The 56,560-nt window shown below is 64.7% G+C and carries 54 protein-coding genes and 1 tRNA gene (2 of these 55 cut by a window edge); 21 read left to right on the top strand and 34 right to left on the bottom strand.

Annotated elements, in window-relative coordinates; genetic code table 11:
- From C7G42_RS30215 to rpoZ, 12 genes are all read right to left on the bottom strand, one after another.
- Positions 1-66, bottom strand: partial view of an ABC transporter substrate-binding protein gene (locus C7G42_RS30215; protein ID WP_106952540.1) — the start only. It extends 1,485 nt beyond the left edge of the window; only the first 66 of its 1,551 coding nucleotides appear in the window; its start codon is at positions 64-66; its stop codon lies off the left edge, out of view.
- A gap of 396 nt (positions 67-462) precedes the next feature.
- Positions 463-2,721: a DNA topoisomerase IV subunit A gene (gene parC / locus C7G42_RS30210; protein WP_106952539.1), complete on the bottom strand. Its 2,259-nt coding sequence runs from the start codon at positions 2,719-2,721 to the stop codon at positions 463-465.
- 60 nt (positions 2,722-2,781) lie between these two features.
- Positions 2,782-3,069 (bottom strand): hypothetical protein, encoded by a 288-nt coding sequence (locus C7G42_RS30205; RefSeq protein WP_106952538.1) that lies wholly within the window; start codon positions 3,067-3,069, stop codon positions 2,782-2,784.
- A 101-nt stretch (positions 3,070-3,170) separates the two neighbouring features.
- Entirely contained in the window at positions 3,171-3,923 is a 753-nt protein-coding gene (gene recO / locus C7G42_RS30200; RefSeq protein WP_106952537.1) for a DNA repair protein RecO, read from the bottom strand.
- A gap of 136 nt (positions 3,924-4,059) precedes the next feature.
- The gene (locus C7G42_RS30195; protein ID WP_106952536.1) at positions 4,060-4,440 is read right to left on the bottom strand and encodes a hypothetical protein; all 381 of its coding nucleotides are present in this window, start codon (positions 4,438-4,440) and stop codon (positions 4,060-4,062) included.
- A 21-nt stretch (positions 4,441-4,461) separates the two neighbouring features.
- Positions 4,462-5,388, bottom strand: coding sequence for a GTPase Era (gene era, locus C7G42_RS30190; protein WP_106952535.1), 927 nt, complete (start codon positions 5,386-5,388; stop codon positions 4,462-4,464).
- Complete coding sequence (rnc, locus tag C7G42_RS30185; RefSeq protein WP_106952534.1) at positions 5,378-6,214, bottom strand: ribonuclease III; 837 nt, start codon at positions 6,212-6,214, stop codon at positions 5,378-5,380. The genes era and rnc overlap by 11 nt, the downstream gene beginning before the upstream one ends.
- Positions 6,211-6,975: a signal peptidase I gene (gene lepB / locus C7G42_RS30180; protein WP_094891858.1), complete on the bottom strand. Its 765-nt coding sequence runs from the start codon at positions 6,973-6,975 to the stop codon at positions 6,211-6,213. The genes rnc and lepB overlap by 4 nt, the downstream gene beginning before the upstream one ends.
- Positions 6,976-7,225: 250 nt before the next feature.
- Positions 7,226-7,645 (bottom strand): holo-ACP synthase, encoded by a 420-nt coding sequence (gene acpS, locus C7G42_RS30175; protein ID WP_106952533.1) that lies wholly within the window; start codon positions 7,643-7,645, stop codon positions 7,226-7,228.
- Positions 7,642-8,394: a pyridoxine 5'-phosphate synthase gene (locus C7G42_RS30170; protein WP_106952532.1), complete on the bottom strand. Its 753-nt coding sequence runs from the start codon at positions 8,392-8,394 to the stop codon at positions 7,642-7,644. Before C7G42_RS30170 ends, acpS begins: the two co-directional genes overlap by 4 nt.
- A 97-nt stretch (positions 8,395-8,491) precedes the next feature.
- The gene (locus C7G42_RS30165; RefSeq protein WP_106952531.1) at positions 8,492-10,774 is read right to left on the bottom strand and encodes a RelA/SpoT family protein; all 2,283 of its coding nucleotides are present in this window, start codon (positions 10,772-10,774) and stop codon (positions 8,492-8,494) included.
- Between the two features lie 205 nt (positions 10,775-10,979).
- The gene (gene rpoZ, locus C7G42_RS30160) at positions 10,980-11,372 is read right to left on the bottom strand and encodes a DNA-directed RNA polymerase subunit omega (RefSeq protein ID WP_008133017.1); all 393 of its coding nucleotides are present in this window, start codon (positions 11,370-11,372) and stop codon (positions 10,980-10,982) included.
- Positions 11,373-11,701: 329 nt separating this feature from the next.
- Between rpoZ and C7G42_RS30155 the strand changes: the two genes are divergently transcribed.
- Together C7G42_RS30155 and C7G42_RS30150 are read left to right on the top strand one after the other, a co-directional pair.
- Complete coding sequence (locus C7G42_RS30155; protein ID WP_094977558.1) at positions 11,702-12,349, top strand: LabA-like NYN domain-containing protein; 648 nt, start codon at positions 11,702-11,704, stop codon at positions 12,347-12,349.
- Positions 12,330-13,004 carry a uracil-DNA glycosylase gene (locus tag C7G42_RS30150; protein WP_106952530.1) on the top strand — a complete coding sequence of 225 codons (675 nt, stop codon included), beginning with the start codon at positions 12,330-12,332 and terminating at the stop codon, positions 13,002-13,004. The genes C7G42_RS30155 and C7G42_RS30150 overlap by 20 nt, the downstream gene beginning before the upstream one ends.
- Here C7G42_RS30150 and C7G42_RS30145 read toward each other — a convergent pair.
- The 4 genes from C7G42_RS30145 to dapA are packed head-to-tail and all read right to left on the bottom strand — an operon-like array spanning position 13,001 to position 15,478.
- Complete coding sequence (locus C7G42_RS30145; RefSeq protein ID WP_106952529.1) at positions 13,001-13,582, bottom strand: peroxiredoxin; 582 nt, start codon at positions 13,580-13,582, stop codon at positions 13,001-13,003. The genes C7G42_RS30150 and C7G42_RS30145 overlap by 4 nt on opposite strands.
- 4 nt (positions 13,583-13,586) lie before the next feature.
- Complete coding sequence (gene smpB, locus C7G42_RS30140) at positions 13,587-14,060, bottom strand: SsrA-binding protein SmpB (protein ID WP_061847806.1); 474 nt, start codon at positions 14,058-14,060, stop codon at positions 13,587-13,589.
- A gap of 59 nt (positions 14,061-14,119) precedes the next feature.
- Complete coding sequence (gene mscL, locus C7G42_RS30135; protein ID WP_106952615.1) at positions 14,120-14,533, bottom strand: large conductance mechanosensitive channel protein MscL; 414 nt, start codon at positions 14,531-14,533, stop codon at positions 14,120-14,122.
- A 54-nt stretch (positions 14,534-14,587) separates the two neighbouring features.
- On the bottom strand, positions 14,588-15,478 hold the full coding sequence (gene dapA, locus C7G42_RS30130) for a 4-hydroxy-tetrahydrodipicolinate synthase (RefSeq protein WP_106952528.1): 891 nt from the start codon (positions 15,476-15,478) through the stop codon (positions 14,588-14,590).
- A 295-nt stretch (positions 15,479-15,773) separates the two neighbouring features.
- Here dapA and C7G42_RS30125 point away from each other — a divergent pair, with 295 nt between their 5' ends.
- The gene (locus C7G42_RS30125) at positions 15,774-18,218 is read left to right on the top strand and encodes a transglycosylase SLT domain-containing protein (RefSeq protein ID WP_199581211.1); all 2,445 of its coding nucleotides are present in this window, start codon (positions 15,774-15,776) and stop codon (positions 18,216-18,218) included.
- Between the two features lie 461 nt (positions 18,219-18,679).
- On the opposite strand, the gene C7G42_RS30120 is transcribed toward C7G42_RS30125, so the two are convergent.
- On the bottom strand, positions 18,680-20,251 hold the full coding sequence (locus C7G42_RS30120) for a porin (protein WP_106952526.1): 1,572 nt from the start codon (positions 20,249-20,251) through the stop codon (positions 18,680-18,682).
- Between the two features lie 804 nt (positions 20,252-21,055).
- Between C7G42_RS30120 and C7G42_RS30115 the strand changes: the two genes are divergently transcribed.
- Positions 21,056-21,148 (top strand) — tRNA-Ser (locus C7G42_RS30115).
- A 443-nt stretch (positions 21,149-21,591) separates the two neighbouring features.
- On the opposite strand, the gene C7G42_RS30105 is transcribed toward C7G42_RS30115, so the two are convergent.
- The 8 genes from C7G42_RS30105 to C7G42_RS30060 form a co-directional block, all read right to left on the bottom strand.
- Positions 21,592-21,858: a hypothetical protein gene (locus C7G42_RS30105; protein WP_106952525.1), complete on the bottom strand. Its 267-nt coding sequence runs from the start codon at positions 21,856-21,858 to the stop codon at positions 21,592-21,594.
- A gap of 1,581 nt (positions 21,859-23,439) precedes the next feature.
- Positions 23,440-24,918: an Asp-tRNA(Asn)/Glu-tRNA(Gln) amidotransferase subunit GatB gene (gene gatB, locus C7G42_RS30090; RefSeq protein ID WP_106952524.1), complete on the bottom strand. Its 1,479-nt coding sequence runs from the start codon at positions 24,916-24,918 to the stop codon at positions 23,440-23,442.
- On the bottom strand, positions 24,915-25,217 hold the full coding sequence (locus C7G42_RS30085; RefSeq protein WP_106952523.1) for a hypothetical protein: 303 nt from the start codon (positions 25,215-25,217) through the stop codon (positions 24,915-24,917). The genes gatB and C7G42_RS30085 overlap by 4 nt, the downstream gene beginning before the upstream one ends.
- Positions 25,208-26,683 carry an Asp-tRNA(Asn)/Glu-tRNA(Gln) amidotransferase subunit GatA gene (gatA, locus tag C7G42_RS30080; protein WP_106952522.1) on the bottom strand — a complete coding sequence of 492 codons (1,476 nt, stop codon included), beginning with the start codon at positions 26,681-26,683 and terminating at the stop codon, positions 25,208-25,210. Before gatA ends, C7G42_RS30085 begins: the two co-directional genes overlap by 10 nt.
- On the bottom strand, positions 26,680-26,895 hold the full coding sequence (locus tag C7G42_RS30075; RefSeq protein ID WP_014494728.1) for a hypothetical protein: 216 nt from the start codon (positions 26,893-26,895) through the stop codon (positions 26,680-26,682). Before C7G42_RS30075 ends, gatA begins: the two co-directional genes overlap by 4 nt.
- A 17-nt stretch (positions 26,896-26,912) precedes the next feature.
- Positions 26,913-27,200, bottom strand: coding sequence for an Asp-tRNA(Asn)/Glu-tRNA(Gln) amidotransferase subunit GatC (gatC, locus tag C7G42_RS30070; protein ID WP_028143922.1), 288 nt, complete (start codon positions 27,198-27,200; stop codon positions 26,913-26,915).
- A 77-nt stretch (positions 27,201-27,277) separates the two neighbouring features.
- Positions 27,278-28,354, bottom strand: coding sequence for an NAD(P)H-dependent flavin oxidoreductase (locus tag C7G42_RS30065; RefSeq protein WP_106952521.1), 1,077 nt, complete (start codon positions 28,352-28,354; stop codon positions 27,278-27,280).
- 11 nt (positions 28,355-28,365) lie between these two features.
- Entirely contained in the window at positions 28,366-29,349 is a 984-nt protein-coding gene (locus tag C7G42_RS30060; RefSeq protein ID WP_106952520.1) for an NAD(P)H-dependent flavin oxidoreductase, read from the bottom strand.
- Between the two features lie 97 nt (positions 29,350-29,446).
- Here C7G42_RS30060 and C7G42_RS30055 point away from each other — a divergent pair, with 97 nt between their 5' ends.
- Positions 29,447-30,337, top strand: a complete 891-nt coding sequence (locus C7G42_RS30055) for a LysR family transcriptional regulator (RefSeq protein WP_106952519.1) — start codon at positions 29,447-29,449, stop codon at positions 30,335-30,337.
- A 31-nt stretch (positions 30,338-30,368) separates the two neighbouring features.
- Here the strand turns inward: C7G42_RS30055 and C7G42_RS30050 are convergent, their stop codons facing one another.
- Together C7G42_RS30050 and C7G42_RS30045 are read right to left on the bottom strand one after the other, a co-directional pair.
- Positions 30,369-32,588, bottom strand: a complete 2,220-nt coding sequence (locus tag C7G42_RS30050) for a DNA/RNA non-specific endonuclease (protein ID WP_106952518.1) — start codon at positions 32,586-32,588, stop codon at positions 30,369-30,371.
- Positions 32,589-32,843: 255 nt separating this feature from the next.
- Positions 32,844-33,056 carry a hypothetical protein gene (locus tag C7G42_RS30045; RefSeq protein WP_106952517.1) on the bottom strand — a complete coding sequence of 71 codons (213 nt, stop codon included), beginning with the start codon at positions 33,054-33,056 and terminating at the stop codon, positions 32,844-32,846.
- Between the two features lie 45 nt (positions 33,057-33,101).
- On the opposite strand from C7G42_RS30045, the gene ruvX reads away from it, so the two are divergent.
- Positions 33,102-33,587: a Holliday junction resolvase RuvX gene (gene ruvX, locus C7G42_RS30040; protein WP_106952614.1), complete on the top strand. Its 486-nt coding sequence runs from the start codon at positions 33,102-33,104 to the stop codon at positions 33,585-33,587.
- 3 nt (positions 33,588-33,590) lie between these two features.
- Positions 33,591-34,517: an AEC family transporter gene (locus C7G42_RS30035; protein ID WP_106952516.1), complete on the top strand. Its 927-nt coding sequence runs from the start codon at positions 33,591-33,593 to the stop codon at positions 34,515-34,517.
- Between the two features lie 53 nt (positions 34,518-34,570).
- On the opposite strand, the gene C7G42_RS30030 is transcribed toward C7G42_RS30035, so the two are convergent.
- Genes C7G42_RS30030 through C7G42_RS30020 form a run of 3 tightly spaced genes read right to left on the bottom strand, consistent with a single transcriptional unit; the run spans position 34,571 to position 37,787 of the window.
- Positions 34,571-35,335: a CPBP family intramembrane glutamic endopeptidase gene (locus tag C7G42_RS30030; RefSeq protein ID WP_106952515.1), complete on the bottom strand. Its 765-nt coding sequence runs from the start codon at positions 35,333-35,335 to the stop codon at positions 34,571-34,573.
- 23 nt (positions 35,336-35,358) lie between these two features.
- Positions 35,359-37,002, bottom strand: coding sequence for an acyl-CoA dehydrogenase family protein (locus tag C7G42_RS30025; RefSeq protein WP_106952514.1), 1,644 nt, complete (start codon positions 37,000-37,002; stop codon positions 35,359-35,361).
- Positions 37,003-37,022: 20 nt separating this feature from the next.
- Complete coding sequence (locus C7G42_RS30020; RefSeq protein ID WP_199581223.1) at positions 37,023-37,787, bottom strand: M15 family metallopeptidase; 765 nt, start codon at positions 37,785-37,787, stop codon at positions 37,023-37,025.
- 224 nt (positions 37,788-38,011) lie between these two features.
- Between C7G42_RS30020 and C7G42_RS30015 the strand changes: the two genes are divergently transcribed.
- The 4 genes from C7G42_RS30015 (at position 38,012) to C7G42_RS30000 (ending at position 42,252) form a co-directional block, all read left to right on the top strand.
- Positions 38,012-38,959 (top strand): aspartate carbamoyltransferase catalytic subunit, encoded by a 948-nt coding sequence (locus C7G42_RS30015; RefSeq protein WP_094977536.1) that lies wholly within the window; start codon positions 38,012-38,014, stop codon positions 38,957-38,959.
- A 5-nt stretch (positions 38,960-38,964) separates the two neighbouring features.
- Positions 38,965-40,266, top strand: coding sequence for a dihydroorotase (locus C7G42_RS30010; RefSeq protein WP_199581222.1), 1,302 nt, complete (start codon positions 38,965-38,967; stop codon positions 40,264-40,266).
- A 47-nt stretch (positions 40,267-40,313) separates the two neighbouring features.
- The gene (gene plsY / locus C7G42_RS30005) at positions 40,314-40,910 is read left to right on the top strand and encodes a glycerol-3-phosphate 1-O-acyltransferase PlsY (protein WP_106952511.1); all 597 of its coding nucleotides are present in this window, start codon (positions 40,314-40,316) and stop codon (positions 40,908-40,910) included.
- Positions 40,911-41,094: 184 nt separating this feature from the next.
- The gene (locus tag C7G42_RS30000) at positions 41,095-42,252 is read left to right on the top strand and encodes a patatin-like phospholipase family protein (RefSeq protein ID WP_106952510.1); all 1,158 of its coding nucleotides are present in this window, start codon (positions 41,095-41,097) and stop codon (positions 42,250-42,252) included.
- On the opposite strand, the gene C7G42_RS29995 is transcribed toward C7G42_RS30000, so the two are convergent.
- Positions 42,244-43,488, bottom strand: a complete 1,245-nt coding sequence (locus C7G42_RS29995) for an amidase (RefSeq protein ID WP_106952509.1) — start codon at positions 43,486-43,488, stop codon at positions 42,244-42,246. The genes C7G42_RS30000 and C7G42_RS29995 overlap by 9 nt on opposite strands.
- 90 nt (positions 43,489-43,578) lie before the next feature.
- Between C7G42_RS29995 and dprA the strand changes: the two genes are divergently transcribed.
- Entirely contained in the window at positions 43,579-44,721 is a 1,143-nt protein-coding gene (gene dprA / locus C7G42_RS29990; protein WP_106952613.1) for a DNA-processing protein DprA, read from the top strand.
- Here dprA and C7G42_RS29985 read toward each other — a convergent pair.
- Positions 44,718-45,128: a winged helix-turn-helix transcriptional regulator gene (locus tag C7G42_RS29985; RefSeq protein WP_106952508.1), complete on the bottom strand. Its 411-nt coding sequence runs from the start codon at positions 45,126-45,128 to the stop codon at positions 44,718-44,720. The two genes, dprA and C7G42_RS29985, sit on opposite strands and share 4 nt — an antisense overlap.
- Positions 45,129-45,211: 83 nt before the next feature.
- Between C7G42_RS29985 and C7G42_RS29980 the strand changes: the two genes are divergently transcribed.
- Positions 45,212-45,820: an FMN-dependent NADH-azoreductase gene (locus tag C7G42_RS29980; RefSeq protein ID WP_106952507.1), complete on the top strand. Its 609-nt coding sequence runs from the start codon at positions 45,212-45,214 to the stop codon at positions 45,818-45,820.
- 123 nt (positions 45,821-45,943) lie between these two features.
- Here C7G42_RS29980 and C7G42_RS29975 read toward each other — a convergent pair whose 3' ends face one another.
- Positions 45,944-46,717, bottom strand: coding sequence for an SDR family oxidoreductase (locus C7G42_RS29975; protein ID WP_199581210.1), 774 nt, complete (start codon positions 46,715-46,717; stop codon positions 45,944-45,946).
- 121 nt (positions 46,718-46,838) lie between these two features.
- Here C7G42_RS29975 and C7G42_RS29970 point away from each other — a divergent pair, with 121 nt between their 5' ends.
- Positions 46,839-47,306 (top strand): winged helix-turn-helix transcriptional regulator, encoded by a 468-nt coding sequence (locus C7G42_RS29970; protein WP_106952505.1) that lies wholly within the window; start codon positions 46,839-46,841, stop codon positions 47,304-47,306.
- Positions 47,307-47,418: 112 nt separating this feature from the next.
- Here C7G42_RS29970 and C7G42_RS29965 read toward each other — a convergent pair whose 3' ends face one another.
- Entirely contained in the window at positions 47,419-47,658 is a 240-nt protein-coding gene (locus C7G42_RS29965; RefSeq protein WP_106952504.1) for a hypothetical protein, read from the bottom strand.
- A 229-nt stretch (positions 47,659-47,887) separates the two neighbouring features.
- On the opposite strand from C7G42_RS29965, the gene topA reads away from it, so the two are divergent.
- The 7 genes from topA to C7G42_RS29930 all read left to right on the top strand — a co-directional run.
- Complete coding sequence (gene topA / locus C7G42_RS29960; protein WP_106952503.1) at positions 47,888-50,629, top strand: type I DNA topoisomerase; 2,742 nt, start codon at positions 47,888-47,890, stop codon at positions 50,627-50,629.
- 20 nt (positions 50,630-50,649) lie between these two features.
- Positions 50,650-52,995: a ribonuclease R gene (gene rnr / locus C7G42_RS29955; RefSeq protein ID WP_106952502.1), complete on the top strand. Its 2,346-nt coding sequence runs from the start codon at positions 50,650-50,652 to the stop codon at positions 52,993-52,995.
- Positions 52,989-53,429: a DUF983 domain-containing protein gene (locus C7G42_RS29950; protein ID WP_106952501.1), complete on the top strand. Its 441-nt coding sequence runs from the start codon at positions 52,989-52,991 to the stop codon at positions 53,427-53,429. The genes rnr and C7G42_RS29950 overlap by 7 nt, the downstream gene beginning before the upstream one ends.
- A gap of 28 nt (positions 53,430-53,457) precedes the next feature.
- The gene (locus C7G42_RS29945; protein ID WP_106952612.1) at positions 53,458-54,207 is read left to right on the top strand and encodes an NUDIX hydrolase; all 750 of its coding nucleotides are present in this window, start codon (positions 53,458-53,460) and stop codon (positions 54,205-54,207) included.
- A 158-nt stretch (positions 54,208-54,365) separates the two neighbouring features.
- Positions 54,366-55,691 carry an LLM class flavin-dependent oxidoreductase gene (locus tag C7G42_RS29940; protein ID WP_106952500.1) on the top strand — a complete coding sequence of 442 codons (1,326 nt, stop codon included), beginning with the start codon at positions 54,366-54,368 and terminating at the stop codon, positions 55,689-55,691.
- Between the two features lie 124 nt (positions 55,692-55,815).
- Positions 55,816-55,983, top strand: a complete 168-nt coding sequence (rpmG, locus tag C7G42_RS29935; protein ID WP_008139339.1) for a 50S ribosomal protein L33 — start codon at positions 55,816-55,818, stop codon at positions 55,981-55,983.
- A gap of 290 nt (positions 55,984-56,273) precedes the next feature.
- A protein-coding gene (locus C7G42_RS29930; protein ID WP_245428069.1) for a DUF6064 family protein crosses the window boundary here: on the top strand, positions 56,274-56,560 show its start. It continues 511 nt past the right edge of the window; 287 of the gene's 798 nt are visible here — the first part of the coding sequence; its start codon is at positions 56,274-56,276; its stop codon lies off the right edge, out of view.

Raw genomic sequence — 56,560 nt, 5'->3', positions numbered from 1 at the left:
CTGCGCAGGTACCGCGGCGATCGCGAACCCGAGCAACGCCGGAATGAAAGCCATCAATTTGAACATTGGTGTGTTTTGCCTTTTGACTGAAACGTTCGCAGTCGCCAGGAAAAAGCAATGTTCGTGCCCACGCGGCCGAAGCACGTATGCGTCCACGACTATCTGCCGCGCATTTGCGGAAATGCGGATGGGGATCGCCGCTACTACCTCCCGTCATTGCGAGCGCAGCGAAGCAATCCAGAATCTTTCCGGAGAGGCCGTCTGGATTGCTTCGCTGCGCTCGCAATGACGCTGGAAAGACAAGCGTGCGCTACATTCGCTCGTGCCCCGGACGCAGTGCAGCGTCACTTCGACGCTGCGCTGCAGAGCCGGGGCCCATCTCGCCGCGCGCTCGACCGGTGCTGGGTCCCGGCTCTGCGCAGCAGCGTTGCACGCTGCAGCGCGTCCGGGACACGAGACCGTCTATCCGATCACCTTGCCGAACTTGTTCGACTTCGGGAAACCCTTCGGCGGCAGGCGGCCGGCGTCGGCGCGGGTGCCCTTCCACTCCGCGAGCTCCTTCATGGTCGCGGAGAACTCGCGGCCGGCGGAATCCTTCCAGGTCAGGCCCGCCTTCGCCTCGAACACGGCAATGTCGGAGAGACCACCGTCCTTGTATTTCTGCAAGCGAACGCCGCGGCCGCGCGCCATCTCCGGCACCTGGTCGAGCGGGAAAATCAGCATCTTGCGATTCTCGCCGATGACCGCGACGGTGTCACCGAGCACTTCGGTGACCACGCACGCCTCGTTCGGCATGTCGACGTTGAGGACCTGCTTGCCCTTCTTGGTGGTGCCGACGCAATCGTCCTCGTTGACCACAAAACCCTGGCCCTCGTGGCTCGCGACCAGGAATTTGCGTCCGCCCTTGTTGACGAACAGCGCCACGGGCGCCGCCTCCTGTTCGAGGTCGATGAACAGGCGGATCGGCTCGCCGTGGCCGCGGCCGCCGGGCAGCTTGGCGACGTCGAGCGAGTAGAATTTGCCGTTGGTGGCGAACAGCAGCAACTTCGAGGTCGTCTCGGCGAAGAAGGCGAAGCCGAGCTTGTCGTCCTGCTTGAAGGCCAGCCCCGAGAGATCCTCGACATGGCCCTTCATGGTCCGGATCCAGCCCTTGTCGGAGACCACGACCGTCACCGGCTCGCGTTCGACGAAGGCCTCTTCGATCGCGGCGAGATCGTGCTCGGGCGCGTCGGCAAAAGTGGTGCGGCGCTTGCCGAGTGGCGTCTTCGGTCCGAACATGTCGCGGACCTTGCCGACCTGCTCGCCGACCTTCTTCCACTGCTCGGGCTCGGAGGCCAGCAGCCCCTCGAGGCCCTTCAGCTCCTTGCGCAGATCCTTTTCCTCGGTGCGAATCTCCATCTCCTCGAGCTTTCGCAAGGAGCGGAGCCGCATGTTGAGGATGGCTTCGGCCTGCACCTCGGTGAGCTTGAACGCCTTGATCAGCGCCGGCTTCGGCTCATCCTCGGTGCGGATGATCCGGATCACCTCGTCGATGTTGAGATAGGCGATCAGCAAGCCGCCGAGAATCTCGAGCCGGCGCTCGATCTCGGCCTTGCGATGATTGCTGCGGCGGATCAGGACGTCGCGCAGATGGTCGAGCCATTCGCGCAGGCACTCCGCGAGGCCCACCACCTTGGGCACGCGGCCCTTGATCAGGACGTTGAGGTTCAGCGGAATCTTGTTCTCGAGCTCGGTGAGCCGGAACAGCGATTCCATCATCAAGGCGGGATCGACGTTCTTCGACTTCGGCTCGATCACGATGCGGACGTCTTCGGCCGACTCGTCCCTGATATCGCCGACCAGCGGCAGCTTCTTCTGGTCGAGCAGCTCGGCGACCTTCTCGATCAGCCGCGACTTCTGCACCAGGAAGGGAATCTCGGTGACGACAACGACCCAGGCGCCCCGCGCGCCCTCCTCCTGCTCCCACCGCGCGCGGACGCGGAACGAGCCGCGGCCGGTGGTGTAGGCCTCGGCGATCGACTGCTTGGAATCGACGCAGATGCCGCCGGTCGGGAAGTCGGGACCCTTGACCCACTTCATCAGCGCCTTGGACTTGGCGTCGGGCTTCTCGATCAGGTGCAGCGCGGCTTCGCAGAGCTCGGCGGCGTTGTGCGGCGGGATCGAGGTCGCCATACCGACCGCGATGCCCTGCGCGCCGTTGGCGAGCAGGTTCGGGAAGCCGCCGGGCAGCACGACCGGCTCCCTCGACTGGCCGTCGTAATTGGGGCGGAACTCGACGCCGTCCTCGTCGATGCCTTCGAGCAGAAGCCGCGCGACGTCGGTCATGCGCGCTTCGGTGTAGCGATAGGCGGCCGGATTATCGCCGTCGATATTGCCGAAATTGCCCTGGCCGTCGACCAGCGGATAGCGCGAAGAGAAATCCTGCGCGAGGCGGACCATGGCGTCGTAGATCGCCTGGTCGCCGTGCGGATGGAACGAGCCCATCACGTCGCCGACGATCTTGGCGGATTTTTTGAAAGCGGTGCCGGGGTCGAGCCTGAGAAGGCGCATGCCGTAGAGGATGCGGCGGTGGACCGGCTTCAGGCCGTCGCGCGCGTCGGGCAGCGCGCGGTGCATGATGGTGGAGAGCGCATAAGCGAGATAGCGCTCCTCGAGCGCTTCACGCAGCGGCACCTCGTGAATTTCGGCCGGTTCTTCCGGCGGAACGATTCGTTTTCCCATGCCGCCCGGTTAAACCGTGGAAGCGAATCGGGCAAGGATGGATTGGTTCCCTGTGGGCGGCTACTGCCCGGCCCAACCGGCTGTCACAGGCTGGGTGGTCTGGGCCTTTTGGGCCTGTGTGGTGGCCGGAGCATTGGTCAGGCAGCGCCGGGCGACCTCGATTTCGGCCTCCGTTGCGCCCTTCGACCGCGCCCATGTCTCTGCAGCCGCAGCAGAATATTTGGCCACATAGTACCGGACAACCGTGCAGGATGCCCGGCGAAACACGCCGGGTTGCGGCTCGCCGGCGATGGCATCAGGCGCAAACGCGAGCAGCGCCGCAGACAAGGCGAATCCCCTGATCAGCATTTGGGCTATCCCCGTGATGGAACCTGAGGGGCCAAGTCCGTTGAACCCGATTTCGTTCCAGAGAACTTCATGTCGAGGAACAAGGTAGGGTCGCGCCTAGCTCATGGCGCGGAAATTGCGGCTCTGGCCTGCTGTCGCGTCAGCGCGTTGATGAAGCCGGCCCGCGCATCGGAATGGACCTGCCCGCGCGGCTCCAGCACGTGGCGCAGCAGGAACAACCCGGTGAGTCGAAAGCCATCCTGGAGATCCTCGTCGGTAAGCTCCCCCTGCACCTCGCCCTGGCGTAGAAAAGGCGGCAGGCGCAACAGGCGGTCGCGCCACGGCTCGCCCGCGCCGCGCGACACCGCACCGCCAGATTTCGGCGAGACGTAGATCAGGTCCGTGGTCTCGCCGGTGACCGCGCAATTCTCCAGCGCCAGCCCAAAGCCGAGTTCGCCGAGCATCGACAGCTCGAAATGGATGACGTGCACGGCGGCGCTGCCGATATCGTCGAAATCGTCGAGCGAATGCTCGAGCTGCGTGAAGATCTGCTCATGCGGATCGCGCTCTGGCAGGAGGCGCGCAATCGAGGCGAGATGGGTGACGCCGTAGACGCCGTGGGATGATCCCAGCAACGTGGCCGCGCGCAGCTTCAAGCCCTCGATCGCGTAGGTGCCGAGATGCTCGTCGAGCCGCGCCCGCCAGACGACGCTGACGCTGTTCCCCGGCTGCAGCAAGGGCCGCATCCGCGATCCGGCGCCGCCGCGCACGAGGCCGAGGTGGCGGCCGTGCCCGCGCGTCAAGAGCTCGACGATGGCGCTGGATTCGCCATGCCGCCGCACGCCCAGCACGATGCCCTCGTCGGTCCATTCCATGGGAGGAAACTTACCGCATTTCGAGCTGTCGTAGGGTGGGCAAAGCGAAGCGTGCCCACGCATTTTTGCGACCATGGTGAGATGGTAAGCACGGCGCGGAAGGGGCGCCTTTGCCTACCCTACACCGCGCAAAACGTCACGCGTTGAACCAGCCCTGGGCGTCGCCGGTGAACGAGAAATACAATCCGATCGTCGTCAGCGCGCAGGAAACGATCTCGATGGCGCTGTCGAGCTCCATGCCCTTCTCCCCGATGATCTGGCCGAGCGAGATCACCGACAGCACGAGCGCGGCCGCCAGCACCCAGCGCGGCCAGTTCTTGCGCCCATGCGCGGCGAGCCGGACGAAATAGACCAGCAGCAGGATCATGACGCCGGCGAGCAAGGTCCCCGTCATGATCATCTGCTCGCTCACCTCGGCACTGGGCGTGCGATCCTGCACCGCAACGGACAAGGCGTCCAGCATCAACGATGCATAAAGCAGCGCTTCGAAGCGCCGGACGTTGCTGGGCACGCTCATCGGATACCGATCTGTTCTTGGTTATTCTCTCGGAAAGTCCAGGCCCATCTCGCGGTAGCGATCGGGATCGTCGCCCCAGTTCTCGCGCACCTTGACGAACAGGAAGAGGTGGACCGGTACGTCCAGGATCTGCATCAGTTCCTTGCGCGAGTCCGCGCCGATCGACTTGATGGTGGCGCCGCCCTTGCCGAGCACGATCTTGCGCTGGCTTTCGCGCTCGACGAAGATCGTCTGCTCGATCCGCACCGACTTGTCCTTGCGCTCCTCCCACTTCTCGGTCTCGACCGTGGACTGGTAGGGCAATTCCTGGTGCAGCTTCTGATAGATTTTTTCGCGCGTGATCTCGGCCGCAAGCTGCCGCATCGGCGCGTCCGACATCTGGTCCTCAGGATAGAGGAACGGCCCCGCCGGCACCATCTCGGACAGCGTCTTGCGAAGGTCGTCGACGCCGTCGCCCGAAATCGCCGCAATCATGAAGGTCCGCGCGAACTTCATGCGCTCGTTGGCGGCCTGCGCCAGCGCCAGCAGCTTCTCGCGCTGGACCAGATCGACCTTGTTGATGACGAGGATCTTCTCGTGGTTGACGCTGGCCGCCTTGGTGAGGATCGCCTCGGCCTCCTCGTCGATGCCGGCCTTGGCGTCGATCAGCACGCAGACGAGATCGGCGTCATGCGCCCCGCTCCAGGCGGTCGAGACCATGGCGCGGTCGAGCCTCCGCTTCGGCAGGAAGATGCCGGGCGTGTCGACCAGAATGATCTGTGCGTTGTTCTCGATGACGATGCCGCGGATCAGCGCGCGCGTGGTCTGCACCTTGCGCGAGACGATCGTGACCTTGGCCCCGACCAGCGCATTGACCAGCGTGGACTTGCCGACATTCGGCGCGCCGATCAGCGCAACGAAACCGCAGCGCGTCGCAGTGGGCGTCTCGCCGCTTGCTTCAGCCGTCATTGCTGCCGCCAACACCTTCTCGTTCGATCATCACTGAAGCTGCCACCTTCTCTGCCGCGCGCTTGCTGCCGCCGATGCCTTCGGCTGGCGCCAGCCCCGGCAGGTCCACCGCAACGCGGAATTGCGGATCATGATGCGGGCCGGTGCGTTCGACCTCGCGGTAAACCGGCGTCGGCAGTCCCTTGCCCTGCGCCCATTCCTGCAGCACGGTCTTGGGATCGCGCAGGGGACGGCGCGGCTTGTGCATGCGCTCGGTCCAGTTGCGCTTGACGAAATCGGACGCCGCCGCGTAGCCGCCGTCGAGGAAGACGGCGCCGATCACGGCCTCGCAGATGTCGCCGAGGATGGATTTGCGCAGGCGCGCATCGGCGCTGGAGCCGACCGAGCCGAGCTTGATGTCGTCGAGCAGTCCGAGCGACTTGGCGACGTCGGCGCAGCTTTCCTTGCGCACGAGCTCGGCAAGACGCTTGGACAGCTCGCCCTCATCGGCGTTCGGGAACGCATGATAGAGCATGTCGGAGACGACGAGCCCGAGCACGTGGTCGCCGAGGAATTCCAGGCGCTGATAGCTGTCGCCGCGCTTGCGCCCGGACTTCAGCGCCGAGACATGCGTGATCGCCTGCATCAGCATGTTCGGGTCGGCGAAGCTGTGGCCGATGCGCGCTTCGAGCGCCGCGTTGGCATCGGTGCCCTTCGCCTTGCTGCTCCGCGTCCGCTTCTTCTTCGCGGGCGCCTTGCCTGCAGCAGCCTTGGTCGCAGCTTCGCCGTCGAGGCCCGCTTGTGCCTCGATCGGTTCGGTCGCGATGTCCTTGGCTTCGTCTTTCATCGGACGATTTTGAAGAAGCGATTCCAGCGCACCGCCCACGGCCAGCGCCAGAACATCCAGGCATGCTCGCCTTCGCCGATGGAGAAGAAGATCATCTGCGCGCGGCCGATCAGATTCTCCTGCGGCACATAGCCGACCTGGCCGAGGAAGCGGCTGTCGGTGGAATTGTCGCGGTTGTCGCCCATCATGAAGAAATGGCCCGAAGGCACGGTGTAGACGTTGGTGTTGTCGACGTAACCATTGTCGGCGCAGTCGAGCGTCTCGTAGGACACGCCGTTCGGCAGCGTTTCCTTCCAGCGCTTCACCCGGGAGATGCCGCCGCCTTCCGAGCCGCAGGGCTCCTCGCCGACATATTCGCTCATCCGCTGCCGCTCGACAGGCGTGTCGTTGATGTAGAGCAGCCCGTCCCGCATCTGGATGCGGTCGCCGGGAAGGCCGATTACGCGCTTGATGTAATCGGTGGAATCGTCCTTCGGCAGACGAAACACGACGATGTCGCCGCGGGCCGGATCCGAGCCCCAGATCCGTCCGGAGAACAGCGGCGGCGAGAACGGAATCGAATAGTGGCTGTAGCCGTAGGAATATTTCGAGACGAACAGATAGTCGCCGACCAGCAGCGTCGCCTTCATCGAACCGGACGGGATGTTGAAGGGCTGGAACAGGAAGGTGCGGATCACAAGCGCGATCAGGAGAGCGTGGATCACGACCCGGATCGTTTCGCCGATGCCGCTCTCAGTTTTCGTTCCCGAAGTCACGCTCATTGCTCTCTCAATTCCGGCCGGCGATCACAGAGCGCCCTCCTCCCGCGAACGGCCCATCGGTTCGCGGCCCAAGGAGATTGTCCTGATTCTGATAGTGAGGGCCAATTCCGGCGTAAAGCCGAATTGGTCCAAGCTGATTTGCGTCCGCGGACTTTTAGACGGTTGTCGGAGGCCACGCAATCAAGGATCGCGTCAAAACTGCATAAGGCACTGATTTATAACATAAATCATAACCCCGAAGGGAGCCCTTTCAGGATTTCGGCAGCGGGACGGCGGAAATGATGACGAAGGCCTGCGCCAGCGGCCAGTCGTCGGTGATCGACAGGTCGATCCGCGCCTCGAACCCTTCCGGGGTCAGGGCCTGAAGCCGGGCCAGCGCCCCCCCGGTCAGCTGCATGGTCGGCCGCCCGCCCGGCAGGTTGACGACCCCCATGTCGCGCCACCAGACGCCGCGCCGGATCCCGGTGCCGAGCGCCTTGGAGCAGGCCTCCTTGGCGGCGAAGCGCTTGGCGTAGGTCGCCACCACCATCTTCTCGTTCTTGGCCCGCCGCTCCGCCTTGCCCCGCTCGGCCGCGGTGAAGATGCGGTCGAGGAAGCGCTCGCCGTGGCGCTCGATCACCTTAGCCACCCGGGTGATGTCGATCAGGTCGGAGCCGATGCCGATGATCATGCCCGGCTCCGGCCTAGGTCCATCGCCGCGCGCATGCGGCGCACCGTCTCGGCGAGACCGACGAACAGCGCTTCGCCGATCATGTAATAGCCGATGTTGAGCTCCATGATGTCAGGCAGCGCTGCGATCGTCTCCGCCGTCTCATAATCGAGCCCGTGGCCGGCATGGACCTCGAGCCCGGCGGCCTTGGCCAGCTTCACGCCCGCCACGATCCGCTGCCATTCGGCCGCGGCCTTTTCGGTGTGACCGTCGACCACGGCGTCGCACCAGGCGCCGGTGTGGATCTCGATCACAGGCGCGCGCAGCCGTGCGGCCATTTCGATCTGGGCGGGATCGGCAGCGATGAACAGCGAGACCCGAATGCCGGCATCGGTCAGCCGCGCGATGTAGGGTGCCAGCGTATTGCGCTGGCCGACCACGTCGAGCCCGCCCTCGGTGGTCACCTCCTGCCGGCGCTCCGGCACCAGGCACACCGCGTGCGGCTTGGTGGCAAGCGAGATCCGCATCATGTCGTCGGTCGCCGCCATCTCGAAATTGAGCGGCTTGGAGATCTCGGCCTTCAGCCGCGCCATGTCCTCATCGCGGATGTGGCGGCGATCCTCGCGCAGATGCGCCGTGATGCCGTCGGCGCCGGCTTCGATCGCCAGCAGCGCCGCGCGCACCGGATCGGGATGGCGGCCGCCGCGCGCGTTACGCACGGTTGCGACGTGATCGATATTGACGCCGAGGCGAAGCGGAATTGCGGGCATTCTAGAACTCTCTCAACTTCTCATGCGCGGGCGCGACCCTTGCATCCATCTTCTTCGAAGAGATGGGTTGCCGGGTCTAGCCCGGCAACGACAGAACTCATCCATTAACACGTTCGACTTTGGCGACGACCGCCTTCGCACGCAACTGGGCCAGGATCGCGCTCAAATGTTTCAAATCGTAAACTTCGAGATCGATCGTCGTTTCCGTGAAGTCCGGCGAGCGGCGCTGCATGCTGATGTTGTCGATGTTGCCGTCGTGTTCGGCGATCACGGTTGCGATCTGCGCCAGCGCGCCGGGCTCGTTGACGTTCTCGACCCGGATGCGGGCGGGGAAGCGCTGCGGCGCGGAGTCCTCGATGTCCCAGCGGACGTCGAGCCAGCGCTCCGGCTCCTCCTCGAAATCCTTCAGCGCCGGCGCCTGGATCGGGTAGATCGTGATGCCCTCGCCCGGCGTCACGATGCCGACGATGCGATCCCCCGGCACGGCGCCGCCGTTGGGGGCGAACTTCACCGGCAGGTCGGAATTGATGCCGCGGATCGGGATTGCGACCGGGCTGCGCGGTTCGGAGGACTTCTCCTTGAGCTTGGCGGCAAGCCCCTTCTTGACGCCGTAGCGCGCGATGCGCTCCTCCTTGTAGTCGGGATACATCGCCCGCGCGACGTGGGAGGCCTTGATCTCGCCGCGCCCGACAGCCGCCATCACGTCCTCGATCGAGGTGCGTGCGAGCCGCGGCAGCGCGCCCTTGAGCTTGTCGTCGGCGTATTCGATCTTGGCGCGCTCGAACAGGCGCTCCACGATGCGCCGGCCGAGCCCGGCATATTGATCGCGCACGGCCGTGCGCGTGGCGCGGCGGATCGCGGCGCGCGCTTTGCCGGTGACCGCAAGCGTCTCCCAGGCCGAAGGCGGCGCCGACTGCGCTTCCGAGGTCAGCACCTCGACCTCGTCGCCGTTCTGCAGCTCCGAGGACAGCGGCGCGAACTGGCCGTTGATCTTGCAGCCCACCGCGCTGTTGCCGACGTCGGTGTGCACGGCATAGGCGAAGTCGATCACGTTGGCATGGCGCGGCAGCGCGATCAGCTTGCCCTTCGGAGTGAAGCAGAACACCTGATCGTGGAACAGCTCGAGCTTGGTGTGCTCGAGGAATTCCTCCGGGTTGGCGCTCTCCGAGAGGATGCCGATGGTGTGGCGCAGCCAAGCGAAGGCGTTGGATTCGCGCTTGAGGAATTCGGTCGGCGACCCCACGCCCTCCTTGTAGAACACGTGCGCAGCGATGCCGCGCTCGGCGATCTGGTCCATCGCCTCGGTGCGGATCTGCAGCTCGACGCGCTGGTTGCCGGGGCCGATCACCGTGGTGTGGATCGAGCGGTAGTCGTTCTGCTTCGGCGTCGAGATATAGTCCTTGAAGCGCCCCGGCACGACCGGCCAGGTGGTGTGGACGATGCCGAGCGCGCGATAGCAGGCCTCGATGTCGTTGACGACGAGACGAAAGCCGAAGATGTCGGACAATTGCTCGAAGCCGACCGACTTGCGCTCCATCTTGGTCCAGATCGAGAACGGCTTCTTGCGACGGCCATAGACGCGTGCGCCGAGGCCCCGATGGCGCAGATTGTTGGAGAGCTGGTCCTCGATCTCGCCGATCAGATTGCGGTTGCGTTCGGCGAGCGCGTCGAGGCGCTGCATCACCACCGAATAGGCTTCGGGATCGAGGGTACGGAAGGACAGATCCTCCAGCTCCTCGCGCATTTCCTGCATGCCCATGCGCCCCGCCAGCGGCGCATAGATATCGAGCGTCTCCTCGGCAATGCGCCTGCGCGATTCCGTCGGCACGAAATCCAGCGTGCGCATGTTGTGCAGGCGGTCGGCGAGCTTGACCAGGAGCACGCGGACATCGTCGGCAATGGCCAGCAACAATTTGCGCAGGTTCTCGGCCTGCTTGGCCTCCCGCGACACCAGCTCGAGCCGCTTCAGCTTGGTCAGGCCCTCGACCAGCGCGCCGATCTCCGGCCCGAAGATCTGGTCGATCTCGGCCCGCGTCGCTTCGGTGTCCTCGATGGTGTCGTGGAGCAGCGCGGCCACGATGGTGGCGTCGTCGAGCTTCAGGTCAGTGAGAATCGCCGCCACTTCGAGCGGGTGCGAGAAATACGGATCGCCCGAGGCGCGGGTCTGCGAGCCATGCGCCTTCATGGCGTAGACATAGGCGCGGTTCAGCAGGTCTTCGTCGGTGTTGGGATTGTAGGACCTGACCCGCTCGACGAGGTCATATTGACGCATCATGCGGGCTCGGGGCTTGGCCGGGCGCGCGACCGGCGCAGTCGGGGCCACGGCAACCGATTCGGTTGCGGCCTGCATCTGCGTGGATCTGCGGCGCCGATATACCATCCCGTCCTGCCTTCAAACGGGTCTGGGCCTGCCCGTTGCATACATCTTAGCGCCGATCGCGCCTGTGTCCGATCAATTCAGTGACAGGACGCATCACCAACCGCCACGTTATGGTAACCACGAAAACGTCAACAAAAGCAAAGGCCCGAACAATGGTTCGGGCCTTTGATAAGATCACAGGACATCGACGATCGCGACGGACGATTTACTCGTCTTCCTCGGGCTGCTCCTCGGGCGGCGCAAGGCCTTCGAGACCCTTCAGGAGCTCCTCTTCGGTCATGCGCTCGACGGCGACTTCGGTGTCGTCCGCATCGACGCTCGCGCCCGCGGAACCGATCAGCGGCACCGTATCCGGCTCGGGCTCGTCGACCTCGACGAACTTCTGGAGCGAGTGCACCAGCTCCTCGCGGAGGTCCTCGGGCGAAATCGTCGTGTCAGCAATTTCGCGCAAAGACACAACAGGGTTCTTGTCGTTATCGCGGTCAACCGTTAGTTGTGATCCGGACGAAATCATGCGGGCGCGGTGGGCGGCCAGCAGGACCAGGTCAAACCGGTTGTCGACCTTGTCGATACAATCTTCTACGGTGACGCGAGCCATGAACTGTCGCTCCGTTGTGGGTGGGACGAAATATGTGGATGATTGGCGCTAGTTATAGGGGCTGGGGCGGTTTCGCAAGGCCAATTTGTGATTTGGCCTCGCCAAACGGCTCTGCTACCCCCACATTGGGGCTGGGATGGGTGGTGTCCCGGGCTGCCATCGAGGGCGGCGCCGGGTGTATGCAAGTCCGTCATAACTATACCTTGATTGCCCCGACTTCTCCGGATGTGCGGTTTCGACGGGTCTCAGCGGCACACTAGAAATGCGCGGCCTGCTGTCGCCGCGCCAACAATAAAACATCAATCACGACCACTACGCGAGCAAACTGAATGTCACCTTCCTCTACCGACAAGATCGCGCTCTTCATCGACGGAGCCAATCTCTACGCGACGGCGAAAACCCTGGGCTTCGACATCGATTACAAGCGCCTGCTGAAGGAGTTTCAGAGCCGCGGGACGCTGCTCCGGGCGTTCTACTACACCGCGATCATCGAGGATCAGGAATACTCCTCGATCCGCCCGCTGATCGACTGGCTGGATTACAACGGCTACACCGTCGTGACCAAGGCGACCAAGGAGTTCATCGACGCCTCCGGCCGCCGCAAGGTCAAGGGCAACATGGACATCGAGCTCGCCGTGGACGCCATGGAGCTTGCCGAGCACATCGACCAGATGGTGCTGTTCTCCGGTGACGGCGACTTCCGCTCCCTGGTCGAGGCCGTGCAGCGCCGCGGCGTGCGGGTCACGGTGATCTCCACCATCGCCAGTCAGCCGCCGATGATCGCCGACGAACTGCGCCGCCAGGCCGACGTCTTCACCGATCTCGTCGAGCTGCAATCCAAGCTCGGCCGCGATCCGTCCGAACGCCCCGCCCCGCGTGACCGCGGCGAGCGTGGTGAGGGACGCCACCACGCCCCGCAATTCCTCCAGCGCGCAACCACGATGGCGCCGAGGGGCGATGACGACTTCGAGGAGTGAGGCGGCCCGGTCAAGCCGCCAGTCTCCCAACGTCGTTCCCGACCGCGATTGTCCGCTCTGTCCGCGTCTGGTCGCCTTTCGCGAGGCGAACCGGGCGCGAGAGCCGTTCTGGCACAATGCGCCTGTTGCACCTTTCGGCGACATCAAGGCCCGCCTGTTGATCGTCGGCCTCGCGCCGGGGATGCAGGGCGCCAACCGCACGGGGCGGCCGTTCACCGGCGACTATGCTGGTGACCTGCTCTACGCCACGCTGCTCGAATATGGCTTCGCCAAGGGCAGCTATCAGGCGCGTCCCGATGACGGCCTGAAGCTGGTCGACTGCCGGATCGCCAACGCAGTGCATTGCGTGCCGCCGCAGAACAAGCCGCTGCCGGTCGAGATCAACACCTGCCGGCAGTTTCTGGTGGCAAATCTCGAGACGATGCCGAAGCTGCGCGCGATCATCGCGCTCGGGCGGATTGCGCACGACAGCGTGCTGAAGCCGCTGAACCTGAAGGCCTCGCAGGCCCCCTTCAGCCACGGCGCCGTGCATCAGGCCGGCGCGTTCAGGCTCTACGACAGCTATCATTGCTCGCGCTACAACACGAACACCCGCGTGCTGACGCCGGACATGTTCCGCTCGGTGTTCGCGAAGGTGAAGGCGGATCTGGATTAGGCGCGGACCGGATTGGCCTTCAGCCAGTCGAGCACGTCGCCCGCGTTCCGGTCGGGCGGAAACACCGGATAGAACACGTGCGTGATGCGGGCGTCGTCGACGATCAGCGCGAGACGCTTGATCAGCGTGAGGCCTGCGACCTCCATCGTCGGCAAGTTCAGGGCGCGCGTCAGCGCCAGCTTCTCGTCCGACAGCACGGGGAACGGCAGATGCAGCCGTGACGCCATCTCGGTCTGGTATGCGTTGCTCTGCGTCGAAAGACCGAACACCTGCGCCGCGCCGGCGGCCTTCAGTTCGGCGAACAGATCACGAAACGCGCAAGTCTGCGGCGTGCAACCGCGCGCGCCCGGGATCATGTCCCAATCGTCGACCAACGAAATCTTGCCGGGTTCGCCGGTGCGGGGATATGCAAACACCACGGTCCGGCCACGCATCGCCGACAGCGTCACCGAGGTGTCGTCGGTCGCGAGCAGACCGATTGGCGGCAGCGTCATGCCGGCCAGATGCGCGGCCGCGCCGTCGTCTTCAGGTGCGGGGATCTGGCTCCAATCGACCTCGAGCAGGTTGCGCTGATTCATCTCGCTATCCCCTCGCCCGCATCAGGCGGCCCTTCTCGCGGCTCCAGTCGCGCTTCTTCTCGGTCTCGCGCTTGTCGTGCAGCTTCTTGCCCTTTGCAACCGCCAGCTGCAATTTGGCGCGCCCGCGCTCGTTGAAATAGAGCTTGAGCGGGATCAGCGTCATGCCTTCGCGGTCGACGGCGCCCATCAGCTTGTTGATCTGCCGGCGATGGAGCAGCAATTTTCGCGGCCGCTTGGGCTCGTGATTGAAGCGGTTACCTTGCAGATATTCGGGAATGGTGGCGTTAATCAGCCAGATCTCGCCGTTCTTGGAGTCGGCGTAGGATTCCGCGATCGTGCTCTTGCCGTTGCGGATCGATTTGACCTCGGTGCCGGTCAGCGCAATCCCCGCCTCGATCGTATCCTCGATCGCATAGTTGAAGCGGGCCTTGCGATTTTCCGCCATGACCTTGATCGGACGTTCGTTCTTATCAGCCATGGCAATGAGACCTGAGCGCGATGCGCAGCAATGCTAACAGTCTGGGTGAAGCGCGCGCGTCACTTCTTGAGGAGATCGCGGATCTCGGTCAGCAGCACGACCTCCGCCGACGGCTTCGGCGGCTCCGCGGACTTGGTCTCTTCCTTTCGCTTCAGAGTGTTCATGGCGCGGATCACCAGGAACAGCACGAAAGCGACGATGATGAAGTTGATCGTCAGCGTCAGGAAGCTGCCGTAAGCAAGTACGGCGCCTTGCTTTTTCGCATCCGCTAAGTTGGTGGCGGTCACCGCCTTCGACAAGGGGGCGAAGTAGTTCGAGAAGTCGAGGCCGCCGGTCGCCGCGCCGATGAGCGGCATGATGATGTCACCGACCAAGGAGGTGACGATGGCGCCGAAGGCCGCACCGATGATGACGCCGACCGCGAGATCGACGACGTTGCCCTTCATGGCGAATTCGCGGAACTCCGTAAGCATCCGCCTGCCCTTTTCATCGACGCTCATGACGGCCTCCCCGTTTTGGTCAACCCATCAGTTGATCAGCCCAGCATGAACCATGGCGCTGCGCACGGCAACGCGCGTCGGCTCGGTGACCGGCACCATCGGCAGCCGCAGCGTCTCGTCGAGCTTGCCGAGCAGCGACATGGCGTACTTGATCGGTGCCGGGTTGCTCTCGATGAAGAGGTTGTTGTGCAGCGGCATCAGCTTGTCGTGAATCTTCAGCGCGGTGGCATGGTCACCCCTGGCCCAGGCGGCCTGGAACTCCGAGCACAGGCGCGGCGCGACGTTGGAGGTCACCGAGATGCAGCCGTGGCCGCCATGCGCCATGTAGCCGATGATGGTCGCGTCCTCGCCCGAGAGCTGGTTGAAATCCTCGCCCATCGCCGCGCGCTGCTGCGACACCCGCACCATGCTGGCGGTGGCGTCCTTGACGCCGGCGATGTTCTTCAGCTCCCACAGCCGCGTCATGGTGTCGACCGACATGTCGATCACCGAGCGCGGCGGGATGTTGTAGATGATGATCGGAATGCCGATCGCGTCGTTGATGGCCTTGAAGTGCTGGTACATGCCTTCCTGGGTCGGCTTGTTGTAGTAAGGCGTCACCACCAGCACGGCGTCCGCGCCCGCCTTCTCGGCGTGCTGGGCGAGTTCGATCGCTTCCTTGGTCGAGTTGGAGCCGGCGCCGGCTACGACGGGCACGCGGCCCTTGGCTTCAGCGATGCACCATTCGACCACCTTCTTGTGCTCGTCATGGCTGAGCGTCGGGCTCTCGCCGGTGGTCCCGACCGGGACCAGGCCGTTGGTGCCCTCCGAAATCTGCCAGTTGACCAGGGATCGGAACGCCGCCTCGTCCAGCGAGCCGTTCTTGAACGGCGTGACCAAGGCGGTGAAGGACCCCCGGAATTTCGTCTTGGCTGCCATGGACTTCCTCCGTACGCGGCTATCTCTTGAGCAAGCCCCTTTCATATCGGGTCTATCCCGCCGGTAAAAGGCCCGCTTCCGTGTGACACACCGTTTAGGCCGCGATTTTGCCGCGGTGGTGGTGCAAACCGGGCCGCGGTAAGCGGCTGTTGGTATTTTGTCCGCATATTCAATCAAATACAGCTAGATCTTGTAGAGACAGGTCTTGGGCCAGTTGACTGATTCGGGGCGACGAAACGCCGTGACCTCATTCCCTCGTGCCGTTTGGCGATCCACCCGTCTGATAATGTGCCTGATGACAGGGCTGACGGTCGGCTGCGCCGCCCTGGCCAAGTCCAATGAGACGACCGCGGAAGCGGGCAAGGATACCGCGAAGCCGGCCGCCAAGAATACCGCCAGGGACACCACCAAGGACGCTGCGAAGGGCGCCTCCAAGGGAACCGACAAGGAAACTTCGAAAGACGCGGCCAAAGGAGCAAGCCAAGGAGCCAGCAAGGGCGCAAGCAAAGGCGCGAGCCAGGGTGCCGCCGGCGCTCCGGCCAAGGACGCTGCGAAGAAACCGGCCAAGGAGATTGGCAAGGACGCCGGCAAGAGCGCCGGAAAAGAGCCCGCAAAGGACAAGCCCAAGCCTGCCGCAGCAGCAGCTCCGCCGAAATCGCATCCGGCCGCCAGCGCCTCGCCGCCGAAAGCCGCATCCGCGCCGGCCGTGACGGCCACCGTCAGACCTGCCGCCCCCGCCGTCAGGCCGGCAGCAGCGCCCGTGCTGGCTCCGGCGACTCGCCAGCATGCCGCGCCGCGCAAGCCGGTCATCCCGGCCGCTGTCGCCGCGACGTCCTCGACGCCGCAGGGTGACAAGGATGCCCTCGAGAGCGTCATCGAGCTCGTGCGCAAGCGCAAGGCGGGTGAAGCCAGCAACGTCGCAGCAGGCATCTCGGATCCGGTCGCGCGAAAACTGGCGGAATGGATCATCCTGCGCAGCGAGGACAATGGCGCCACCGTGGAGCGCTACCGCGCCTTCCTCTCCGCCAATCCGAGCTGGCCGTCGCAGACCTTCCTGCGCCGCCGCCTCGAGGCCGCGATGTGGGACGACAGGCGCGACGAGTCCGTCGGTTGGTCGTGGTTCGAGAATGAATCACCCGTGTCCGCCAAGGGCCGTTTCACGCTCGCCAAGGCGATGCTGGCGCGCGGCGACCGCGCCAATGCCGAGCGGCTGGTGCGCGAGGCCTGGCGCAGCGATCCGATGTCCGAGGACACCGAGAACAACGCGCTCGACCAGTTCGGCGCCCTGCTGACGCCGGGCGATCAGAAGGCGCGGATGGACACCCTGCTCTACGGCAGCGAGAACGAGGCCGCGCTGCGCGCCGCAAAGCGCCTGGGTGCGGGCTATGTCGCACTCGCAAAGGCCCGCATCGCCGCGGTCAAGAAGGCGCCGAACGCGCGCGCGCTGCTCGACGCCGTGCCCCGCGAGCTGCACAACGACCCCGGCTTCATCTTCAGCAAGATCCAGCTGCTGCGCCGCGAGGAGAAGTTCGCCGAGGCAGCGCAGCTCATGCTATCGGCGCCGAAGGATCCGGGTCGTCTCCACAATCTCGACGAATGGTGGATCGAGCGGCGCCTCCTGGCGCGCAAGATGATCGACACCGAGGAATTCCGCAGCGCCTATCTGATCGCGCGCGACGCCGCGCTGCCCTCGCGCGACATCTACAAAACCGAGCAGGAGTTCACGGCCGGGTGGATCGCGCTGCGCTTCCTCAACGACCCCGCGGCCGCCACCCAGCATTTCGCGCGCATCGGCGTCGGCAGCGTCAACCCGACCGCGCTGGCGCGTGCCGGCTATTGGCAGGGCCGCGCCGCGGAAGCCGCAGGGCGCCAGCAAGAGGCGCGCAACGCCTATGCTCGTGCCGCCGAACAGTCGACCAGCTATTACGGCCAGCTCGCCCGGGCCAAGCTCGGCCTGCCGCAGATCGAGCTCAACAGCCAGCCGCGCGGCCGTGGCGCCGAGCGGCTGGAGATCGTGCGCGCCGCGCAGCTGCTCTACGAGCTCGACGAGCGCGAGATGGCGATACCGCTGCTTGCCGACATGGGCGAGAACGGCGATCCCGAAGCGCTCGCCGGCCTCGGCGAGCTGACGCAGCGCTACAACGATGCGCGCGGCATGCTGCTGCTCGGCAAGGCCGCACTCAACCGCGGCCTGCCGTTCGACTTCTACGCCTACCCCGTCAACGGCATTCCGCAGTTCACGCCGATCGGTCCCGAAGTCGAGCGCAGCATCGTCTATGCGATCGCCCGGCAGGAGAGCGCATTCAATCCGTCAGTGGTCTCGCCGGCGCAGGCCTACGGCCTGATGCAGGTGACGCCCGACGCCGCGCGTTATGTCTGCAAGCGGCACGGCGCGACTTACGATCTTGGGCGGCTGAAGAACGATTCGGTCTACAACGCCACGCTCGGCTCGGCCGAGCTCGGCGGATTGCTCGAGGATTATCGCGGCTCCTACATCATGACCTTTGCCGCCTACAATGCCGGCCGCGGCAGCGTGAAGAAGTGGGTCGAGCGCTACGGCGATCCGCGCGACCCCAAGGTCGACGCGGTCGACTGGGTCGAGCTTATTCCGTTCTCCGAGACCCGCAATTACGTGCAGCGGATCATGGAGAACCTGCAGGTCTACCGGGCCCGCTTCGGCGGCGGCACGCGCCTGCAGATCGAAGCCGATCTGCGCCGCGGCGCCGGCAGCGTGGAATAACGATCCGCTCTTCGCTTCGCAGCCGCGACCAGGGGTGGCGAGCGCTGTCTCGGTAGGACTTGAGCCGCCGCATATCCAGAGATCCAAGGCGATCCTGGGGCGAGCCTCCTCGACGCACTCCTTGAGCGCTGCGACAGGCTGCGGCCAGATCGGCAAGCTCACCGTTGCCTCGCGGTGCAGATGAAAGCGCCTGTCGCCACCGCTGCAAAGGCAGATCAGCGAGGCGTTGGCGCGGGCACGCCGGCCAACGGCAATCCTCCGCCTGCGCGCCATGTCAGGGATGGGAGGCGCGGAGCCCCCTCGCCCATAACCGCTTCCATCAGATCCCAACCAAAACCGATCAATGGAGAGCGACGCGCCAACTTGGCCCGTTGCGCGAAGCGAGAAGGCAAGCACCGCGGCACAAACAAAAGCCCCGGCGGTTTCCCGCCGGGGCTCTCTGTCAGGTCGTTAGACCGAACTTACCAGTTGCGCTGAGCGCGGAGGAGCAGGGTGATGGTGTCCTGATCCTTCAGCTCGTACACAGCAGCCGGCTTGGCCGTCGTGCCGGAACCAGCGTAACCAACAGTACCGGAGTACTTCTGGTCGAGATGGGTCCAGTTCAGGTCAGCCGAGAAGGTGAGGTTCTTGACCGGGGTCCAGCGGGTGATGATACCGATCTGGCCGATGGCGAAGTCAGGGTTACAACCCGTCACACCGGCGAGACCGCCGAACACGCCGCCAGCACCACCGGCGCCGCAGAGCGTGGTCTTGGCCAGCGAACCGTACTGCGCCTGAGCGTAGGCACCGTACAGCGCGGTGTTCCAGTAGGCATCCCAGTTGTGGGTGTAAGCACCACGGAAGCCCCAGGTCTTGACGGTTTCCTGCGCGCCGCCCGTGATGAACACGGTGTCCGGAGCGATGGCGAAGCCGACGCTCTGGTAGGCGATGCCGGAGTTGCCGAACATCGAGTAGCTGCCGCCCGCCAGGTTCTGGAAGTTGTAGCGGGACGCGCCGTCGGTGTAGACGCCCGAAATGTTGATCACGTCACCCGCACCAGTCGGGATGTTCTTGATCGACAGAGCGAGCTGAACAGCCCAACCCCACTTGTCGTCGGGGTGGCCAGTCGGCTCGGTAGCGCCGTAGTAGGCAACGTGGTTGTCATGCGCAGCGACCGACGCCTGGAAGAGACCCCAAGCCTGGTCGACACGAACCATACCGACGAGGTTCGGGGAACGCGAACCGCCGATGGCGTTCGAGCCATAGGAGCCGCCGATCATGCCAGCCGCCGAGGCGCCGGACATGTTCAGGTTGCCGGCCTGGTAGTAAGCCGTCGCGTCTTCAGCCGAGAACGACGCCGTCACGCCCTGACCGAAGTCAGCGGTGTAGGTGAACTGGTTGACACCAGTGACCGTGCCGGAACCGCCGACGAGGCTGTCGAAGTTGTTGCCGGGATAGTTGGTCCAGGGCGCGTCGAACTGCGACACGGCCTTACCCATGGTGAAGCCAGCGAACTGGATGAAGGCGTAGTACACGCCGAGCGAACCGCCCGAGGTGTTGCCGTCGGTGCCGTTGATCGACGAACCAACGAGCGCCGGGGTGGCGCCGGAGGTGTTGAGCGCCAGCGTGCCGCTGTAGGCGGTCGTGCCGGTCGCGCTGCCCGTGCCGGCGTAGTTGCCGGTGGTCCAGGAGAACACGCCGTCGAAGAAGGTACGGACGACGCCGTACTCGGTCGCGGTGCGCGTGTCGATGTTGAGATCTTCACGAGCGCGCATGGTGTAGTAGTTCGTCAGACGATTGCGCGCACCGTTGTTGCTGGTGAGCTGGCCGCTGAAGTCCGAGTTGGTGTTCAGCGCGACTTCAGCGCGCAGATAACCACCCAGCTTGATGCAAGTGTCGGTGCCCGGGATATAGTAGAAGCCCGCGCCGTACAGCGAGCAGATCTTCACGTATTCGACCGCCTTGGCCTTCACGGGCAGATCTGCTGCTTGAGCTCCGCCCACGGCGATCAGACCCGCCGCTGAGCCGAGCAAAAGGCTCTTAACCAACTTCATGTTAAACCTCCAAGTTGCTCTTCAGGGAAGGTCACTGACCGGACGGCCAATTCCCCAACCCCCTTTAAATCACCGCTTTGGGCTCCTTCGCGTCTTCGGACACACCCGCATGAACGCGAGGGACTTAAGCGAATAACCTAAACGGGACGACCTCGGGATGCCCCCCTCCGTCGCTCAGTCACAATTACCGAACGTCCTTGCACACACAACAAGAGAACGCTTCGAAACGGGCCTGAGAAGCTTGTTTTCCGACGGGTGTTGCACAAATAACACGCAGATGTGATCACAGCGCCCTCGCAAGGCATTGTTTTCTCTTGTGTTTTTAACGCGGTTCCATCTGCCGTCAAAGTTCCCTGCTTTAGACGCCGCGGGCGAGATCCTGGCGGGGAGAGGCTTTGACGCGCGCGAATCGTGGAATCACAGGGAGACTCAAGGAGGAAGCCATCGCCCTGCTCCGCGTCTTCTGGAACGATGCAGGCGGCGGCCTCGAGGTGCGCGACACGCACCGTCTGTGGATAGTGGGGCTATTGGGCAAGCCGGCGGAGACCACCCGATTCGAACTTTCGACCGCCCGCTCCCGAAACTCTTGATTCTTCCAGAAAACTCAGCCTCTTACGCCAGCAAAGAGGTTCTCCGTCGGCGAAACCGTCCCTGGAGGCTGCAGCTCTGGGCCCATTCTCGCAACGTTACGGTCATGCCCCGGGAGCAAACTGCTTCGTTGCGAAAATCGCTGGGAATATTCGAGCACAAACACGCGCTTACAAATTGACCAGCCCAAGCAATTAGATGCATAAGGCTCGCACCGGAGAGGTGGCCGAGTGGCTGAAGGCAACGCTTTGCTAAAGCGTCATACGGTCTCAAGCTGTATCGAGGGTTCGAATCCCTCCCTCTCCGCCACCCAGCAGCAGAATCAATCAAGATCTGTGCGCTCTTTAACCTGAAGTCGGGCGCGAAAGCCTGCCGCAAGGATCGGCGCGGCGAACTCGGCTCGATTCGCACCACCTTATATGTGTGGGTATGTGCTTGGGTCTGCGACTAGCGGTGGAACCGCCAGATCCGCCAATGCGAGGGTGAAATCAGCACCGCCTCGCCTGCCCAGATAATTGTACCAGACGCCGGACCTGCGCCGGCACGGAAACGACCAGGGCAAAGCCCCGCCTTGTGCGGACGTCCGAGTTCCAGATCGCACTCATCGGGAGCGATCTGAATCGGCAGCCATCGTTCATCGGTGTCGGGCTCGCTCATGCCGCACGGGTCTTGTGTGGCGGCATGACGTAAAGACATGATTCAGCGCAATTGCGTCCACCCGTGCGAACACGGGTGCGGATGCGATGCTCGGTTCAGTGCGTGGAGACCCACGCCCTCGCCTCGCGCTGTGCGGCCGAGATCTCGGCCTCCGACATCTGCGAGGCGATTTCCTGGCGCAGCGTCACGGCGTCCTTGCGGCCCTTCAGGGCGGCGAGGTTGAACCATTTGTGCGCGGCGACGAGATCGACGAGCCCGGACCGGCCGCTCGCCCAATAGATCCCGCGCTCGAACAACACGTCCGACAATGCGGTCGCGTTGATCGGCGTTGCCGTCTCCAGATCGAAAGTACCCTGAAACATAACGCATCCCCTTTTTTCTTGTGCCTTGCTCCCCCGAGCGCGGCTCCCGTCCAACTCTGATGTGCATGACCCTTTCTGGGGCCGTGCACTGTTCAACTCTTCCCTTAGTCTTCTTGCTCAAGGCCGTTTGCCGGCTTGTTGGAGGTGATGATGGCGGGCAAATTTGAATGGCAGTTTAAGTATCGCGATGAAGCAGACGTAAACGCGAGCGCGCGGCACCGACGCGCAGAATTCGAAAAGTCCCTGATTTGCAGGCACTTCTACGATTCGTCAGATTTGGTTTACCCTGGAATTTTGGGACATCGATAACCATCGCGCGCGGTGGGACTCATCCTGTGGCGTTCCCACGCGCTGTCGGCACCCGCGGCCGGCCACTGTCCAGGCATTCGCGGGGACCCGTCGTCCTGGAGCGCAGAAACGACAGCGAAGGCGGCAGGCCGATGACCCGGCACTCCCGAGACGTGTGGCACGCGAAGCCTGGGCGGACTCGATCGCCCGGTCGAGGCCCGGCGATGACAGCGCGAATGGCGGAAGCGGCGTGCGAGCAGCGCTCAATCGGGCTGCAGCCCTCACCAGCCCAAGGTGAAGCGGCGAGCGCAACGATCACGCCGTGGTCAGATCAGCAATGTTGGGAAAAGGAAATGCCGGCAATACCCCGGCCTCAGGAGAACGAGGGCGTCGGCGAACACGTCAGGACCAGATTCCACTTTGACCGCGAGGCTACTCGTGAAATTGCAGAACCGGAGAACCGGCCCCACACCGAACGAAGAAAACTTGTTTCTTCTGCCGGACCGCAAAACAGAACGGTCCGACCGTTGACCTGATGTCTCGCCGACACCCTCTATCGTCGACCAGAACCTCCAGGAGGCGCTGATGACGTGCCGGCTCTCGAGGAGCCGGCAACTTCAGAAGCGAAGTTACTTCTTCTTGGCGACCTTGCGGGTCTTCTTCGCAGTCTTCTTCACTGCGCTCTTCGCCTTCTTCGCCTTCTTTGCCTTCTTAGCTTTCTTGGCCATGTTGCCCTCCGATGTGTGAGATGGCTTAATCGCTGCATGCATTCGGGGATCGAGTGCACACTCATCCCGAATACACCAACACAACGAAAAAAACAGCGTCTCGCTTAAAGAAGTGTTGACGACGCAAGACGCGTGCGCTTGGCGAGCGCGATGCAAGCACGCTGCATGACGTGTTTGCACGATCGCGCGGAGTGCCCGCATCGTCGATGTCTGCAACAGATGCGATTGCAGAAAACTCTATGCAGCAAGTATTTTTCTGCACGCACGTATCGTGCACGATCGACCCGACGATGCGCATCGTGATGGTCGAGATCACCTCGCAAAGGCGTTTCGCGGACTCTGAGTCGCGATTTTTGGCAACGAAAATATTTTCATGAATAATGCCGCGAGCGCTCGTCGGAGCGTCTGCGAGCCGCCGTTTTGCGCGAATCGCGTGACGGCGATTCGGCCGCCGCGTCGCCATCGATGGGATGAAGTTTACCGGAGAGGATGCGGGCGGGCGTCGCAGCCGAGGAACGAAAACGAGGTGACGAACTTATCCGTCACCTCGTTCGAACGTGCGAGATCAGATGCCGAGCTTCGACTTGAGCAGGTCGTTGACGCTCTGCGGGTTGGCCTTGCCGCCTGATGCCTTCATCACCTGCCCGACGAACCAGCCGAGCGACTGCGGCTTGTCCTTGACCTGTGCGGCCTTGTCGGGATTGGCGGCGATGATGTCGTCGACGACCTTTTCGATCGCCGAAAGATCGGTGACCTGCTTCATGCCGCGGCTTTCGACCAGCGCGCGGGGATCGCCGCCCTCCTGCCAGACGATCTCGAACAGATCCTTGGCGATCTTACCCGAGATCGTGCCCTCGCCGATCAGATCGACGATGCCCGAGAGCTGCTCGGCGCTCACCGGAGAGGCCGTAATGTCCCGGCCTTCCTTGTTGAGACGGCCGAACAGCTCGTTGATCACCCAGTTCGCCGCCGTCTTGCCGTCGCGCGCGCGGTTGCCGAGCTTGTCGAGCACCGTCTCGTAGAACACCGCGCTCTCGCGCTCGGCGACCAGCACGCTCGCATCATAGGCCGAGAGGCCGAGATCGGCGACGAAGCGCGTCTTCTTCTGGTCCGGCAGCTCCGGCAGCTTCGCCTTCAGCTCGTCGACGAATTGCTGGCTGAATTCGAGCGGCAGCAGGTCGGGATCGGGGAAGTAGCGATAGTCGTGCGCCTCTTCCTTGGACCGCATCGAGCGCGTCTCGCCCTTGCTGGGATCGAACCGGCGCGTCTCCTGCTCGATCTGACCGCCGTCCTCCAGGATCTCGATCTGGCGCCGCGCTTCATACTCAATCGCCTGGCCGATGAAGGTGATCGAGTTCATGTTCTTGATTTCGCAGCGGGTGCCGAGGGGCGCGCCGGGCTTGCGCACGGACACATTGACGTCGGCGCGCAAGGATCCCTTCTCCATGTCGCCGTCGCAGGTGCCGAGGTAGCGCATGATCGAGCGCAGCTTGGTGACATAGGCCTTGGCCTGCTCGGCGTCGCGGATGTCCGGTTTCGAGACGATCTCCATCAGCGCCACGCCACAGCGGTTGAAGTCGATGTAGGACAGCGACGGCGACCGGTCGTGCAGCATCTTGCCGGGATCCTGCTCAAGATGCAGCCGCTCGATGCCGATGGAGACACTGCGGCCGCCGTCGAGATCGACGATCACCTCGCCCTCGCCCACGACAGGCGACTTGTACTGGCTGATCTGGTAGCCCTGCGGCAGGTCCGGATAGAAATAGTTCTTGCGATCGAACACCGAGCGCAGGTTGATCTGCGCGTTGAGACCGAGCCCGGTCCGGACAGCCTGCCTGACGCATTCCTCGTTGATGACGGGCAGCATGCCCGGCATCGCGGCATCGACCAGCGACACTTGCGAGTTCGGCTCGCCCCCGAACGCGGTGGACGCGCCGGAGAACAGTTTCGACTTCGACGTCACCTGGGCATGGATCTCCATGCCGATGACGACCTCCCAGTCACCGGTGGCGCCGTTGAGAAGCTTGTGCGTGGCCGTGGTCATGTCGTGCTCCCGAGCAGCGTGGCAGCGATCCGCTCCCACTCCGCTTCCAATGAATCCTTTGCAGCGGGCTGACCGGCCTGGCGGTACCAATAGCCGGCATTGCCGAGATCGCCTTCGACGCGGTGCAAATAGGCGTGCACCCAGGCCGCGTCACGACTGTTGTCGTCCTGGACGATCCTGTGCGCCTGGTCCCAATCGCCCTTGGCGGCCCACCAGAGACCTCTAAGCGACGCGTTCAGAGCCGGCGCGGGCGCCGCGCCGTCGAGGCTTGCGATGAACGCGGCGGCATTCACCACCACCTCGCAGGCGTAAAGCGGCCGGCGGCCTGCTCGATCACCTCGCCGAGCGAGAACAGCGTCTCCTCCTCGAACGGGCGGCCGATCAATTGCAGGCCGAGCGGCAGACCCTGCGCGTCCTTGCCCGCGGGCACGGCGATGCCGGGCAGGCCCGCCATGTTGACGGTCACCGTGAAGATGTCGTTGAGATACATCTCGACCGGATCCGCGCCGCCCTTCTCGCCGATGCCGAAGGCCGCCGATGGCGTCGCCGGCGTCAGGATCGCGTCGACCCCCCGCGCGAAACAATCCTCGAAATCCTTCTTGATCAGCGTGCGCACCTTCTGCGCGCGCAGATAATAGGCATCGTAATAGCCGGCCGAGAGCACATAGGTGCCGATCATGACGCGGCGACGGACCTCCGCACCGAACCCCTCGGCGCGGGTGTTCTCGTAGAGCTCGTTGATGTTCCTGCCCTGCTCGCGCAGGCCATAGCGAACGCCGTCATAGCGCGCGAGGTTCGAGGACGCCTCGGCCGGCGCCACGATGTAGTAGGCCGGCAGCGCGTACTTCGTGTGCGGCAACGAGACTTCGACCAGCTCGGCGCCGGCCGCCTTCAGCCAGGCGGCGCCCTCGCTCCAGAGTTTTTCGATCTCGGCCGGCATGCCGTCGAGACGATATTCCCGGGGGATGCCGATCTTCATGCCCTTCACGGATTTGCCGATCGCGGCCTCGTAATCCGGCACGGGGATGTCGACCGAGGTCGTGTCCTTGGGATCGTGGCCGGCCATCGAGCGAAGCAGCATCGCGCTGTCGCGGACGCTGCGTGCGATCGGACCGGCCTGGTCGAGCGAGGAGGCAAAGGCGACGATGCCCCAGCGCGAGCAGCGGCCATAGGTCGGCTTGATGCCGACGGTCGCGGTGAAGGCCGCCGGCTGACGGATCGAGCCGCCGGTGTCGGTCGCGGTCGCACCCATGCAGAGCAGCGCCGCCACGGCCGAGGCCGAGCCGCCGGACGAACCGCCCGGCACCAGCGTCGTGTTGCTTCCTTCGCGCCGCCAGGGATTGCCGACCGGACCGAAGCACGAGGTCTCGTTGGCCGAGCCCATCGCGAACTCGTCATTGTTGAGCTTGCCGAGCATCACCGCACCGTCGCGCCACAGCTGCGAGGTGATGGTGGACTCGTAAGTCGGCACGAAATTGCCGAGGATCTTCGAGCACGCCGTGGTGCGCACGCCCTTGGTCGCGAACAGATCCTTGATGCCGAGCGGGATGCCGGCGAGCGGGCCGGCATCGCCCTTGGCGATCTTCTCGTCCACGGCCCTCGCCATGTCCCGCGCCTGCTCCGGCGTCTCCATCACGAAGGCATTGAGCACCCGCGCGGCTTCGATTGCGCTCAGATGCGCGTCGGTCAGCTCGAGGGACGTGAAAGTCTTGGCCGCGAGACCCTTGCGGGCCTCGGCGAGCGTCAGCGATGTCAAATCGGTCATTTATTGATCGGGCTGCAGAAGAACGGAGACAGGGTCTTGTCGTTGGCCGGGTCGTCTTTTTTCTTGGCGGCGGCGTTCGCGGCGGCCTCGATCTCGTCGAGCACGGCATTGACGGCGACGTTGGGATCGGCAGCCTTGCCCTGCCGCTCCATCTTGTCGAGATAGTTCATGTAGGCCTGATAGGCCTTCTCGTCGTCGCAAAGCATGCACATGACACAGGTCCTAAAAACTACTCGACGACCTTCGGCACCAGGAAGAAGTGGCCTTCGGTCGCAGGCGCGTTGGCAACGATATCGTCGGCGATCTCGCCGTCATCGACCACGTCCTGCCGCTTCTTCATCTGCATCGGGGTGACCGATGTCATGGGCTCCACGCCCTCGACATTGACCTCCGAGAGCTGCTCGACGAAGGCGAGCATGGCGTTGAGCTCGCCCTGCAGATGCGGAACCTCGCCCTCGGAAACCGCAATGCGCGCCAGATGCGCGATGCGGCGGACAGTAGCGGCGTCGACGGACATTATATAAGGCCTCTCACGGCAAAACCCATGTGCCGTATAGCAGAGGCCGGTTTTGCGCCGCAACCGGGTGACTGGCCTCAGTCAGCCAGCGCCTTCATCCGGGCCAGAGCGGATTTGGCAAAATCCCGGGTCAATTCGGCCGCGGGGACCTCGCGGCCCAGCGCCACGGCCTGGCCGGCCCAGAGATTGGTGAAATCGACCCTGCCCTGCTTTTCGGCAGCCGCTTTCAGCGGCCCCAGCGCGGTCGCGGCATGGGGGAACGGCGGTGCGTCCGGCGAGATCGGACCGGCCTCGCGCATCAGGCGGTTCTGGACGCCGCGCGCCGGGCGCCCGGTCATGACATTGGTGATCACGGTGGAATCGTCCCGCGCTTCAGCCAGCGCCTTGCGGCCTCCCGGCGAGACCTTGGATTCCGGACAGCGCAAGTAAGCGCTGCCGATCTGCACGCCCGAGGCGCCGAGCGCGAAGGCGGCGGCGATGCCGCGTCCGTCCGCGATGCCACCGGCCGCAATCACCGGCACCTTCACGGCATCGGCGACCTGCGGCACCAGCGCAAACGTGCCGGGCTGCTCGGAAATCTTGTCGGTCAGGAACATGCCGCGATGGCCGCCCGCTTCGGCGCCTTGCGCGATCACGGCATCGACGCTGTGCTGTTCGAGCCAGACGGCTTCCTTCACCGTTGTCGCCGACGAGATGACGAGGCAGCCGGCCGCCTTGACGCGCTCGAGCAGCGCCTGCTCCGGCAGGCCGAAATGGAAGCTGACGATTTCGGGCTTCAGCTCCTCGACGACCTCGCAGAACGCAGCGTCGAAGGGAGCGCGGTTCGCCGCAGAGATGGGCGCTGCTGGATCGAGACCATGCTCGGTGTAATAGGCCGTGAGCCGCTGCTTCCAGCGCGCTTCGGCCTCAGTCGAAAGGTCAACCGGCGTATGGCAGAAGAAGTTCATGTTCACCGGCGCCTTCACGCGCTGGCGAATGATGTTGACCTGCTCGCGCGCCTTCTCCGGCGACAGCATCGCGCTCGGCAGCGAGCCGAGCCCACCACCCTCTGCCACGGCAATCACCAGCTCCGCATCCATCACGCCGGCCATCGGCGCCAGCACGATCGGAAATTCGGTCTTGAAGAGGTCGATCAGTCGACGGTCAGGCCACATGGTTGTTCTCTCTAAATTCGGGCGACGGGCGCGATGGAGTTGCGGCGGCCGGCAAGAAGCTGCTCCGCTTCAGCCGCAATCCGCTCGACGATCTCGGCTGCCGGTGGAATATCATGGATCAGTCCGACCGCCTCGCCCGCGATCACGGCCGCGACGTCGAAATTTCCGGCGTCTTTTGCCGCCGCATATTCCGCCGCGACTGCAGCGACATTCTGCATCAGCTCGACTTCGCGGCCGATCCAGCGCCGGGCGTGATCATTGACCAGGCATCGGCCGGTAAACGGCGCCGGCCAGACATTGTTGCGGGAGAGATCGAAGATGATGCCGCGCAACGTCGAACCGCTGTTCGCCGCGCAGATGCGCCGCTTGGCCTCCTCCGCGCCGTCGGCCTCCACGCTTGCATAGAAGCGCGTGCCGAGCAGCACGCCGCTCGCGCCCAGCATCATCATGGCGGCGAGCCCGCGCCCGTCGGCAATGCCGCCGGCAGCGGCCACCGGCACGCCCGCGGCAAGATCGACGATCCCCGGCACGAGATCGACCGTGGTGCGGGAGGCGCCGTGACCGCCCGCCTCCGTTCCCTGCGCGATCAGAATATCGGCGCCGGCATCGAGCGCCTGCCGCGCCATCGCTTCGTCCTGAACCTGGCAGATCAGACGCGCGTCGGCCGACTTGATCCTGGCTGCGAACGGCGCGGGATCGCCAAACGACAACATGATCGCCGACGGCTTTGCCGCCAGCGCGATGTCGAGAAGCTCGGGCTGCTTGGCAAGGCTCCATGTGATGAAGCCGATCCCGAACGGCACGGACAGGGAGGCGAGCTTCGCCGTCTCCTGCTGCAACCAAATCCTCTCGCCATAGCCACCGCCCAGAATGCCAAAGCCGCCGGCACGGCTCACCGCCGCGACCAGACGGCTGCCCGCAATGACATCCATCGGCGCCAGCAGGACGGGATGGCTGATCTCAAGCAGCGTGGCCAGCGATGTCGTGATCGGCATGACTCTTTCCTGATCTGGACAGCGAGACTAGGCCCGACTAGCATTCTCGAAAAATGAATTGTAGCGAACGTTGCCATCTGAAAAGAGAAACGACATCATGGAACTCGGCGATCTCAAGACTTTTGCCGCAGTCGCCCGTACCGGTGGCATCACCCGCGCTGCGGAAGAGCTGAACACCGTGCAATCCAACGTCACCCAGCGCGTCAAGGCGCTGGAGGCGGAGATCGGCACGCCGCTGTTCGAACGCCACAGCCGCGGCATGACACTGACCGGCGCCGGCAAGCGCCTTTTGCCTTACGCGCAACGCATGGCCGCGCTCTCGCGCGAGGCCGTGCTCGCCGCGCGCGATGATGGCGAGCCGAAGGGACCGCTCGCGATCGGCTCGATGGAGACGACCGCGGCAGTGCGGCTGCCGCCGCTGCTCGCCGATTTCCACCGCCGTTGTCCCGCCGTGCGCCTGTCCTTGCGGACCGCGCCGACCGCCGACCTCGTCGCAAGCGTGCTCGAAGGTGCGCTCGATGGTGCCTTCGTCGCAGGGCCGATCGCGCATGACGACCTCACTGCGACGGGCGCCTTCCGCGAGGAGCTGGTGCTGGTCAGTGCGCGACGCTGGGCTTCGCTTGCCGAGCTGCGCGCCGGCACGCCGGAGTCCGGCCCGACCGCGCTGGTATTCCGCACCGGCTGCACCTATCGCCAGCGGCTCGAGCAGATCTTCGTCGAGTTCGGGTGGCCTTCAGCCGCGCGCTTCGAGCTCGGCACGCTCGACGGCATGATCGGCTGCGTCGCCGCCGACATGGGCGTGACGTTGCTGCCGCGCGCGGTCGTCGAACGCAGTGCGATGAATGGCACCGTCTCGATCCACACCCTGGGCGCCTCGCATGCGCGGGTCGAGACACTCTTCATCCAGCGTCGCGCCGGACATCAATCCAGCGCACTGGCCGGCTTTGCCGCTTGCCTGAAAACCGACCGGGACGTCATCGCAGCCTGACACGGCGACACCGCGTCAGGCTGCGCTTGTTCTAGAGTCGAATGTCCTCATAGGACTCGATCCGCCGCGGGCCGACCGAGGTCGCCTCGTGCGAATCCGAATCGGCGAGATTGCCGAAGTCGAGCCTGGTCAGTTTCGCGAGGTCCGCGATCGAGACCTGGAAGACGCTGACATCCTCCTCCGACATCTTCTCGCGCAGATCCACCTCCTGGATGCGATCGATGTCCATGATCAGCTTTCGCTGGCTCATCAGGAAAGCCGCCGCCTTGAGCGCGTCGTCGTCCTCGTTGCGTCGGATCAGGATCTTCCAGAAATATTTCGGGATTTGAACGCCGCCGAAGCTCGGATCCTTGCGCGGCCGCCCGGCCGGATTGGGCAGATCGGAGTCATCGGCGTCCGGTCCGTCGAACACCGGACCGTTCATGACGATGCCCTTCTCCTCGCCTTCGAGCAGGACATCGCGGGTGTAATCCTCCAGTCCCGCCCAGAGCTGCTTGCCCTGGTTGAACGAGAAGAACTGCGGCGAGCAATTGGTGAAATGGAAGGAATCGTCACCATGCTGCTTGGCCGCGGCGACGGTGTCGCCCCAGGTGGCGTCCAGCCGGCGCACGAGATGGCCACGGTCGAATGGATTCTTGCTGCGGTCCGCCTCGAGAGTCGCCTGCTTGCGGTAGAACTCGTCGCCGATCTGGGCATCGTCGTCGATGCGCGGATCTCGCAGCCAGGAATCACCCTCGCGCTTGCCGACGTCCTGCTGCTGCCCGCCGTCGATATTGACGCAGCTGAAGAAGGCGAGCCGGCGCTGCTTGTTCATGACGACGCTGTAGTTGAAATATTTCAGCTCGGACTGCCTGGAATTCCCCTTGAGCGTCGCGATCTCGGATTTGAGAGCGGTTGGAATCTTCGGCAAGGGCACCGAGAATTTCCCGGTGCCGAGAAAATTCGGCTTGTATCCGGGACGCGATTTCAGCGTGCTCTGATCGATATGCACGGCCTCCATTGGCAGGCCGTTCACACTGATGTTCGACGGGAGGCGGGCCGGCGGGGAGAGCAACGGCTTGCCGCCGTTTTGCATGCCGCCGTTCGCGCCTCCTCCGTTGCCTCCCGCGGGACCCGGCAGGGGTGCCGGCGGTACGAACGGAATGTCCGTCCTGAACGTCGGCAACGGCACGCGGATCGGGACCACCAGCGAGGTCCCGTCCAGGGACTGCTCGACCCAGAAATTGGTGCCGAAAGCAGGCGCGGCGACCGGCGGCCGAGCCTTCTCGACCACGATCCGGAGCGGCGGCTCTTCCTCGTCCAGCACCGGCTGGATCAGGGGATGGGAGCCGACGGCAACCTTGAGATCGGCGACGATCGCGCTGATCCGGATGCCTTCATTGGCAATCCAGTCGATCAGCGACTCGTCCATCGATGCCTTCCACACCTTGCCGTCCTTGGTCAGGGTGCGGCCCTGTGTATCCTTCCGGGGCACGCCGCTGTGATGCAGCGCGACCACCTGCCAGAAGCGGTTGAATGCCGGCGAGCCCGACGATCCCGCCGTCGTGTCGGTGTTGTACCAGAGGAAGTCGCCGACATATTTGAGCAGCTTGTTCTCGCGCACGCAGACCTGCTTCATCTGCCCGCTGGGATGCTGGACGATGGTGAGGTACTCACCGGGATCTGCCTTGCCGGGCGCGCCACTGAGCGGCAACCACCCCCAATCCTCGAGCTTTTCCCCGCCGGACAGCGAGGTCGACGCCACCGCGACGATGGAGAAATCCAGCCTGTCATTGGTGTAAAAGAACTTGCCCGGCTCGAAGCCGAACCGCACCGGCACGCGCTCCTGCCCCGCGATGTCGAGCTCGTAGTTGAAATCGGCGATCGAATTGGCGGCGTCGGCCGGCTTGCCGAAGACATGGTGGTTCGTCAACAGCAGGCCTGGCCCGATCAGAAAGCCCGAGCCGTAGCCGAGCAGGTTCGACTTGAGATCCCTGAGCTGAATGCGGCAGACCGAGCGCGAGGCGCCAGTCCCCTTGGCGAGATAGTTGATGCTGTCGAGATCATTGCCCTGGATGATCCGCTCCAGGCCGATCTCGGCCTTCTCCACGTCCTGCGTCTCGGCCAGCAGCTGGCGCTGGCGCACGCGCATCTTTTCGACGGTCATCTCGATCGGACCGTCGCCCAGTTTCCGGTTCAAGGCTTCAGGTGAGAATTCGGCTTGCTTGAATCGCCGTTCTGAGCCCGCGATCAGGCTTGGCTTGATGAGCATTGTGACCTCTCAAATGACGGGATGAAATTGGACGTGGCCGGCGCCTAAAAAATGCGCCAAGGTTGCAGCGTGCCCGACGCTGCCTATCGTTAAAAACGGGGGACGCACCCCGCTCTACCTTAAGCCTGCATTTCTAATCTCACGCAACCAAATGGTACCATGCCATGGTCTGCACGTGACCAGTGTGAGATTTCCCACATATCGTCGATGCACCCCGACATCACGATTTCGGGCTTGTTGCTGCCGTCGGACGATCTACCGCTTCAGCTGCCATCGCCGCAGCGCCACAACGGCCCAGATCGCTTCGACCAGACCGAACGGCCAGGCGCCCTGCAGAAAGCCGTAAGCCGAACCGAGCACGCAGGACACGGCGAACAGCACAACGAACCAACGGCTGCGATCTTCCAGGGCGTAACTGATCAGCATCGCCGTGACGGCGAACAGGCCGAATAATGTCAGCGCATCCATGTTCCGGGTTCACTCCGCGGCGCGACGCGTGATATGCGCTACGTCATGCCTGCTCTTATCCTGCCCCTCGTCGATGCTGCAACCCACTGGCCCGCGCGCGGCGCGCTGGTCGGGCTCGACCTCGGCACCAAGACCATAGGCGTTGCCGTATCCAACGCGGATCGTCGGCTCGCAACCGGAGTCGAGACGATCCAGCGCAAGGCGTTCAAGCAGGACGCGGCCCGGTTGCTGGCGATCGCGGCCGAACGCAAGGTGGTCGGCTTCGTGCTCGGCCTGCCCATCAACATGGACGGCAGCGAGGGCCCGCGCGCGCAATCCACCCGCGCCTTCGCCCGCAATTTTGCCGGCCTCACACCCCTTCCCATCGGCTTGTGGGACGAGCGCCTCTCGACTGCGGCCGTCGAGCGCGAGCTGATCGGCATGGATGTCAGCCGCGCCAAGCGCGCCGAGGTGATCGACGAGCACGCCGCGATCTTCATTTTGCAGGGCGCGCTCGACCGCCTCGCCAATCTCCGTCCCGGGGCCGCCTGACCGATGGCCGTCGTGATCGCGGCGCTGCTGCCGGTCTTCATCCTCATCGTGCTTGGCGTGGTCTTGAAGCGCAGCCTGATGCGGCTTGACACGCAATGGCATGGGCTGGAGCGGCTGACCTATTTCGTGCTGTTTCCGATGCTGCTGATCCAGACGCTGGTGAAGGCCGATCTTTCCAAGGTGCCGGTCGCCGGTGTCGGCGGCGCGCTGCTGCTGTCGGCGCTGGCGATGTCGCTGCTCTGCCTCGCACTCCGCCCTGCCCTGGCGCGGCTCGATATCGAGGGCCCTGCCTTCACCTCGATCTTCCAGGGCGCGACGCGTTGGCAGACCTACGTGGCGCTGTCGGTCTCCGCCAACCTGTATGGCGATGTCGGGCTGGCGCTGGCGTCGGTGGCGATGGTCGCGATCATTCCGCTGGTCAACGTTTTCAGCGTCGCGGTGCTCGCACATTACGCAGCGCCCGAGAAGCAGTCAGCCCGGACCATCGTCATGACGGTGATCCGCAATCCGCTGATCTGGGCCTGTGTCATCGGCCTCGCCATCAACGTCATGCATCTCCCATTGCCGAAGATCTGGCACGAAGTGGCCGACGCGCTCGGCCGCTCCTCGCTCGCGATCGGGCTGCTCGTCACCGGCGCGGGCCTGCAGCTCAAGGGACTGCTCCGTCCCAGTCTCGGCGCGACGCTTGGCGTGGCGTTCAAGCTGGTGCTGATGCCCTTGCTCGCCTTAGCGCTCGCCGTGTGGTTTGGGCTATCAGGCAACAGTCTTGCGATCGTCGCGATCTGCGCGGCAGTCCCGACCTCTCCCAGCGCCTATGTCCTCGCCCGCCAGATGGGCGGTGACGCGCCGCTGCTGGCGCAAATCATCACGCTGCAGACGATTCTGGCGGCGATCACGATGCCGATCGCGATCGCGCTGGTGGCCCACTAAAGCGCCTCTTAGAGAGCCCACCTCCTCGGCTGTCCGTGAGGCAACGGCCAGCCTCAGCTCCCCAGCCACATCGTCAGCACCACAGCGGTCAGATTGTTCATCGCGTGCAGCGCGATCGTGAGCCACAGTGAATTCGCGCGATAGCGCATGTAGCCGAACCACAGTCCGATGGTGAAGACCTCGGCGAGGAAGTAGATGTCGTATTGCAGATGCACGACCGTCCAGACCAGCGACGACAGCAGGATCGCGCCTGGCACGCGCAAAAAGCTCGCCGACCAGCCGCGAAAGAGGAAGCCGCGCGCCAGGATCTCCTCCGACATCGGTGCGGCCACGCTGAAGGCGAACAGCAGCAACAGGGCCGCGCCCTTGTCGCGGCCCGATTTCAACAGATCGGTCATGAAGCCCGGCGTCGCCTCGCGGCCGAGCGCGCGCGACATCGTCTCCCAGACCACGACGATCAGGATGAGGCCGACCGCACCGAACAGCAGCGGCTTCCAGGACGGCCAATGCAGCGCGAGATAATCGACGAAGGAGGCCTTCTTGATGGCAATGGCGAGCCACACCGCCAGAAGCGTTGCGGGCAGTCCCATGATGACCGAGAGCGCGAGCGCCTGCGGCTCGTGGCCGATCGCCTGGACCGAGGCGAGGTCCATGGGAAGACCACGCAGCGCCGCCAGCAGGACGACGGCGCCGATCTGCCCGACGAACATTGCGACGAAGACGAAGAGGCCCCACAGCGCGGTGCCCCAGAACAGCCAGACGCGCGGCGGCGCAGGCGTCACGGTCAGCGGCGGATTGTCGGGATTGAGGGTATCCATCAGGAAGCTTTCGTTCGGAAGACTCACGGCAGCGCCCGCTCCAGCAGCGTGCGGGCCTCACCGCTCTCGAGCTCGACGGCGCCGTACATGCTGGCGTGACTGGCCGCAAGGCGCGTGCTCGCGAACAGTTCGGCATTGCGCGGCGACACGCCGTTCAACGCCGCCGCAGCGGCCAGCAGCGCCAGCCTCTCGACGGCGAGGCGCGCGACGCGCTCGCCATCGGCGCGCCGAAAAGTCTTGCCGATGAAGCTGGCCGTCTCGCCTGCCCCAGGCAAACCCTTCGTCTCGGCCGCAAGCGATTGCAACACAGCCGTCGCTGCCTTCGGCTCGCGCGAGAGCGCGCGCAGCACGTCGAGGCACATCACGTTGCCGGAGCCTTCCCAGATCGCGTTGACCGGCGCCTCCCGGTAATGGCGCGCCAAAATGCCGTCCTCGACATAGCCATTGCCGCCGAGGCACTCCATGGCTTCATAGAGGAACGGCGGCGCACTCTTGCAGGTCCAGTATTTGATCGCGGGCGTCAGCAACCGCATATAGGCGGCCTCCGCCGCATCGTGCGGCGTCCGGTCGAAGGCGCGGCAGAGCCGCATCACCAGGGCCGTGCTCGCCTCGACATGCAGCGCCATGTCCGACAGCACCGCCTGCATCAGGGGCTGGTCGGCCAAATGCTTCTGGAACACGCTGCGGTGACGGGCGTGATGCAGTGCCTGCGCGAGCCCCGAGCGCATCAGGCCGACCGAGGCGATCGCGCAGTCCTGCCGCGTCAGCTGCACCATCTGGATGATGGTGCGGATGCCCTTGCCCTCCTCGCCGACCCGTTCGGCGTAGGCACCTGTGAATTCGACCTCGGACGAGGCATTGGAGCGATTGCCGAGCTTGTCCTTCAACCGCTGGAACTGGATCGCATTCACGGAACCATCCGGCGCGAAGCGCGGCATGAAGAAACACGTCAGGCCCTGTTCGGCCTGCGCCAGCACCAGGAACGCATCGCACATCGGCGCCGACATGAACCATTTGTGGCCGGTGATGCGATAGGCTTCGCCGTCACGGACGGCGCGCGTCATGTTGGCGCGCACGTCGGTGCCGCCCTGCTTCTCGGTCATGCCCATGCCGAGCGTCATGCCCCGCTTCTGCCACCAGGGCGCAAAGCTCGGGTCGTAGTTCCGGGTCGACAGCACCGGCATCACCTTGCCGAGCAGATCCGGCTGCATCGCCAGCGCACCGACCGAGGCGCGCGTCATCGTGATCGGACAGAGATGGCCGGTCTCGACTTGGGCCGCCATGTAGAATTTTGCCGCGCGGATCACTTCGGCGGCATCGCCCGCCGGTTTGCCGTTCGCAGTCCACGTCGAATTGTGCACGCCGGCATGGGCGCTGTGCGCCATCAGCTCGTGATAGGCCGGGTGAAACTCGACCTGGTCGCGGCGATTGCCTTTTGCGTCGAAGCTGCGCAGCTTCGGTGTATACTCGTTGGCGACGCGCCCGCGATCGGCCATCGCGGCCGAGCCCCATTGCTTGCCGAACTCGGACAACTCGCGTTCCGCCGCCGCGCCACCGTTGACCTTCACCGCATCGACCAGCGGCCGATCGACAGTGAACAGATCGACATCCTCGAACGGCGGCGACTGGTTGAAGACCTCGTGGGTCGCAAAGCTCGGCTGGCTCATCAGGTTTCCTCGGGGCGGAATCAGTTCCGCCGCGGCTGGATCGGAAAATCATAGGGCGCCCCGCCGGCCCCCGGCAGGGAAAAATGCCACCACTCCTTCGCATAGTTCACAAAGCCTTGCCTGGCCATCGCAGCCACCAGCCGCTTGCGCCAGGCGCGCTGCTCCGGCGTGACCGCCGGTGCCGCAGTATGGCCCTTCGGGTCGGTACAGTCGTAGCCGGTGCCCATGTCGACACTGCCTTCGGGTGCCCGCGCTTCGACCGGCGCGGTGCAATCGGCATAGCTCTTCGACGGGTCGTACTTGCCTGAATTGTCGGCTTTGAGATCGACCAAAGTGAGATCGAGCGCGGCGCCCGTCGAATGCTGCGAATGGCTCGCGATGTAGCCGAGGCGGAAAAGCTCGGTCTTGGGGATCTTGGGATTGTAGCGCCGCTCGGCCGCGGTCTCATGACCGTTCTGCGACCACTTGACCATATCGAGCGAGGCCCGCGCCGGCCGGTAGCAGTCGAACATCTTCAGCGAGAGATTTTGCGCCGCCAGCTCCGCTTGCAACGCCTTCAGTCGCAGCCCGACCTCGCGCTTCACCACGCATTCACCGGCATTGTAGCCAGCGAGGGGACGGCCGATGAAATTGTTCGCTGTGGCGTAGCGGATGTCCTGGAGGATGCCGGGATCGATCTCGCGCAGGTAGACGAAGCCGCCGGGGAGCGATTGGGCCTGGGCAGCGCCAACACATGCTGCAACCAAGAGCGCTGTCAGAGTTGTCTTCAACGGGGGCCTCCACATCGTCATGGCCGGGCCTGTCCCGTCCATCCACGGTCTTATTTGCGTCAAATGCGATAGAAGAACGTGGATGCACGGGACATAGGCAAGCGGAAGCGACGCCGTCCTTCGGACGGCTATGCCCTGGCATGACGATCGACGTCGTAGCAGACTCCTCAGGGGATAACTCATCGTCCCGGCATTGGCCCTTGCCCCCCCAGCCATCCGCGCCTATAGCTCTCGCTTTAATGACATCGAAATCAACCTTCGTCCTCGGCCACCGGCATTTGCTGGGCATCGAGGGCCTTTCCGCGGCCGACATCAGCGGCCTCCTCGACCTGTCCGAAGAATATGTCGAGCTCAACCGCCAGGTTGACAAGAAGCGAACCGTCCTGCGGGGACGGACGCAGATAAACCTCTTCTTCGAGGCCTCGACCCGGACCCAGTCCTCATTCGAGCTCGCGGGAAAGCGACTCGGCGCCGACGTCATGAACATGTCGGTCGCGTCCTCGTCCATCAAGAAGGGCGAGACGCTGATCGACACCGCGATGACGCTGAACGCGATGCACCCGGACATCCTGGTGATGCGTCATCACGCGTCCGGCGCGGTGGAACTGCTGGCGCGCAAGGTTGACGGTTCCGTGATCAATGCCGGCGACGGCGCCCATGAGCATCCCACGCAAGCCCTGCTCGACGCGCTGACGATCCGCCGCAACAAGGGCCGAATCGAAGGCCTCGTGGTCGCGATCTGCGGCGACGTGCTGCATTCGCGTGTCGCCCGCTCCAACATCATCCTGCTCAACACGATGGGCGCCCGCGTCCGCGTGGTCGGCCCCACCACCCTATTGCCGCCCGGCATCGAGCGGATGGGCGTCGAGGTCGCGCGCGACATGCGCGAGGGGCTGAACGGCGCCGACATCGTCATGATGCTGCGGCTCCAGCGCGAGCGCATGAACGGTTCCTTCGTGCCGTCGACCTCGGAATATTTCCACTATTTCGGGCTCGACCAGAAGAAGCTCGCCTACGCCAAGCCCGACGCACTCGTGATGCATCCCGGACCCATGAACCGCGGCGTCGAGATCGACTCGATCGTGGCCGATGGCGCCCAGTCCCTGATCCGCGAACAGGTGGAGATGGGCGTCGCCGTGCGCATGGCGGTGCTGGAAGCGCTCGCCCGTAACCTGCCGAACGCGTGATGCCGATGTTGACCGATCGCCGCCCCATCCTGCTCGCCAATGCCCGCGTCGTCGATCCCTCCAGGGATTTCGACGGGGTCGGCGACGTCCTGATCGCCGACGGCGCTATCCGCGAGACCCGCCGCGGCATTGGAGCTGCCGGCGTCCCCGAAGGCACCGACATCGTCAACTGCGCCGGCAAGATCGTCGCGCCCGGCCTGATCGACATGCGCGCCTTCGTCGGCGAACCGGGCTTCAGCCATCGCGAGACCTTTGCCACCGCGAGCCAGGCGGCCGCGACCGGCGGCATCACCACCATCATCTGCCAGCCCGACACCTCTCCGGTGATCGACAATTCGGCGACCGTCGACTTCGTGATGCGCCGCGCCCGCGACACCGCGATCGTCAACATCCAGCCGATGGCAGCCCTCACCAAGGGCATGCATGGCGAGGAGATGACCGAGTTCGGTCTGCTCAAGGCGGCGGGCGCCATCGCCTTCAGCGACAGCGACAAAAGCGTGACCAATGCGCAGGTGATGCGCCGGGCGCTGACCTATGCCCGCGATTTCGACGCGCTGATCGTGCACTACACCGAGGATCCCGATCTCGTCGGCGAAGGCGTGATGAACGAGGGCGAGTTCGCCTCGCGGCTCGGCCTGATGGGCATCCCGAACGCGGCGGAAGCCGTGATGCTGGAGCGCGACATGCGCCTCGTCGCTCTCACCGGCGGCCGCTATCACGCGGCCTCGCTGACTTGCATCGACTCGCTCGAGATCCTCCAGCGCGCCCGCGACGCCGGCCTCGCCGTCAGCGCCTCGGTCTCGATCAACCATCTGGCGCTGAACGAGAACGACATCGGCCCCTATCGTTCCTTCCTGAAATTGTCACCGCCGCTGCGCAGCGAGGACGACCGCCGCGCGCTGGTGGCGGCCGTGGCCTCCGGCCTGCTCGACGTCATCATGTCCGACCACAATCCCCAGGACGTCGAGGTCAAGCGCCTCCCCTTCGCCGAAGCCGCTCCCGGCGCCGTCGGTCTGGAAACCATGCTGCCCGCCGGCCTCCGCCTCGTGCACAATGGCGAGTTGGACCTGAAGACGCTGATCCGCGCGATGTCGACCCGCCCGGCCGAGTTGCTCGGCCTTCCTGGCGGAACCCTGCGCGTGGGTAGCCCGGCCGACGTCATCGTGATCGACCCCGATGTGCCGTGGATCGTCGATCCCGCCGACCTCAAGTCGCCCTGCAAGAATACCCCGTTCGACGAGGCTCGCTTTACAGGCCGCGTTGTGCGCACCATTGTCGGCGGTCGAACGGTGTTTGAGCATGTCTGACGTGCGCAATCGTTTGAATTGGAAGCCGGTACTTTGGAGACGCAGCCGTGGGGCTTGAAGCATTTTTGCCAATGGCCTTCGTCATCGGCTACCTCCTCGGCTCGATCCCGTTCGGGCTGGTTCTGACGAGGCTCGCCGGCACTCAGGATATCCGTTCGATCGGCTCCGGCAGCATCGGCGCCACCAACGTGCTGCGCACGGGCAGCAAGGCCCTTGCCGCGGGCACGCTGTTGCTCGATGCGCTCAAGGGCACCGCGGCCGTGGTGATCGCCGGCTACATCGCAGGACCCAATGCCGCCATGGTCGCCGGGCTCGGCGCCTTCCTCGGACATCTCTTCCCGGTCTGGCTCAAATTCAAAGGCGGCAAGGGCGTGGCCGTCTATATCGGCATCCTGCTCGGCCTGTTCTGGCCCGGCATGGTGGTGTTCTGCCTGATCTGGCTGGCGACCGCCTTCACCACCCGCTACTCCTCGCTCTCCGCACTGGTAGCGGCATTCGTCACGCCGATGTTCCTGTGGTGGTTCGGCCATCTCGCATTGGCCGCGCTGACGGCGCTGCTGACGCTGCTGACGTTCTACGCGCACCGCGAGAACATCAAGCGCTTGCAGACCGGCAAGGAGAGCCGGATCGGCGAGAAGGCGTAGCCACGTCGCGAACCGCGTCGAGCTAAAGTCTTCGAAGCCAGGGCATCTACGGATACCGAGGCTTGTCTCCGCATTATATGTCAAATCCTGTTCGCAACTGCCGGCCTGCCCGCGGCCGGGAGTAGCGAACAGGTTCCATGCCTGTCATCCTGACAGTGGAAATGACGTGACGCGGTTGCTCTGAATGAGCGAAAAGATTGACGGCACCCATGACGAAGCTGGCTTGCAGGGCACTGCAGCGAGCCGGCTGCTGTCGACGACCTGCATCTGGTCCGATGCCGCCGCACCGCCTCCAGCGCCCATAGCCGTTTCGCCGCCCGCGCCCGCCGCACCTGCGCCGGTCGAGGCTGTCACGCGGGCTGCTCGGGTTGAGCAGGCTCGTTCCAACCCATGGCCGCCGCGAAAGCTCTCGCTGGCGCTACAGGGTGGAGGCACCTTTGCCGCCTTCACCTGGGGCGTGCTGGAACGGCTGCTGGAAGAACCGATCGAGATCGACACTATCAGCGGCGCCAGCGCCGGCGCCATCAATGCGCTCCTGCTCGCTTCCGGCCTCGCGGAGGGCGGCCGCGAAGCTGCCCGGGCACGGCTGAGCCGATTCTGGCTCCGCCTTTTGCACGAGGCCTCGTTCCGCTCGCTGATGCTGGTCGGTGGCTTCTCGCCGGCGGGAAGCTCGGTCGCGTTCGGCCCGACCTTGCGCTCCGGCCGATTCGATCCGATCGATCTCGATCCGCTGCGGCAGGCGCTGTCGCGCGATATCGATTTCGCCGCCCTGCTCAATCCGGACTGCCCAAAGCTTTTGATCGCGGCGACACGGATCCGCGACGGACAGCAGCAGATCTTCCGCAACGAGGCCATCACCGCCGACGTCGCACTGGCCTCGACCTGTCCGCCGCTGGTGCATTGCGCCGTCGAGATCGAGGGCGAAGCTTATTGGGACGGCGGCTTTGGCGGCAATCCGCCGTTGCTGCGGTTGGCGCAGGAGACCTCGACGGCCGACGTCCTGCTCGTCCAGGTCACGCCGGCGCGCGACAGCTACGTGCCGATCACGCTCGCCGCGATCGACCGCAGGCTGGACCAGATCGCGGCCAACGCCGCGCTCAATGCCGAGATCGCCGCGATCGAATGGGCGCAGGCGCATGCCGCGCCGTCGCTGCGCCTCACCAGGATCGCTGCGGAAGATTCCGTTGACGGCCTGGCGCAACGTTCATCGACCGATCTCGGCCGCGGCTTCATTCGTCTTCTGCACCGGAGCGGTCGCGCGGCGGCCGAGGGATGGCTCGGGCAAGGCACGTCCTCGACGCTAAATGCCGCGCGCCGAGCCGCTGAACCGGCGTTAGCCTGACTTCGCGAGCGCGTTCTCCAGGAACCACGCCGTCGCAAGTGCGACCGGATCGTTGCCGAAGCGCGCGATCACCTGCACGCCGACCGGCAGGCCGCCGACCTTCAGCACCGGCACGTTGACGCAGGGATTGCCCATCAGCGTCCACAGCCGGTTGTAGCGGGGATCGCCTGTGCTCGCGAGCTCCTTGGCCGGCGGCGTGCCCGGCGCGGAATAGGTCAGGAGCACGTCGACGCCCTCGAATACTTCGCTGAGCTCGCGGCGGCCGCGGCGGCTGATCCTGCGCGCCTCGTCGTATTCTTTCGGCGTCAGATGGACGGTGGCATCGAGGCTTGCCCGCAGCATCGGCGCGATCTCGTCGTGACGCTCCGAAAATTCCCACGCCAGCGCGCGATGCGCCTCGAAATCCTGGACGATGGGATGGATGCGCCAGGCCTCCTGCACCGCCTCGGGCAGATCGATCACCTGCACGCTGGCACCGGCGCGCTCCGCCGCCTTGATCGCGGCCTGCAAGCCCTCTTCGGCGGCCGGCTCCACGGCGCCTGCAAACTCCTGCCTGACCACGCCGATGCGCGGCGCCTTGGCCGGTACGATACCGGCAAACTCGGTGCGGCCCGTCATCGCCAACAGTCCGCGCGCGAGATCTTCCGCACGCGATCCGAACAGGCCGACGGTGTCGAGCGCCCACGAATAGCATTTCACGCCGACCGTCGGCAGCATGCGAAATGACGGCTTGATCGCGGCGGTCCCGCAATAGGCCGCGGGCCGGATCACGGAGCCGCCGGTCTGGGTGCCCAGCGCCAGCGGGATCATGCCGGCACCGACCGCTGCCGCCGAGCCCGAGGACGAGCCGCCCGGCGTATGCCCGAGATTGTGCGGATTGAGTGTCCGGGTCGGATCGCGCGAGGCGAAGGCCGTGGTGGTGGTCTTGCCGATGATGGTGGCGCCTGCCCGCTTCAGCATCATCACGACCGGCGCATCGGCGCGCGGCTGCCAGCCGCGATAGATCTCCGAGCCCATCTCGGTCGGCATGTTGGCAGTGTCGATGATGTCCTTGATGCCGACCGCGATGCCGCGGAGCGGGCCGGAGCCTTGCGCCTTCGCAGCCTTGTCGTGACGGACGAAGGCGTGGACGTCCTTCTCCCTGGCCTCGATCGCCGCATGCGACTGGGCGATGGCGGCTTCAGGCGAAAGCTCGCCCGCTTCGATGCGGCGCAGGACGTCGGCGAGTGAGATCATGGCAATACCCTTCTTATTGGCATCGCTTTTAGCATTGCGATGCGGTCACGCAAGCGCACGAACCCGTTGCCCACGCCCTCAGGTTGTTCCATTCTGCGCCCGCAAGGAGCTGCCGTGGACGCCATCAACCCAAGTGTGGAGCTGACCGAAGCCGAGCGGATCGACCGACTGCGGCTGATCCGCTCCGACAATGTCGGGCCGCGCACCTTCAAGTCGCTGGTCGATCATTTCGGCACCGCGCGTGCCGCGCTGGAGCGGTTGCCTGATCTGGCGCGCCGCGGCGGCGCGCAGCGGTCGGGGCGCATCTGCAGCGCGGACGAGGCCAGGGCCGAACTCGCCGCGAGCCGCAAATTCGGCATCGCCTGGCGCGCGCCCGGCGAGCACGGCTACCCGGCCCGGCTGGCCATGATCGACGATGCGCCACCGCTGCTCGCGGTGCGCGGCGACACCAAAACCCTGATGCGGCCGATGATTGCGATCGTCGGCTCGCGCAACGCCTCCGGCGCCGGGCTGAAATTCGCAGGCCTGCTGGCGCGAGAACTCGGCGAAGCCGGCTTCATGGTCATCTCCGGGCTTGCGCGCGGCGTCGATCAGGCCGCGCATCGCGCCAGCGTCGCAAGCGGCACCGTCGCGGTGCTGGCCGGCGGCCACGACTGCATCTATCCGCCCGAGCATGGCGACCTGCTCATGGCGATCCTCGACAACGCGGGCGCTGCGATCTCCGAGATGCCGCTCGGCCACGAGCCGCGCGCCCGCGACTTCCCTCGCCGCAACCGGCTGATCTCGGGCGCCTCGCTCGGCGTCGTCGTGGTGGAAGCCGCGCACCGCTCGGGCTCGCTGATCACCGCGCGCATGGCGGCCGAACAGGGCCGCGAGGTGTTCGCGGTGCCGGGCTCGCCGCTCGATCCGCGCGCCGCCGGCGCCAATGATCTGATCAAGCAGGGCGCGACCCTCGTCACGGAAGCTGCCGATATCGTCAACGCGATCGCGCCGATCATGGAACGGCCGCTGATGCACCCGATGAGCGAGCCCGACAGCGAGCCGTTCGAGACCGATCCGCAAGGCCACGACCGCGACCAAATCACCGGCCTGCTCGGCCCCACGCCCATCTCGATCGACGATCTCGTGCGGATGTCCGGCGCCTCGCCCGCGATCGTGCGCACCGTGCTGCTGGAGCTCGAGCTTGCCGGCAAGCTGGAGCGTCACGGCGGCGGGCTGGTATCGCTGCTTTAGCTGTCGTTGCGCTGATCGAACTTCGTGCGCGCCGCCTCGATCTGCATCAGATGGTCGATCGCCCACTCCCCGAGCGCTTTCACCGGCTGTTGCAGCCCGCGGCCGAGATCGGTCAGTTCGTAATCGACGCGTGGCGGAATGGTCGGAAAGATCGTGCGCGTGACCAAGCCGTCGCGCTCCAGCCCGCGCAGCGTCAAGGTCAGCATCCGCTGCGAGATGCCGTTGATCATGCGCTTGAGCTCGTTGAAGCGTTTCGGCCCATCGCTGAGCATCATGATGACGAACACGCTCCATTTGTCGCCGACGCGCGACAGGACCGAAGCCACGCCGCGGCAGTCGGCGTGGTCCGGATCCGGCAGCCTCGGTGCAGGCAAACCGGTGTTCTCAGGTTTCAAGGATGTGCCCATGGCTCAAAAAAGTGCGTTCTTGCGGGGATTTCGGCAGTCACTCATGTAGCTCTGGTTACAAACTTATACCAGGGTGATCCCAAATGAAACTGCTCCATATCGACTCCAGCGTGCTCGGCCCCCGTTCCGTCTCCAGACAGGTCTCCGCGGCCATCGTCGACCGGCTCAGGCAGGCGACGCCCTCGCTGGACATCACGTATCGCGACCTGACCCAGACCCCGCTCGCCCATCTCTCCGGCTCGCATCTCGCGGCCGCGCAAGGCGCTCCTGCCCCGGCAGAACTCGGACCCGACTTTGCCGCAAGTGCGGCCGCGCTGGACGAGTTCCTGGCCGCCGACATCGTCGTGATCGGCGCGCCCATGTACAATTTCACCATCCCGAGCCAGCTCAAGGCCTGGATCGATCGCATCCTGGTGGCAGGCAAGACGTTCAGCTACGGGGCGAATGGGCCGCAGGGCCTTGCCGGCGGCAAGCGTGTGATCGTGGCAATCTCGCGCGGGGGCCATTACGGCGCGGACATGCCGACCGCCGCTGGCGAGCATCTTGAAACCTACCTGCGCTGGGTGTTCGGCTTCATCGGCATCACCAATCCCGAATTCATTTTCGCAGACGGCATCCAGCTCGGCCCGGAGCACCGCGAAAAAGCGATTGCCGGCGCGCTGCAATCGGCAACGACCCTGCGCGCGGCCTGAGGCTTCGGCAAGATCAGCCGCCGCCCGATTGCGCGGCGGCTGACATGTGCGTGCTCGCTAAAACCAGGCGCCGGCGCAACCCGCGATGATCGCGCCGGCCGATCCAATTTTCACTTCACTTGATCAGCCGCGATAGATCGGCGCGCCGCTCGGCGAGGCCACCGCGCCGCCGTCGACGAAGATCTCCTGGCCCTGCACATGCGCGGAATCATCGGAGGCGAGGAACAGCACCGTCTTCGCAACGTGATCGGTTTCGCCGAGGCGCCCCAGCGGCGTCGACAGGGCGATCCGCGCCTCGAACGCCTTCTCGGCTTCCGGCGTGGCCGTCGCAGGTCCCCAGATCGGCGTGCGGATCGCGCCGGGCGCGACCACGTTGACGCGGATGCCGCGCGGCGACAGCTCCGAGGCCATGATCCGCGCCATCGCCCGCACGCCGGCCTTCGCCGCGCCGTAAGCGGAGTAGCCGGGAATGCCGAGCACGGAGATGACCGAACCGTTGAGGATGATCGAAGCGTTGTCGTTGAGGTAAGGCAGCGCCGACTGCACCGTGAAGAACACGCTGGTCAGGTTGGTGCTGATGACCTTCTCGAAGACCTCGAGCGCGGCTGAGCCGAGCGGCGTGCCGCCGGCGATGCCGGCATTGGCGAACACGATGTCGAACTTGCCGAATTTCTCGGCGCCCTGCTTGATGGCAGCTTCGGTCGCGGCGATGTCGGTGGCGTCCGCAGCGAGCGTAAGCGCATTGGGTCCCAGCTCCTTCGCCGCCGCCTCCAGCGTCTGCTTGTTGCGCCCGGTGACCACCACCTTGGCGCCCTCGGCCACGAACAGCTTGGCCGTTGCCAGCCCGATGCCGCTATTGCCGCCGGTAATCAGGGCCGTCTTGTTCTTCAGTCTCACATTCGCCTCCAGTGGTTGCATCATAAAACCAAGTTGCGATCTAGGGCATATGGTTTTATGATGCAACCACACAAGCGCGTGATCGGCACGTCAATCGTGCGAACGCGACAGGACCGGAACGATGGTGAAACGAACGAGCTTCGAGGGCGATGCATGCCCCATCGCACGGTCGCTGGATGCGCTGGGTGATTGGTGGTCGCTGCTGATCATCCGCGAGGCGCTGTTCGGCCTGCGTCGGTTCGGCGAATTCCAGAGCAAGCTCGGCATGGCCAAGAATATCCTGGCGGCGCGGCTGCGCTCGCTGGTCGACCACGGAATCCTGGCAACCGCCCCTGCCTCTGACGGCAGCGCTTATCAAGAGTATGTGCTGACCGCGAAGGGCCGAGGCACCTTCCCGATCCTGGTCGCGCTGCGGCAATGGAGCGAGGCGTTCGACGATCACCCCGAGGAAATCGCGACCATTTTGGTGGATCGCGAAAAAGGCCGCCCGGTGAAGAAGCTGGAAATGCGCGCGGAGGACGGACGGCTGCTCAGCCCGGCGGATACGATGCTGAAGCCGCGACCGGCACCGCGACGGCGGTCGGCCTGACCGCGCACGCCACCACATCGTCGTTGTGAGGAGCCCTTGCGACGACGCTGCACTCGGAATGACGGTTGAAGCAGCGCACTCCCATCCATCGCCGTCATCCTGAGGCGCAACCTCACGACAGCTTGCGCTTGCTCCGCAGCCGCAGGTGCTCGTCGGCCTCCAGCTTGGTCATGCCAAGGAGATAATGCAGCACGTCGAGTTCGTGGCGCTCAGCGAGCTTGCGCAACGCGCCGACCTGCTCGGCGATGAAGGTGACAGCCTCGTCCGCGCCGCCCTCCCCCGGTTCCTCGTGACGCGAGCCTCCCGGCGCGCCTGATACGGCGCGTGCCCATTTCTTTCCCGGCTTAGTCACCCGACCCCACCCGAATCCATGCGCCCCGCACGAACCTTACGCCGACATTAATCGCAACTCCAAGGTGGTATTTTGCAACTTTCTCGATATGAAACTTTTCCCATCCTAGCGGCCTTCAACAGCCCTCGATTTGACAGCGGAGGCCTCACCACCCATGTTCGGGTCGAAACGGCCGACCCGAATCCTTTCGTTTTTGGCCCCCAATTTTCCCATAAGTTACTGGAACTACATGAATATCGTCATTGTGGAGTCGCCGGCGAAAGCCAAGACGATCAACAAGTATCTGGGCTCGTCCTATGAGGTTCTGGCCTCGTTCGGCCATGTCCGAGACTTGCCCGCGAAGAACGGCTCCGTCGATCCCGATGCCAATTTCAAGATGATCTGGGAGGTCGACCCCAAGGCGGCCGGCCGGCTCAACGACATCGCCAAGTCCCTTAAGAACGCCGACCGCCTGATTCTCGCCACCGACCCTGATCGTGAGGGCGAGGCCATCTCCTGGCACGTGCTGGAGGTGCTGAAGGAAAAGCGCGCGCTGAAGGACCAGAAGATCGAGCGCGTGGTGTTCAACGCCATCACCAAGCAGGCGGTCACGGACGCCATGAAGCATCCGCGCCAGATCGACGGTGCGCTGGTCGACGCCTATATGGCGCGCCGTGCGCTGGACTATCTGGTCGGCTTCACCCTCTCCCCCGTGCTGTGGCGCAAGCTGCCGGGCGCCCGCTCGGCCGGCCGGGTGCAGTCGGTGGCGCTGCGCCTGGTCTGCGACCGCGAACTCGAGATCGAAAAATTCGTCGCCCGCGAATATTGGTCGCTGATCGCGACCCTGTTGACGCCGCGCGGCGATGCCTTCGAGGCCCGCCTGGTCGGCGCCGACGGCAAGAAGATCCAGCGCCTCAACATAGGAACCGGCGCGGAAGCCGAAGACTTCAAGAAGGCGCTGGAGACGGCCGCCTACGCCGTGACCTCGGTCGACGCCAAGCCCGCCCGGCGCAATCCGCAGGCGCCCTTCACCACCTCGACGCTGCAGCAGGAAGCCAGCCGCAAATACGGCTTTGCGCCGGCGCACACGATGCGCATCGCCCAGCGGCTCTATGAAGGCATCGACATCGGCGGCGAGACCACCGGACTCATTACTTATATGCGTACCGACGGCGTGCAGATCGATCCGTCCGCGATCACCCAGGCCCGCAAGGTGATCGGCGAGGATTACGGCAACGCCTACGTGCCGGACGCGCCACGCCAGTACCAGGCCAAGGCCAAGAACGCCCAGGAAGCGCACGAAGCGATCCGCCCGACCGACATGTCGCGTCGCCCCGACAGCATGAGCCGCAAGCTCGATTCCGACCAGGCCCGGCTCTATGAGCTGATCTGGAAACGCACCATCGCGAGCCAGATGGAATCGGCCGAGCTCGAGCGCACCACGGTCGACATCACGGCGAAGGCAGGTTCCCGCACGCTGGAGCTCCGCGCCACCGGCCAGGTCGTCAAGTTCGACGGCTTCCTCGCGCTCTACCAGGAAGGCCGCGACGACGAAGAGGACGAGGACTCCCGCCGCCTGCCCGCGATGAGCCCGAACGATGCGCTCAAGCGGCAATCGCTGTCGGTCACCCAGCATTTCACCGAGCCGCCGCCGCGCTTCTCCGAGGCCTCGCTGGTCAAGCGCATGGAAGAGCTCGGCATCGGCCGGCCCTCGACCTATGCCTCGATCCTCCAGGTGCTGAAGGACCGCGGCTACGTCAAGCTGGAGAAGAAGCGCCTGCACGGCGAGGACAAGGGTCGCGTCGTGGTCGCGTTCCTCGAAAGCTTCTTTGCCCGCTACGTCGAATACGACTTCACGGCCAATCTGGAAGAGCAGCTCGACCGCATATCCAACAACGAGATCTCCTGGCAGCAGGTGCTGAAGGATTTCTGGACCGGCTTCATCGGTGCCGTCGACGAGATCAAGGATCTGCGCGTAGCCCAGGTGCTGGACGTGCTCGACGACATGCTCGGACAGCACATCTATCCGCCCCGCACCGACGGCGGCGACATCAGGCAGTGCCCGAGCTGCGGCAACGGCCGTCTCAATCTCAAGGCCGGCAAGTTCGGCGCCTTCGTCGGCTGTTCGAACTATCCGGAGTGCCGCTACACCCGTCAGCTCGCCGCCGATGGCGAGGCCAGTGCCGATCGTTCGCTCGGTCAGGACCCCGAGACCGGTCGCGATGTCTGGGTCAAGGCCGGCCGGTTCGGTCCCTATATCCAGCTCGGCGAGCAGAAGGACTATGCGGAAGGCGAGAAACCGAAGCGCGCCGGCATCCCGAAGGGCACCTCGCCCGGCGATGTCGAACTCGAACTTGCGCTCAAGCTGCTGTCGCTGCCGCGCGAGATCGGCAAGCATCCCGAGACCGGTGAGCCGATCACCGCAGGCCTCGGCCGCTTCGGGCCGTTCGTCAAGCATGAGAAGACCTATGCCAGCCTGGAAGCCGGCGACGAGGTGTTCGACATCGGCCTCAATCGCGCGGTGACGCTGATCGCGGAAAAGGTCGCCAAGGGCCCGAGCCGCCGGTTCGGTGCCGATCCCGGCAAGGCGATCGGCGATCACCCGACGCTCGGCGCCGTCACCGTGAAGGGCGGCCGCTACGGCGCCTATGTCACGGCCGGCGGCGTCAACGCGACGATCCCGAGCGACATCGAAAAAGACGCGATCACGCTGCCGCAGGCGATCGCGCTGATCGACGAGCGCGCCGCCAAAGGCGGCGGCAAGAAGCCGAAGAAGGCGGCGAGGCCCGCCAAGGCCAAGAAGGCGTCAGAGCAGACCGCGGACGGCGATGACGCCGCGCCAAAGAAGAAACCGGCCGCGAAAAAGGCGACCAAAACCAAATCCGAATCCACCAGCAAGGCGCGCGCCGCCGTGTCGTCGACCGCAAAAACGTCGCCGACCAAGGCCGCCGCCGCCAAGGCTCCGGCCAAGAAGAGTGCCGGCAAGACTTGAGATCAAGAATTAGAGGTTAAGTGAAACGCAAGAATGACCATGGCTTTCCCGACCGGCAAGCCATCGTCGCCTTCATCAAGGCAAATCCCGGAAAGATAGGGACCCGCGAAATTGCGCGCGAGTTCGGCCTGAAGAATGCCGATCGCGTCGAGCTCAAGCGCATATTGCGCGAGCTCGCCGACGACGGCACCATCAAGAAGAAACGCCACACGGTCTCCGAGCCGGACGCACTGCCGCCGACGCTGGTCGCCGACATCGGCGGCCGCGACGCCGACGGCGAGCTGATCGCCTCCCCCACCGAATGGGACGAGGTCGAAAGCGGCGAGGCGCCAAAGATCCTCATCGTGATGCCGCGCCGGCCAAAGCCCGGCACCGCCGCTGGTGTCGGCGATCGCGCGCTGCTGCGAGTCGAGCCGGCCAACGATAGCGAAGGCCCAGCCTATCGTGGACATATCATCAAGGTCTTCGACAAGACGAAGAGCCGCATCCTCGGCGTGTTCCGCGAGCTTCCCGAAGGCGGCGGACGGCTGGTCCCGGTCGACAAGAAGGGTGCCGACCGCGAGCTGAACATCGCGGCGGCCGACACACATGGCGCCCAGGACGGTGATCTCGTCAGCGTCGACATCGTCCGCACGCGCAGCTTTGGCCTCGCCTCCGGCCGGGTGAAGGAGAAGCTCGGCTCGGTCAAGTCGGAGAAGGCGATCAGCCTGATCGCGATCTACGCGCACGACATTCCCCTGCAATTCCGCCCCGCGGCAGAGCGCGAGGCCGAAGCGGCCGAGCCCGCAAACCTGAAAGGCCGCGAGGACTGGCGCGACGTCCCGCTCGTCACCATCGATCCCCCGGATGCGAAGGATCACGACGACGCGGTGCATGCGCAAGCCGATCCCGATCCGAACAACAAGGGCGGTTTCATCGTCGACGTCGCCATCGCCGACGTCAGCTTCTACGTCCGGCCGGGCAGCGCGCTCGACCGCGATGCGCTCGATCGCGGCAACTCGGTTTATTTCCCCGACCGCGTCGTGCCGATGCTGCCGGAGCGCATCTCCAACAACCTCTGCTCGCTGGTGCCGGGCGAGCCGCGCGGCGCGCTCGCGGTGCGGATGATCATTGCGCCCGACGGCCGCAAGCGCTCGCACAGCTTTCATCGCATCCTGATGCGCTCGGCGGCAAAGCTCAGCTACGCGCAGGCGCAGGCCGCGATCGACGGCAGGCCCGACGACACCACCGGCCCGCTGCTCGATCCGATCCTGAAGCCGCTCTATGCCGCCTATGCCTGCGTCAAGCGCGCGCGCGACGAGCGCGACCCGCTCAATCTCGATCTGCCCGAACGCAAGATCCTCCTGAAAAGCGACGGCACGGTCGACCGCGTCGTGGTGCCCGAACGTCTCGATGCGCACAAGCTGATCGAGGAGTTCATGATCCTCGCCAACGTCGCAGCCGCGGAGATGCTCGAGAAGAAATCGCTGCCGCTGATTTACCGCGTGCATGACGAGCCGACGTTGGAGAAGGTCCACGCGCTGCAGGAGTTCTTGAAGACCCTCGACGTGCCCTTTGCGAAAGGCGGCGCGCTGCGCCCCGCTCTGTTCAACCGCGTGCTGGCCCAGCTCGAAGGCCACGACCACTTCCCGCTGGTGAGCGAAGTCGTGCTGCGCGCCCAGGCTCAAGCCGAATACTCCTCGGAAAATTACGGGCACTTCGGCCTGAACTTGCGCCGCTACGCGCATTTCACCTCGCCGATCCGCCGCTATGCCGATCTCGTCGTACATCGCGCGCTGGTCCGCGCGCTGGGGCTCGGCGAAGGCGCCCTGCCCGACAGCGAGACGCCGGAAACCTTGAGCGAAGTCGCCGCCCACATCTCGGTGACTGAACGGCGTGCGATGAAGGCGGAGCGCGAGACCGTCGACCGCCTGATCGCCCATCATCTTGCAGACCGGATCGGCTCGACGTTCCAGGGCCGCGTCTCCGGCGTCACGCGCGCCGGGCTCTTCGTCAAGCTGGCTGACACTGGCGCCGACGGCCTGATCCCGATCCGATCCCTTGGCACGGAATATTTCAACTATGACGAGGGCCGACACGCCCTGGTCGGCACGCGCAGCCGCACCATATATCAGCTGGGAGACGTGGTCGATGTCCGCCTGATCGAAGCAGCCCCGATCGCCGGCGCGCTGCGCTTCGAGCTGCTGTCGTCGTCCAGTGAGGCCACGCCGCAGGACCGCAGGCAACCGGGTCCGCAACGCCGCCCCTCGCTCAAGGCCCATCCCGGCCGCAGCCCGGACAGAAAACGCAAGCCGCCGAAGCCAAAGCCCGGCAAGAAGGGCAAAGGCAAGAGCAAGGGCAAAGGCAAGAAGGGCAAGGCATGGTGACCATGAGCACGGCCCCGAAGATCTGGACGCGCGAGACGGGTCTCGTCGAGAAGCGCGATCTCTTGACGGCGATGAAGCGCGGCTTTCGCGGCCGCTGCCCGCGCTGTGGCGAGGGCAAACTGTTCCGTGCCTTCCTGAAGACGGCGGACAATTGCTCGGTGTGCGACCTCGATTTCACGCCGCACCGCGCCGACGATCTGCCAGCCTATCTCGTCATCGTCATCGTCGGCCACATCGTGGTGCCCTCGATCCTCTGGATCGAGACCAACTACACGACGCCGGTCTGGCTCAGCTTCGCAGCCTATCTGCCCTTTACCTTCGTCGCCTCGCTCGCGCTGCTGCAGCCCGTCAAGGGAGCTGTGGTCGGCCTGCAATGGGCTCTGCGCATGCACGGGTTTGACGACACCCCTCCGGATGGTATTCCGCCTGTGTAAGCAAGAAGCAAAAGGCGTGGGTGAGGATATGACGGATACGACGCAGGCCGATGAGAAGGCAAAGATCCACGAGGGCAAGGAAGCCGATCACCATCCCTATTTCCGCCCGAGGGATGCAGCGACGCTGATCCTGGTCGACCGCAGCAGCACCACGCCAAAAGTCCTGGTGGGCAAACGCCATGACAAGGTGGTGTTCATGCCCGGCAAATTCGTCTTTCCGGGCGGGCGCGTCGACAAGGCCGACTATCGCGTCCCCGTCGCCGCCCCCATCACTACCGAGCTGGAAGCCAATCTCGCCAAGGGCAGTCCGAAAACGCCGCCCTCGCGCGCAAAGTCACTGGCGATTGCCGCCATCCGCGAGGCCTGCGAGGAAACCGGCCTCTGCCTCGGCCGCAAGGCGGAGATCAAGGCGAAGCTCGAAGGTCCGTGGCAGCCGTTCGCCGACGCAGGCCTGCTGCCCGACCCTTCCAGCCTGTTCCTGATCGCGCGCGCAATCACCCCGCCCGGCCGCGTCAAGCGGTTCGACACGCGCTTCTTCACGGCGGATGCCTCCGCGATCACCCACCGCGTCGACGGCGTGATCCATGCCGATGCCGAGCTGGTCGAGCTGGTCTGGGTCGAGCTCGGCTCCAAGCCGCTGGCCGACCTGCATCCGATGACGCGCAACGTGCTCAACGAGCTCCACACCCGCCTCGCCACCGGTCCGCTCCGCCACGACGCGCCGGTGCCGTTCTTCCATTTCTACGGCGGCAAGATGCAGAAGGATATTCTGGGCTGATCGTCATTCCGGGGCGCCGCGAAGCGGGCGAGCCCGGAATGACAGGAATGTGCTCAGCGCCCATCGAAAAACAAAATATTCTTCCCGTCGCCCCCAATGGCGGAGTTCCGCCGCGTCCCTATGTCTTCCCGAGCGTCACCAAGAACGGACACCGGGCGATGGCACAACGGCAACTCAAGCTTGGCGCGTTCATGCGCCCGATCAGCATCCACACCGGCGCCTGGCGCTATCCCGGGGCCTGGCCCGACGCCAATTTCAACTTCGGCCATATCAAGACGCTGATCCGGAAGCTCGAGGCCGGCAAGTTCGACGCCTTCTTCATGGCTGATCACTTGGCCGTGCTGAACATGCCGATCAATGCGCTCAAGCGCAGCCACACCGTCACCTCGTTCGAGCCTTTCACGCTGCTGTCGGCGCTGTCGGCCGTCACCGAGCGGATCGGCCTGATCGCGACGGGTTCGACCACGTTCGACGAGCCCTATCACGTCGCGCGCCGCTTCGCCTCGCTCGATCATCTCAGCGGAGGCCGGGCGGGGTGGAATATCGTCACCACCTCGAACCCGGACGCGGCACTGAATTTCGGCCTCGACGACCACATGGAGCACGCCGAGCGCTACAAGCGCGCCCGCGAGTTCTACGACGTCGTCACCGGCTTGTGGGATTCCTTCGCCGACGACGCCTTCGTGCGCGATGTCGAGAGCGGCCTGTTCTTCGATCCCGCGAAAATGCATACGCTCGACCACCACGGCAAGTATCTGAAGGTCCGCGGCCCCCTCAACATCGCCCGTCCCGTGCAGGGCTGGCCCGTGATCGTACAGGCCGGCGCCTCCGAAGACGGCAAGCAGCTCGCGGCCGAAACGGCGGAAGCCGTGTTCACCGGCGGCGGCAGCCTCGCCGACGGACAAAAGCTCTACGCCGACATCAAGGGCCGCATGGAAAAGATCGGCCGCGACCCTGAACATCTCAAGATTCTCCCCGGTGCCTTCGTCGTGGTCGGCGACAGCGTCGACGAGGCCAAAGAGAAGCGCGCGCTGCTCGACAGCCGCGTGCATTACGACAGCGCGATCGCCTCACTGTCCGTCATTCTCGGCACCGATGCCTCCGGCTTCGATCCCGACGGCCCGCTGCCCGATATCCCCGAAACCAATGCCAGCAAGAGCGGCCGCCAGCGCATGGTCGACCTCGCCAGGCGCGACAACCTCACAGTGCGCCAGCTCGCCCAGCGCGTCGGCGGCTATGGCGGGCTCTCGTTTGTCGGCACCGCCAAGACCATCGCGGACCAGATGGAGGAATGGCTGACGGGGCGCGGCTCCGACGGCTTCAACATCATGTTTCCATTCCTGCCCGCCGGGCTCGACGAATTCGTCGACAAGGTGGTGCCTGAGCTGCAGCGACGCGGGATTTTCCGCAACGAGTATGAAGGGCCCACCTTGAGGGAGAATCTGGGCCTGTCGCGGCCGAAAAACCGGTTCTTTGAGGCGTAATCGGGCCGATTTGGGTGGTTTCAGGCCCCTAAAACCTTGACATCAGGCGGTTTCTGGCTAGTTTGCCGGCCAACGCGGGCCGTTTGGCCGGCTCCAGATTCCCCAATTCTCTGAGGTTCAGAACATGGCCAAAGCGGTCACCATCAAGGTCAAGCTCGTGTCCTCTGCCGACACCGGCTTCTACTACACCGCCAAGAAGAATTCGCGCACCATGACCGACAAGCTGGTCAAGAAGAAGTACGACCCCGTCGCGCGCAAGCACGTCGAATTCCGCGAAGCCAAGATCAAGTAAGATCGCAGACAAGCGTTGAAGAGTTTTGCGGGGCCCTTACGGGCCCCGTTTTCGTTTCGACTCCGTTCGTGTCCCGGACGCGGTGCAGCGTGCAACGCTACTCCGCTGAGTCCTGACCCGGGACGTGACACGACACCGCGCAGAGACATGAGCCCCGGCCCCGCCGCACACCGCACCGGACGATGCTTTGCGTCGCCGAAGCGCTGCGGGCACGAGCGCTGAGCCAGGCATACCGTCGAAGTTGACGTCCGCCATGCGCGCAGAAGACGACGTCGAAGCTGAACGGGGTCATGTCAACCTCGGGCAGCGAGCCGACCTCGAGGGACGACGTTGATCCTCATCAAGCGGCGAAGCAGCGCAGTTCTCTACGCTCAATCGAAATTGTCCGGGAGAAGCGCACCATGCTTCCCTTTACGCTTGAGCAGTTCCTCAACGTGTTCGCGGCCTACAACAACGCGATCTGGCCCGCGCAAATTTTGGCCTACATGCTTGGAGCCGTCGCCGTGGCCGCCCTTTTTCGGAAAGGCCGTGCCTCTGACCGCATTGTCTCGGCCGTCCTTGGAGTGATGTGGCTAGG

Origin of the sequence: Bradyrhizobium sp. MOS003 (assembly GCF_003020125.1) — a bacterium.
In the GTDB taxonomy this organism is placed as follows: domain Bacteria; phylum Pseudomonadota; class Alphaproteobacteria; order Rhizobiales; family Xanthobacteraceae; genus Bradyrhizobium.
This window is presented reverse-complemented; position numbering and strand designations above follow the sequence as displayed.

Coding starts and splice junctions, on each gene's coding strand:
- C7G42_RS30155 (WP_094977558.1), top strand. CDS start 11,702: ATGTCACCTTCCTCTACCGACAAGATCGCGCTCTTCATCGACGGAGCC.
- gatB (WP_106952524.1), bottom strand. CDS start 24,918: ATGACCACGGCCACGCACAAGCTTCTCAACGGCGCCACCGGTGACTGG.
- C7G42_RS29985 (WP_106952508.1), bottom strand. CDS start 45,128: ATGGGCACATCCTTGAAACCTGAGAACACCGGTTTGCCTGCACCGAGG.
- C7G42_RS30020 (WP_199581223.1), bottom strand. CDS start 37,787: ATGTGGAGGCCCCCGTTGAAGACAACTCTGACAGCGCTCTTGGTTGCA.
- lepB (WP_094891858.1), bottom strand. CDS start 6,975: ATGAGCGTGACTTCGGGAACGAAAACTGAGAGCGGCATCGGCGAAACG.
- era (WP_106952535.1), bottom strand. CDS start 5,388: ATGACGGCTGAAGCAAGCGGCGAGACGCCCACTGCGACGCGCTGCGGT.
- C7G42_RS30165 (WP_106952531.1), bottom strand. CDS start 10,774: ATGGTATATCGGCGCCGCAGATCCACGCAGATGCAGGCCGCAACCGAA.
- C7G42_RS30195 (WP_106952536.1), bottom strand. CDS start 4,440: ATGAGCGTGCCCAGCAACGTCCGGCGCTTCGAAGCGCTGCTTTATGCA.
- C7G42_RS30170 (WP_106952532.1), bottom strand. CDS start 8,394: ATGCCCGCAATTCCGCTTCGCCTCGGCGTCAATATCGATCACGTCGCA.
- C7G42_RS30055 (WP_106952519.1), top strand. CDS start 29,447: ATGGAACTCGGCGATCTCAAGACTTTTGCCGCAGTCGCCCGTACCGGT.
- C7G42_RS30145 (WP_106952529.1), bottom strand. CDS start 13,582: ATGAATCAGCGCAACCTGCTCGAGGTCGATTGGAGCCAGATCCCCGCA.
- C7G42_RS29940 (WP_106952500.1), top strand. CDS start 54,366: ATGGCACAACGGCAACTCAAGCTTGGCGCGTTCATGCGCCCGATCAGC.
- C7G42_RS30120 (WP_106952526.1), bottom strand. CDS start 20,251: ATGAAGTTGGTTAAGAGCCTTTTGCTCGGCTCAGCGGCGGGTCTGATC.
- C7G42_RS29980 (WP_106952507.1), top strand. CDS start 45,212: ATGAAACTGCTCCATATCGACTCCAGCGTGCTCGGCCCCCGTTCCGTC.
- acpS (WP_106952533.1), bottom strand. CDS start 7,645: ATGATCATCGGCATCGGCTCCGACCTGATCGACATCACCCGGGTGGCT.
- C7G42_RS30050 (WP_106952518.1), bottom strand. CDS start 32,588: ATGCTCATCAAGCCAAGCCTGATCGCGGGCTCAGAACGGCGATTCAAG.
- gatC (WP_028143922.1), bottom strand. CDS start 27,200: ATGTCCGTCGACGCCGCTACTGTCCGCCGCATCGCGCATCTGGCGCGC.
- dapA (WP_106952528.1), bottom strand. CDS start 15,478: ATGGCAGCCAAGACGAAATTCCGGGGGTCCTTCACCGCCTTGGTCACG.
- rnc (WP_106952534.1), bottom strand. CDS start 6,214: ATGAAAGACGAAGCCAAGGACATCGCGACCGAACCGATCGAGGCACAA.
- mscL (WP_106952615.1), bottom strand. CDS start 14,533: ATGCTTACGGAGTTCCGCGAATTCGCCATGAAGGGCAACGTCGTCGAT.
- topA (WP_106952503.1), top strand. CDS start 47,888: ATGAATATCGTCATTGTGGAGTCGCCGGCGAAAGCCAAGACGATCAAC.
- rpoZ (WP_008133017.1), bottom strand. CDS start 11,372: ATGGCTCGCGTCACCGTAGAAGATTGTATCGACAAGGTCGACAACCGG.
- smpB (WP_061847806.1), bottom strand. CDS start 14,060: ATGGCTGATAAGAACGAACGTCCGATCAAGGTCATGGCGGAAAATCGC.
- C7G42_RS30060 (WP_106952520.1), bottom strand. CDS start 29,349: ATGCCGATCACGACATCGCTGGCCACGCTGCTTGAGATCAGCCATCCC.
- C7G42_RS30000 (WP_106952510.1), top strand. CDS start 41,095: ATGAGCGAAAAGATTGACGGCACCCATGACGAAGCTGGCTTGCAGGGC.
- recO (WP_106952537.1), bottom strand. CDS start 3,923: ATGGAATGGACCGACGAGGGCATCGTGCTGGGCGTGCGGCGGCATGGC.
- C7G42_RS29995 (WP_106952509.1), bottom strand. CDS start 43,488: ATGATCTCACTCGCCGACGTCCTGCGCCGCATCGAAGCGGGCGAGCTT.
- gatA (WP_106952522.1), bottom strand. CDS start 26,683: ATGACCGATTTGACATCGCTGACGCTCGCCGAGGCCCGCAAGGGTCTC.
- C7G42_RS30010 (WP_199581222.1), top strand. CDS start 38,965: ATGTTGACCGATCGCCGCCCCATCCTGCTCGCCAATGCCCGCGTCGTC.
- C7G42_RS30075 (WP_014494728.1), bottom strand. CDS start 26,895: ATGTGCATGCTTTGCGACGACGAGAAGGCCTATCAGGCCTACATGAAC.
- C7G42_RS30045 (WP_106952517.1), bottom strand. CDS start 33,056: ATGGATGCGCTGACATTATTCGGCCTGTTCGCCGTCACGGCGATGCTG.
- C7G42_RS29945 (WP_106952612.1), top strand. CDS start 53,458: ATGACGGATACGACGCAGGCCGATGAGAAGGCAAAGATCCACGAGGGC.
- C7G42_RS30015 (WP_094977536.1), top strand. CDS start 38,012: ATGACATCGAAATCAACCTTCGTCCTCGGCCACCGGCATTTGCTGGGC.
- C7G42_RS30125 (WP_199581211.1), top strand. CDS start 15,774: ATGACAGGGCTGACGGTCGGCTGCGCCGCCCTGGCCAAGTCCAATGAG.
- C7G42_RS30030 (WP_106952515.1), bottom strand. CDS start 35,335: ATGGATACCCTCAATCCCGACAATCCGCCGCTGACCGTGACGCCTGCG.
- rpmG (WP_008139339.1), top strand. CDS start 55,816: ATGGCCAAAGCGGTCACCATCAAGGTCAAGCTCGTGTCCTCTGCCGAC.
- C7G42_RS30105 (WP_106952525.1), bottom strand. CDS start 21,858: ATGTTTCAGGGTACTTTCGATCTGGAGACGGCAACGCCGATCAACGCG.
- C7G42_RS30025 (WP_106952514.1), bottom strand. CDS start 37,002: ATGAGCCAGCCGAGCTTTGCGACCCACGAGGTCTTCAACCAGTCGCCG.
- C7G42_RS30065 (WP_106952521.1), bottom strand. CDS start 28,354: ATGTGGCCTGACCGTCGACTGATCGACCTCTTCAAGACCGAATTTCCG.
- C7G42_RS29950 (WP_106952501.1), top strand. CDS start 52,989: ATGGTGACCATGAGCACGGCCCCGAAGATCTGGACGCGCGAGACGGGT.
- ruvX (WP_106952614.1), top strand. CDS start 33,102: ATGCCTGCTCTTATCCTGCCCCTCGTCGATGCTGCAACCCACTGGCCC.
- C7G42_RS29970 (WP_106952505.1), top strand. CDS start 46,839: ATGGTGAAACGAACGAGCTTCGAGGGCGATGCATGCCCCATCGCACGG.
- C7G42_RS30150 (WP_106952530.1), top strand. CDS start 12,330: ATGACGACTTCGAGGAGTGAGGCGGCCCGGTCAAGCCGCCAGTCTCCC.
- parC (WP_106952539.1), bottom strand. CDS start 2,721: ATGGGAAAACGAATCGTTCCGCCGGAAGAACCGGCCGAAATTCACGAG.
- C7G42_RS30205 (WP_106952538.1), bottom strand. CDS start 3,069: ATGCTGATCAGGGGATTCGCCTTGTCTGCGGCGCTGCTCGCGTTTGCG.
- C7G42_RS30035 (WP_106952516.1), top strand. CDS start 33,591: ATGGCCGTCGTGATCGCGGCGCTGCTGCCGGTCTTCATCCTCATCGTG.